Origin of the sequence: Bradyrhizobium sp. CCBAU 53415, assembly GCF_028128735.1 — a bacterium.
Lineage (GTDB): Bacteria > Pseudomonadota > Alphaproteobacteria > Rhizobiales > Xanthobacteraceae > Bradyrhizobium.
Map to the genome: position 1 here is coordinate 1 of NZ_LBJF01000014.1, position 57,671 is coordinate 57,671.

Here is a 57,671-nt window from a genome sequence, read left to right on the forward strand (position 1 = left end):
TGGCCAAGCTCGCCGGCGGCGTCCACCGCCTCGACGGACAGCTCATGGTCGTCCTCGACGTCGATCGCGTCCTCGAGCTCGAAACCAAAGCGCAGATGGCTGCCTGAGCCAACGAAACCATCGAAGCCGGAGAACCAAAATGAAGACATGTTTGGTGGTCGATGATTCCAGCGTCGTACGCAAGATCGCGCGCCGGATCCTGGAAGGGCTGAAATTCGAAGTCACCGAGGCCGAGGACGGCTCGAAGGCGCTCGAGATCTGCCAGCGGCAGCTGCCCGATGCGGTCCTGCTCGACTGGAACATGCCCGTCATGGACGGTTTCGAGTTCATGGGCCACATGCGCCGCCTGCCCGGCGGCGACCAGCCCAAGGTGGTGTTCTGCACCACCGAGAACAACGTGGCTCATATCGCCCAGGCGCTCAGCGGCGGCGCCAACGAGTACATCATGAAGCCCTTCGACAAGGACATCATCGCCGACAAGTTCGCTGAAGTAGGTTTGATACCGGTCGGACAAACCATGGTCTGAGTGTGTCTGGCCTGCGTGTTCGGGCCAGAATGTTCCAGTGCAGCTTCCGAGAGGCCATCAGTGACCCCGACCGAGTATGAGTATCTGCGCAAGTTTCTGAAGGATAATTCCGGTCTCGACCTGTCCGCAGACAAGCAATATCTGATCGAAAGCCGCTTGTTGCCGCTCGCCCGCAAGGCCGGGCTCCCCGGCATCACCGAGCTCGTGCAGAAGCTGCAGGCCGGCTCGCGCACGCTGATCACCGACGTGGTCGAGGCCATGACCACCAACGAGACCTTCTTCTTCCGCGACAAGGTCCCGTTCGACCACTTCCGCGACACCATCATGCCCGAGATCATCAAGGCCCGGGCCGGCCGCCGCAGCATCCGCATCTGGTGCGCCGCCGGCTCGACCGGACAGGAACCCTATTCGCTGGCGATGTGCCTGAAGGAGATGGGCGCGGCCCTCACCGGCTGGCGCGTCGAGATCATCGCGACCGACCTGTCGCAAGAGGTGCTGGAGAAGGCCAAGGCCGGCGTCTACAGCCAGTTCGAGGTGCAGCGGGGCCTGCCGATCCAGATGCTGGTCAAGTATTTCAAGCAGACCGGCGAGACCTGGCAGATCAATCCCGAATTGCGGGCGATGATTCAGCATCGCCAGCTCAACCTGCTGCACGATTTTGCCCAGCTCGGCACCTTCGACGTCATCTTCTGCCGCAACGTGCTGATCTATTTCGACCAGGATACCAAGATCAACATCTTCAACCGGCTGGCGCGCCAGATCGAGCCGGACGGCTTCCTGGTGCTGGGCGCCGCCGAAACCGTGGTCGGTCTCACCGATACGTTCAGGCCGATTCCGGAGCGGCGCGGCCTCTACAAGCCGAACGACCCGCGTGCGGCAGCGGCCAGGCCGATGCCCGCCGGTGTGGCGCCGCGCTTGGCGGCAATGGCGGGACAATAAGCATGGCCGAGGATGGCAAGGGCGCGGAACGCGTGACGTTCAGCCGCGGTTATGATGTCTGCATCATGGCCATCGACGGCACCTGGCGGCGCGACTGCAAGCTCAACGCGATCTCCGACACCGACGCCATCCTCACGGTGGAGGGCTCGATCCAGGGACTGAATCTGAAGGAGTTCTTCCTGCTGTTGTCGTCAACGGGCCTCGCCTACCGCCGCTGCGAGCTGGTCCGCGTCAACGGCGCCGAAATGGACATCCAGTTCCTGCGCGGCAAGAACAGGAAGAAGCGCGGTGCGGCCGGCGGTCATGACGCCGCGGCGTGATCCGGCCGCAGCTGTCGCCACTCTTTCCGCCACGTTGCCCCACATTTGCTGAACGCATTCGAATCAATTGGCCGCAACAGCTTTACGTGGCCTAAGCGCGATCCGTGTATCCGTTGAAGGTCTCAATCTCAGGATACGGAAATGCCCAGAAGTTCCCTTTCCCCCATCCCGTCGAACCTGCCTGACGTCGCCGAGCGACGTGCGCTTCAGCTCCTGGTGGTCGACGACGACGCCACGCAGCGCCGCCTGATCGCGGTCGCCGCCAAGCAGGCCGGCCACGAAGTCACCGTGGCGCCATCCGTGGCGGACGCGATCGAGAAGCTCCGCGCCGCGCGCTTTGACTGCGTGACGCTCGATCTCGTGCTGGAGGATGGCGACGGCATCGACGTGCTGCGCGAAATGGCGAGCGCAAAATTTTCGGGCTCGGTGATCGTCATCAGCGGCATGGACGGCAAACGCCGCAGTGCCGCCCGCAGCTTCGCCCGCTCCGTCGGGATCGAGCTGCAGAGCCTGCCGAAGCCGCTCGACCTCGCGGCTCTGCGCATCAGCCTCGCCAATCTCGGCAAGATCGCGATGGGCTTGCCGGCGATCCATACCTGGGGGGGTGTCGCGACCGACGCGATCGTGGAACGGCACCGCGCCTGAGGCGCGGAGCTGCCATGCAATCGGCTGGGCGGCTCCGCCGCCGATCGACCTACGCCGGGCTGACGGATTCCGACAATTGTTGCAGGGCGTGGTCGAGCCCCGCCCGGCAGGCATTGAGCGCGGCGCTCGCCGCGGCATAACGGGGCGTGACGTCGTCGAGCACAAAAATCTCGGTGGAACCCGCGATGACGCCGAGGTGCCCAGCCACGTCCTCCTCCGCCATGGCTGCGTCGATCAGGCGCATGCTGATCTCGATGCGCGCGATCAGAGAGCGAAGCTCGGCCGCGATCAACTGACGGCTGTCGGTTGCAGACGTCGTCACAAGCGGGGGTGTGCCAGCGAAATTTAGCATGGGTATTCTCCGTGTCCCGCAATTAGGCACCTCGTCGCTACTTGTGCGTTAAGTCCATGTCCCGTACAAATACGGGTGGGCCGAATCCGCGCCTAACGCCATAAACGATTGGCGCGGACGCGAGTCCGTCATGCCAACGGGATGTGGCACATGGCCGAACAAAGCTCTCGCGGTGAAATCTTCGTGGTCGACGACGACCCTGCCGTTCGCGACACCTTGTCGATGGTGTTGAAGGCAGCGGGCTATGAGGTGATCTGTTTTGCGGACGGCGCGGCGCTGCTCTCCGTCGCGCGAAATCGCACACCGGCTGCGATCCTGCTCGACGTGCACATTCCCGGAAAGTCGGGTCTCGACATCCTGAAGGAGTTGCACGGCGAGGACTATCCGGCGCCGATCTTCATGATCTCCGGGCAGGGCGACATCGCGATGGCGGTGGGCGCGATCAAGAGCGGCGCCCTCGACTTCATCGAGAAGCCGTTCCGCGGCAGCGAGATCGTCGGCCGGCTCGACGAGGCGATTGGCGCCTATGCACGCAGGCAGGCGCAGAATGCGGCGCCGAAGTTCGGCTCGCTGCATTTCCCCGGACGCGAGCCGTTGACGCGCAGGGAGCGCGAGGTGCTGGAGCAGTTCGCCTCCGGTGCATCCAACAAGGAAGCCGGCCGTACGCTGGGCATCAGCCCGCGCACCATCGAGGACCATCGCGCCAACATCATGAAGAAGCTCGGCGCGCGCAATGCCGCTGATCTGATCCGCATCGTGATGACCGCGGCCCAGCGCGCGTCGTAAGTGGCTGATTCTCTCTCGTGCCCCGGACGCAGCGCATCATGCAATGATGTGCTGCTGAGCCGGAGCCCGTCTCTCCAACTTCACGGCTCAACATTCTGGGTCCCGGCTCTGCACAGCAGCGCTTGCGCGCCGCAGTGCGTCCGGGACACGAGAGCAATCACCCGCTCAGCGCCTTGCGGATGATCCGCGCCAGATCCAACTTGCGATAGGGCTTCGCCAGCAGCAGAACACCCGAATCCAGCCGGCCGTGATGGATGATCGCGTTCTCGGTATAGCCTGACGTGTAGACCACCTTGAGATCCGGGCGCGTCTTCGTCAGCTGGTCGGCGAGCTGCCGTCCGTTCATCTTGCCGGGCATGATGACGTCGGTGAACAGGAGGTCGAACGGCTTTCCGGTGGCGACGATCGCGAGCGCCTCCGCGGCGTTCGCGGCCTGCAAGGTGACGTAACCCAGCGAATGCAGTTGCGCCAGCACGTAGTCCCGCACCAGCCGGTCGTCCTCGACCACGAGGATCGTCTCGTGTCCGCCCTCGATCGTCGCCGGCGTCACGCCCTCGCCGACCGCCGTCGGCGTCTTGCCGGGCGGCAGGTACATCTTGATCGTGGTGCCGTGGCCTTCCTCGCTGTAGATCCTGATGTGACCTGCGGACTGCTTGATGAAGCCGTAGACCATCGAAAGCCCGAGTCCGGTGCCCTTGCCTGGTCCTTTCGAGGTGAAGAAGGGGTCGAACACCCTGGTCAGCATGTTCGCAGGGATCCCGGTGCCGGTGTCGCTCACGGCGATCAGCACGTAATGACCGGGGCGAACGTCGTTGACGTTGGCATAGACCTCGTCGAGATAGGCGGCGCCAGTCTCCAGGATCAGCTTGCCGCCGCCGGGCATGGCGTCGCGCGCATTGAGCGCGAGGTTGAGGATCGCGGTGGTGAGCTGGTTGGGGTCGACGATTGCGACGCAATTCTCGTCCTCGAACACCGATTCGATCTGGATATGCTCGCCCAGCGTCGGCCGCAACAGTTTCGCGGTGTCGACGATCAGCGAGTTGATGTCGATCTCACGCGGCTGGAGCGGCTGCTTGCGCGCGAAGGCGAGCAGGTGCTGGGTCAGATCGGCGCCGCGCGCGGCGGCCTCGTCGATCATCTTCGTGATGGCCGCGAGCTGCGGCTCCTTCGCGACCGCCTCTGCGAGGATCTCGATCGTTCCGGTGATGACGGTGAGAATGTTGTTGAAGTCGTGCGCCACGCCGCCGGTCAGCTGGCCGACAGCCTCCATTTTCTCGGCATGGCGGATGCGCTCCTCGGCGGCGATCTTGTCGGTGAGATCGCGGTAGAAGACGTTGAACAGCAGGCCCTCGCGGCGCTTCAGGGCGGTGACGCTCAGCTCGGCCCTGAATTCCTTGCCGTCTCGGCGGCGGCACATGAGCTCGTGGCGGCGGTTCAGCGTCCTGCCGTCCTCGTTCTCGAGGAAATGCTTCAGCCCCGCCCTCACCCTCTCGCGTTCGCTCTCGGCGACGATCAGATCGATCGTGTTCTTGCCGAGCACCTCGTCCCGGCGCCAGCCGAAGAGCCGTTCCGCCTGCGAATTCCAGTTCAGGATGCTAGAGGTCTCGTCGGTCTGGACGAAGGCGTCGAGCGAGGTTTCGACGATGTTGCGGGCGAGCCGCTCGCTCTCGCGCAGGGATTCCTGCGCGAGCCGTGCCTCGGTCATGTCGCGACCGACGAAGAAAAATCGATGCGCCGGCTCGGACCAGTTGCCGAGCCAGGACAGCCAGACCTCGTGGCCGCTCTTGTGGATGCAGCGGGTGTCGGCGAGCTTTGGACGCTCGCCGCGCCGCAAGGCGCGCATCTCGGCGCGCGACTGCTCCAGATGACCGGGATGAATGAAATCGGCGCCGCTGCGGCCGATCATCTCGGCGGGCCGGTAGCCGAGAATGGCTTCGCTGCTCGGGCTGATCTGCGCGATATGGCCCCGCGCATCCATGATCATGATGAGGTCCTGCGATGTCTCGAAGATCTGTCGCCGCTCCTCGATCTGGTGCTGCAGCGCCCGCTCGGCGCGCCGGGCCTCGGTCAGGCTGCGCGCGCTCCCGGAGACGCCGACGATCTCGCCGGATGGTCCCCTGATCGGCGAGAGGCTGAGCGAGATTTCGACCGGCGTGCCGTTCTTGCGCAGGCGCACCGTCTCGAACCGTTCGATCGGCTCGCCCCGCGCGATCCGCCGCAAATAGTCCTTGCCATGCTCGCGGCGGTCGGGCGGGACAATGATCGACGTGGGCTGGCCGATCGCCTCATCCGCCGAATAGCCGTAAAGGCGTTCGGCGGCCGGATTCCAGCCCGTGACGACCGCATCGAGCGTCTGCATCACGATCGCATCGTCGGACGATTCCACCGCGGCGCTGAACAGCCTCTCGCGCGCCGCGTGATGGCTTCGCGCGGCCTCGGTGCGGCGATGCTCCCGGATTTCGCGCTCGAGGGCGGCCGTCTTCACCCGCGTCTCCTCGACCATCCGCGCGAAAGCCCGCGCCAGCACGCCCGTCTCGCCGCTGGCATCGACGGGGATGTTCGCCGGCTTTCCGCGGCCGATCGCCTCCACGGCCGCGGTCAGGCGGCCGATCGGGCGGGTCAATGAACGCGCCAGCAACACCGCGAGCGCCGCCGCGGCGAGGATGGCAAGCACGCCGACCAGCACGGACGTCTTTTGGATGGCGGCCGGCACCCGGCCGAAGACGGCCGGGGGAATGGTCACGATGATCGCGACCCATTCCTTGCCCGCCAGCAGCGCCGGCGCGATCGCCGCGCCGTTCGGCCGGCCCGACTCGTCGGTCATGAGCCGTGTGGATAGGTCCGTGGTGCCGGCCAAGGCCGAGAAGAACGGGAAATCATCGCGCCAGTTGGTGCGGTGGCCGCGCAGCGAGCCGAACTCCCGCGCGCGATCGGGATGGATGAGATAATCGCCGCGCGAATTCACGAGGTAGATCTCTCCTCCTGAGGTCGCGCTCGAGCGGACGCGGTCGAGTGCCGGGCGCATGTCGATATTGGCGACGATGATGCCGAACGGCTTGCCGTCGGCTGTAAACAGAGGCATCGCGACCCGCAAAGTCGGAGCGTGAGCGGCCGTGGTTCCCCCGTGGCGGGTCGCGAGATCGACGGGAGACACGTAAATCTCGCCGGGCCCGAGCCGCATCGTTTCCTTGAAGTAGGTTCGGTCGCCCTTGCGCTCCAGTTCGCCGTCCGGGGCGATCCGTGCTCCTCCGTTCGGCCCGGAGCGATCGACACGGACCAGTTCGTGCTGGTCGTTGTCGACACCGATGATCCGAAACTGCCCATAGATGGGCTTGGCCTCGATCTCGGCCGCGAGCCGCGCCGCGATACGCTCGCGCCAGGTTCGTTCCGAGACGCCATCGGCGGGGTCGATTCCACCACCGGTGCGAGCGCGGATGAGGCCATTGATTGCCGCTGCGGCGCGATAGCCGATCAGATCGCCGCGCGCGCCGGCAACGTAGGATTCGAGATTGCTCGCGAGCAGGTGCGACTGGGCTTCAACCCGCTCTAGGACCCGCGGAATGACGGCCTGTGTGGTGTTGCGATAGCCCAGCCATCCGACTGCGGCCACGGTCACCGCCACCAGCAGGATCATCGCGATGGCCAGCCGCGTTGCCAGCGTCGTTGCTGGTCTCATGGGGATTTTCGCCGGGCTTGCCGTATCGTGCCTGGTCTGGCTCGGAGCGGAGGGGATGTCCTGGTCATCTGCAGCCATCGCCGGCGACCGTCACGTGATGACCAGCCCGTTCCCGTGGCTGGATGGTGATCTCCAAGGCCGGATCGTCATCCACGATCAGGATGTTGGCCACGTCTGAAATCCTCCAGGTCGGTGGGGAAAGTCCCCAGCGACCATAATCACAGCCATCAAAAACGTGAAATGGTTGCGCGGTTTCTCGTCTGCCGGCAAGCACTTCGGAGGCCCTCCGGCCTGAGGCCGTCGATTTATTGCGCTGCACCGTCCGTATGTACGCCTGAGTGCATAGCAGAGGTTCGCCTTCGGCTCGCCCAGCGCCTTGCCGGGTATGGATGGCCTGTGAGAAGAGCAGGGCGAATTCTTCGGACGGACAAGGAATAAAATGACCAGCAAGAAGAAGACGCCCGACCAGCTCCGCAGCGCGCGCTGGTTCGCGCCCGACGATCTGCGCTCATTCGGCCACCGCTCCCGCGCCATGCAGATGGGCTATGCTCCGGAGGAGTGGAAGGATCGCCCGATCATCGCGATCCTCAACACCTGGTCGGACGCGCAGCCCTGTCACATGCACTTCAAATCGCGTGTCGACGACGTCAAGCGCGGTATCCTGATGGCCGGCGGCCTGCCGCTGGAGCTGCCGGCGCTGTCGCTGTCGGAATCGCTGCTCAAGCCCACCACGATGCTCTATCGCAATCTGCTGGCGATGGATGCCGAGGAATTGCTGCGCAGCCATCCCGTCGATGGCGTGGTGCTGATGGGCGGTTGCGACAAGACCACGCCGGCGCTGCTGCTGGGGGCGACCTCGATGAATATTCCGGCAATCTATTTGCCGGCAGGTCCCATGCTGCGCGGGAACTGGAAGGGCAAGACGCTCGGCTCCGGCTCCGACGGCTGGAAATATTGGGACGAGCGTCGCGCCGGGAAGATCTCGGACAAGGACTGGCTCGACATCGAGGCCGGGATCGCCCGCAGCTACGGCACCTGTATGACCATGGGCACGGCCTCGACCATGACCGCGATTGCGGAGGCGATCGGCATGACCCTGCCGGGCGCCTCCTCGATTCCCGCCGCGGATGCCAACCACATCCGCATGGCCAGTGAATGCGGCCGCCGCATCGTCGAAATGGTATGGGAGGACCTGACGCCGAAGGTGATCCAGACCCGCAAGGCCTTCGAGAACGCGATTGCGGTTGCGATGGCGATGGGCTGCTCGACCAATGCGATCATCCATCTGATCGCGCAGGCCCGCCGCGCCGGCCAGGACATCGGCCTCGACGATTTCGAGACCGCGAGCCGCAGGGTGCCCGTCATCGCCAATGTGCGGCCGAGCGGCGACGCCTACCTGATGGAAGACTTCTTCTATGCTGGCGGCCTGCCGGCGCTGATGGGCCAGATCAAGCCGCATCTGCATCTCGACTGCATCACCGTCACCGGCAAGACGGTGGCCGAGAACATCGAGGGCGCCGAGGTCCACAACGCCGACGTGATCCGCGGGACCGACAATCCCATCTACAAGGAGGGCGCGCTTGCCGTGCTCAAGGGCAATCTCGCGCCCGACGGCTGCGTCATCAAGCCTTCCGCCTGCGCGCCGCGCTTCCTCAAGCATACGGGACCGGCGCTGGTGTTCGACGACTATCCCGCGATGAAGAAGGCGGTCGACGATCCCGATCTGGACGTCACCGAGGACCATATTCTCATCTTGCGCAATGCGGGGCCGCAGGGCGGGCCGGGCATGCCGGAATGGGGCATGCTGCCGATCCCGACCAAGCTCGTGAAGCAGGGCGTGCGCGACATGGTGCGCATCTCGGATGCGCGCATGAGCGGCACCAGCTACGGCGCCTGCATCCTGCATGTTTCGCCGGAATCCTACATCGGCGGTCCGCTGGCGCTGGTGCGGAACGGCGACCGCATCACGCTCGACGTCGCCGCGCGCACGATCAATCTCGACGTGAGCGAATCCGAGCTCGACAGGCGCCGCGCCGCCTGGAAGCAGCCCGAGCCTCGCTTCGAGCGCGGTTATGGCTGGATGTTCACCAGGCACATCAAGCAGGCGAATGACGGTTGCGACTTCGATTTCCTCGAGACCGATTTCGGCGCGCCGATCGGCGAGCCGTCGATTTACTAGCCCCGTCGATCCGGGGCGCGCCGCCTGGCGCGAGCCCGGAATCTATACTCCCGATCGTGGTTATGGATTCCGGGCTCATCGCTTCGCGATGCCCCGGAATGACGCGAAGAGAGAGCACGATGACCAAACTCAGCGAAGCCACCCGCAACAAGCTCAGATCCGTCGCCACCGCCACGGTCGCCACCGCCTTGTTCAAGCGCGGCCTGCGCATCCAGATGATCCAGGATGTCCGCCCCTTGAGCCCAGACCAGCCGACCATGGTCGGCGAGGCCTTCACGCTGCGCTACATGCCGGCGCGCGAGGATCTCAACACCATCGAGGTGTTCAAGGACCGTTCGCATCCGCAGCGCAAGGCGGTCGAGGACTGCCCGCCGGGCGCCGTGCTGGTCATGGATAGTCGCAAGGATGCGCGCGCGGCCTCGGCCGGTGCAATCCTGGTCACGCGGCTCATGAAACGCGGCGTCGCCGGCGTCGTCACCGACGGCGGCTTTCGCGATTCCGCCGAGATCGCCCGGCTCGGCTTTCCCGCCTACCATCACCGTCCCTCGGCGCCGACTAACCTCACGCTGCATCAGGCGATCGAGATCAACGTGCCGATCGGCTGCGGCGATGCGCCGGTGTTTCCCGGCGACGTCATTCTCGGCGATGCCGACGGCGTCATCGTCATCCCCGCGCATCTTGCGGATGAGATCGCCAACGAGACCTTCGAGATGACCGCGTTCGAGGACTTCGTCACCGAGGAAGTCGGCAAGGGCCGCGGCATCTTCGGCCTCTATCCCGCCACCGACCCGCAGACGCTGATCGATTTCGCGGAATGGCGGAAGAAGAACGGAAGGTAATGCGGCCCGAAGTTAGCGCGATATTCTCCGCTGTCGTCCCGGATCTGCGCTCCGCTTCGCTGCGCTTGTCCGGGACGATAGGGGTGGGTGTACTTACACCCCGGCCTCCGCCATCCCTGCCGCCCAGAGCGCGAACGCATAGACGATCGCGACCTCATCGAGCCGGTCGAAGCGTCCCGACGCGCCGCCGTGGCCGGCGCCCATGTTGGTGCGGAGCAGGACCGGGCCGCCGCCACGCATGGTGGCGCGCAGGCGCGCGATCCATTTGGCGGGCTCCCAATAAGTGACCCGGGGATCAGTAAGTCCGCCCATCGCCAGGATCGCCGGATACTCCTTTGCCGCGACGTTGTCGTAAGGCGAGTAGGACAGGATGGTGCGAAAATCCTTCTCGCTCTCGATCGGGTTGCCCCATTCCGGCCATTCCGGCGGCGTCAGCGGCAGCGTGTCGTCGAGCATGGTGTTGAGCACGTCGACGAACGGCACTTCGGCGACGATACCGGCGAACAGGTCGCCGGCGCGATTGGCAACCGCGCCCATCAGCATGCCGCCGGCCGAGCCGCCATGGCCGACAATGCGCTTGGCGCTGGTGTATTTCGTCTCGATCAGAGCTCGCGCGCTTGCGGCAAAATCGTCGAAGCTGTTCGTCTTCTTCTCGCGCTTGCCGTCGAGATACCAGCCCCAGCCCTTGTCGGCGCCGCCGCGGATATGGGCGATGGCATAGACGAAGCCGCGGTCGACCAGCGACAGGCGATTGGCGCTGAACGAGGCCGGCATCGCCATGCCGTAGGAGCCGTAGCCATAGAGCAGCAGCGGCGCGGTGCCGTCGAGCGCGAGCCCGCGGCGATAAAGGATCGAGACCGGCACCTCGGCGCCGTCATGCGATGTCGCCATGATGCGCGTCGTGACGTAGTCGGCGGCATCGTGGCCGGACGGAATCTCCTGCCGCTTGCGAAGGACGCGCGTGCGCTTGACCATGTCATAGTCGTAGACCTCCGACGGCGTGGTCATCGACGAATAGGAGAATCGCAAATTCGCCGTGTCGAATTCGTAGGAGCCCATCGTGTCCAGCGAATAGGCGGCTTCTTCGAACGATATCTCGTGCTCCTCGCTCGTTGCGAGATCGCGGATCACGATCGCCGGCAGCGCATGCGAGCGCTCCAGCCGCACCAGATGGCCGGCATAGAGGTCGATGTCGATGATGTAGAGCCCGGTGCGGTGCGGGATCAGGTCGCGCCAGTTGCTGCGCTCGGGTGCGGCCAGCGGCGCCGTGACGATCTTGAAGTCGATGGCGTCGTCGGCATTGGTGAGGATGAAGAGCTCGTCGCCGCGATCGGCGAGCGAATATTGCACGCCCTCCTCGCGCGCCGCGACCAGCCGCGGCGGCGCCTCGGGATTGGCGAGATCGATCAGCCGCTGCTCGCTTGTCTCGTGGTCGCCGCCTGCGATCACGCAGAAGCGGCCGCTGGTGCTCTCGTGCAGATGGGTGAACCAGCCGGCATCCTGCTCTTCATAGACCAGCGTGTCGTCGGCCTGCCTCGTTCCCAGCCTGTGCCGCCACACCTGCATCGGCCGGTGATTGTCGTCGAGCTTGACGTAGAAGAAGCTCTTGCAGTCCGCGGCCCAGACCACGCCGCCGTCGGTCTCCTCGACGACATCGTCGAGATCTTTGCCGGATCCCCAGTCGCGTACGCGGATCGAGAAATATTCGGAGCCCTTGGTGTCCGCGCTCCAGGCCTGCAGCTTGTGGTCGTGCGAATGCCGGCTGCCGCCGAACTTGAAATATTTGTGGTCCTTGGCGAGCGCGTCGCCGTCGAGCACGATGTGGGCTTCGCCGCCGTCGCGCGGCATGCGGCCGAACAGCTCGTGCTGCCCGCCCTCGCGAAACCTGCGGAAATAGGCGAAAGGACCGTCCGGCGACGGCACGCTGGAATCGTCCTCCTTGATCCGCCCGCGCATCTCGCGCACCAGCGTCTTCTGCAGGGGCGCGGTGTGGCCGAGCAGGCTCTCGGTGTAGCCGTTCTCTTCGTCCAGATATTTGCGGATATCGGGGTCGAGCACCTTGGGATCGCGCAGCACCTCCTGCCATTTCCCGTCCTTCAGCCAGGCATAGTCGTCGGTCACGGTGATGCCGTGCCGCGTGAAGGAATGCGGCCGGCGCGGGGCGACGGGCGGCTTCGAAGGCGTCTTGGCTTGTGTCACTCGATCCTCGTTCGTCTCACCGATACTCATCTCGTCATGCGCGGGCTTGACCGGCGCATCCATCAAAGACGAAATCTTCAGCGATGGATTGCCGGGCCAGGCCCGGCAATGACGGCCGTAGAAGGCGGCGGGTCGGCCATAATATGGCGACAGGCACCGGAATTGCCAGCGCTGGCACGGCCAGGCCTCGGGTTGTTGACCGGCCCCGTGTATGCTTTAGGGACGATATCCCCGCCGCCGGTCCAGCCTGATGCTGTTCAATTCCTACCCCTTCATCCTGCTGTTCCTGCCGGTCGTGCTGGCCTGCTACTTCTGGCTCGGCCGGCGCAGCAATCTGGCTCCGGTGATCTGGCTGGCGCTGGCCTCGCTGGCCTTCTATGCCATCGGCAATTGGCGGTTCGTGGCCCTGTTGCTGGTCTCGATCGCGTTCAACTACGGCATCGGTCATCTCCTGATCATGGCGGAGCTCAATCCGTCACGGCGCCGGGCAGCGCTCGCTTCTGGCGTCGTCGGCGATCTCCTCGTGCTCGGCATCTTCAAATATGCCGGCTTTGCCGCCGAGAACATCAACGCGCTGCTCGGCACGCATGTTGCGGTCCACATCCTGCTGCCGGTCGGCATCTCCTTCTATACGTTCACCCAGATCGCGTTCCTGGTCGATGCCTATCGCGGCCAGGTCGCGGCCTATGCGCTGCCGCATTACGCGCTGTTCGTGACCTATTTCCCGCATCTGATCGCGGGTCCGATCCTCCACCACAAGGACATGATCCCGCAATTCGAGCGGGAGGAATCGAAACATGCGGACGCGCATCTGACCCTGTGCGGAATCATCATCTTCGCGATCGGCCTGTTCAAGAAAACCTGCCTTGCCGACGGCATCCAGCCGCTGGTCGCGCTCGCCTTCGATGCGCGCTCGCCGAGCTTCGACCAGGCCTGGCTTGGCGCGCTCGCCTACACATTCCAGCTCTATTTCGACTTCTCCGGCTATTCCGACATGGCGATCGGCATTTCGCTGATGTTCGGTATCTTCCTGCCGGTCAATTTCAATTCGCCCTACAAGGCCACCAGCATCGTCGAGTTCTGGCGGCGCTGGCACATGACGCTGTCGCAGTTCCTGCGCGACTATCTCTACATCCCGCTCGGCGGCAACCGCAGGGGTCGCGTGCTGCGCTATGCCAACCTGATGATCACGATGCTGCTCGGCGGGCTCTGGCACGGCGCGGCCTGGACGTTCGTGGTGTGGGGCGCGCTGCACGGCGCCTATCTCTGTCTCAATCACGCCTTCAACGCGCTGGTGCCGCATATCCCCTCGCCACTGGCGCGCCCGGCCCGAATCGTCGGAGCCGTTCTGACGTTTCTTGCCGTGGTCGTCGCCTGGGTGTTCTTCCGCGCCGAGAGCGCCGCATGGGCGCTACGGATCCTCCGCGCCATGGCCGATCCCGCCGACATCGTCTTTGGCCGCGAGGAGATTGCGGCGCTGGTGCTGGTGTCGGTCTACGCGGCGCTGGTGTGGCTGGCGCCGAACACCCAGGCGATCATGGGCTACGATCACGGCAACCGCAGGGTCGGCGCGACCCTGCTGGCGGGGCGCATGCGGCCGCTGTTCCTTTACGGCGCATCGCTGGTGCTCGCGCTCGGCATTTTGGGCATCCAGAGCCACAGCGAATTCATCTATTTCCGGTTCTGATGCGCGCACCGTTCACCCATGTGAGACGTCTTCTCCTCGCGAGCGTCGTGTGCGCGCTGGCCGCGGCTGCGCTGATCTTCGTCGTCGATCCGCTGCAACTGTTCCGTCCCTCGCGTCTCGCCGCGGCCTTCTATTCCGACGACACGCGCGTGCAGAATGCCGGGCTGATCCGCAGCCAGTCGTTCGACACCGCCTTCATGGGCACCTCGCTCGCGATCCATTTCCGCCAGAGCGAGATCAACCGCGCGCTCGGCGTCCATTCGCTCAAGCTGGCGATGACCGGCTCTAATTCGCGCCAGCAGGCCTTCGTGCTGGAGCAGGCGATCGACCGCGGCGCCCGGCGCGTCATCTGGGAGATGGATGATTTCATCTTCGTCGATGCTGCCGAGATCGAGACGGATCCCTATCTCTCCGTCGACCTCTATCGCGGAACGGCCAAGGGTATCGCGTCCTATCTGTTCGACGCGGCGATGGCGAAGGAATCCCTGTTCGCATTGCTGCGTTCGATCCCGCCGCTGCGGGAGCCGCTGACCCGGGCGGCGCCGTTTCTGCCGGTCAAGTTCGCGCTGTCCGACGTCGACGACATCTATGCGCTGCCGCGGGATTTCGACGTCGCGCGCGGCTACAACGCGGAGAAGACGCGTGCCGCCTTCGCCTACATCACCGATCCCGTTCGCAGCCGCTTCCTCGGCGAGGGCTACGGTTTCGACGTCATGGTCAGGCATTTCGAGCAGGATACCGTCGGCCTGATCTCCCGTCACCCCGACGTGACTTTCGACATCTACTTCCCGCCATATTCCATCCTGCAATTCGTGGCCATGCGTGATGCCTCGCCCGAGACATTGAAGATCGTCACCGATCTCACGGCCGTCATCGCCCGGCGCCTGACGCAGCTTCCCAATGTGCGCCTGCACGATTTCCGCGCGATCAAGGCGGTCACGCACGATCTGAACAATTACGGCGACGTCATCCACCATTCGCCGGTGGTGGACGCCATGGTGCTCAGATGGCTGGCGAGTGGGGAGTATCGCGTCGATCCGAAGCAGCCGACCGCGTCGCTGGATGAGCTGAAGGCGCAGGTCGAGGTGTATCGGGTGCCACAGCCCTAACCCAACACTCCGCCGTCGTCGCTGCCTAGCGCGCAATTGCGCACGGGGCAGGGACGACAGCGGAGTTTGTGGCGGCGCCTTACGCCGCCACCTCTTCGCCCAGATACGCCACTGCCGCTTCCAGCCCGCCCTTGCCGTGCGGGATCTTCAGCGCGTTCAGGCCGATCTCGATCACGCCCAGCGTGCCGAGCAGCATCGGCGCATTCACATGGCCCATATGGGCGATGCGGAAGGCCTGCCCCGAGAGGTCGCCGATGCCGGTGCCGAGCACGACGCCGCACTTGTCCTTGCAGTAGCGTTGCAGCACCGCGGGGTCGTGGCCGTTGCTCATGGTCACGGTGGTCACGGTGTTGGAGCGCTCGCTGGCTTCGACCACGTTGAAGCCGAGCACCTGGCCTTCCGACCATGCGGAGACCGCGCGGCGCGCGGCTTCGCCGAGCAGGCTGTGGCGGCGGAAGGCGTTTTCCAGCCCTTCCTCGTGCAGCATGTCGATCGCCTTGCGCAGCGCGAACAACAGATGCACCGGCGCGGTGCCGGCGTATTTGCGGTAGTTCTCGGTGCCCTCGCGCTCGCTCCAGCTCCAATAGGGCGTCGACATGTTCGCCTTCTTGTGCACTTCGAGCGCGCGCGCATTGGCGGAGACGAAGCCGAGGCCGGGCGGCGTCATCAGGCCCTTCTGCGAGCCGGACATCGCGACGTCCACGCCCCATTCGTCCATCTCGAACGGCATGCATCCGAGCGAGGCGACGGTGTCGACCATGTACAGCGCGGGATGGCCGCTCGCCTTGATCGCCTTGCCGATCGCCTCGATATCGTTCTGCACGCCGCTAGCGGTGTCGACCTGGACCACGACGACGGCCTTGATGCTGTGCTCCTTGTCGCGGCGCAGGCGCTCCTCGACCTCGTGCGGCCGTACCGCGCGGCGCCAGTCGCCCTTGAGCACCTCGACCTCGGCGCCCATCAGCGCCGCTGCGTTGCCCCAGCCGATCGCGAATCGTCCGCTCTCCAGCACCAGCACCTTGTCGCCGCGCGACAGCACGTTGCTCAGCGCCGCTTCCCAGGCGCCGTGACCGTTGGCGATGTAGATGTAGGACTTGCCCTTGGTCGCAAACAGCCTCGAGATGTCGCCGAGCAGGCTCTCGGTCAGATCGAGCATCTCCTTGGAGTAGATGTCGATCGCCGGACGATGCATCGCCCGCAGCACCTCGTCGGGCATCGTGGTGGGCCCGGGGATGGCCAGAAATTCCCGGCCCGCGCGAACGGTCATTGCTGTTGGTCCTTGTTGCTTGAGGGCAGTCTTGTGGGTTGCTGAACCACACTTCTACGCGCCGCCGGGTCCTGAGAAAAGCACGTAAAACGCAGGGCTGGCCTATCGCTTCGTCTCGCGGCAGCCGGCCGCTTCCGCCTCCTCGACCGAGCAGAACCAGCGCGTGCCCTTGCTGATCTTCATCTTGATCTGGGTGTACCAGCGGCTGGTCGGCTGGTGATAGATGCACTCGCCGGCGCTGTTGACGTTGCCCTTGATGGTGCAGTCCGGCGACGGTGCGACCGGCCCCGAGGCCGAGGCGAGCAGCACCGCATGCGCCCCGTCCGGCGGCTTGGTCGCGCCCAGGATGGCGGTCTTCTTGTTGCGCACGCGCCAATCCCAGGGCGCGATGAAGGCGCCCTGCCACATCCCCGCCTTGGCCTCGCGCGCGGCCTTTTCGTCCGCGTCATAATCGTGGGACATGCGGGTGTAGGCCAGCGCCCAGCCGCTGCGCACCAGCCATTTCTGGATGTCCTCGCCGCCGACCTCGCAGCGCGCCACGGTGCGACCGCGCCGGTCGACCGACCTCCTGTGGCAAACCCAATTCTTGCCGTCGGCGTGCTTGGCGAGCTCGTCGCGCGCCGCGACGCCGCAGGTCCACCGCTCGGCCTTGGTATTGAGGCAGAGCTGATCGACCGCGGGCGCGTCGATGCCGCCGAGCCGGATCCGCGTGTTGCCGATCACGACGGCATCGCCGGCGCGAACTCTTGCCGTGCCGGTGATGTCGGCGGCGTGCGCGAGCGAGGGAGCGAGGAAAGCAAGCGCAATCAGGAATCTTCGCAACATGCCGGTCCGGGTGTGATGAAATGATCGATAAGCCGCGCAATTGTGGTCGGCTTTTGTCCGCTCGGCCAGCTTTTGCCCAACGATTGAGCTTTCAACTTCCTGTCATTGATCGATGGCGTTTTCTTACCCTCCCCTGGAGGGGGAGGGTCGATCGCGCGCAGCGCGAGCGGGGTGGGGTGATCTCTCCTCTCGGGCAGTGTTCGATGCGGAGAGATCACCCCACCCCGTCACACAATCTCGCTGCGCTCGATCGCGTGCCGACCCTCCCCTCCAGGGGAGGGTAAGAGACCGTTTACCCCCGCGCCATCGCCCGCTTCGCTATTGCGAGGCCCATCAGCACGAAGGCTGACGTCACCTCCGGTCCGCCCACCAATATTCGCGTCGGCGTCTTCATCTTGTTCCATTCATAGGCGCGGAACGGGCCGCGGCGGCCGCCTTCGCCGATGGCGCCGACGATCACGTTCAGCGCCGGCGCAAAGGCGCGCGGGTCGGCGCCGAGATGGCCGAGCGCGATCAGGGCCAGCGCGGCGTCGAACACGTTCATCTCCGCAGCCATCAGCTCGCCCTTGACGTAGGACAGCACGCGGTGACGGATGAAGTCGAAATCGCCGGCGGGATCGATCGCGGCCTGCGCTGCCAGCGGCAGCGCCAGGAAGGCGGCATAGCAGCGGCCGAAATAGGCGCTGTAGAGTTCCGGCAGGTAATAGATGTGCGAGCGCGGATTGGCGAAGGCGCCGCTGGCGGCCAGCCGTTTCTGGAAGCCGATGATGCGATGCACGGTGGCGAGCCGCGACGGTGTCTCCAGAATCTTCCAGCGCGCCAGGTTGCGAAAGCTCACCTCGAGAATGTCGAGATTGAGCGTCGGATCGAGATCGTTGCCGTATGGGCGCTCGCCGTCGAGATTGTCGATCCAGGTCGCAACCCCGCCCTCATAGTCGATATTGTCGTTGAGCGGCACGGTCACGCGCGGCGCGTTGACGCCGGCGCGGACCTGGTAGCCGGCGTAGAAGTCCAGCAGCGGTTGATCGATGATGGGATCCGTGCAGCCGGCCTGCGTCGCCGCCGAGATCGAGCAGGCCGTGGTGTCGCAATCCGGCACGTAGATTCCGAAGCCGAGATCCTGCTTGATCTGCGCGAAGTAGCGGGAAAAGCGCGGATGCGGCGCCGGCGCGAGCGCGGTGACGACGTTGAAGCGCGCGCCGTCGATGCCCTCGACCTCCTCGCGGCTGATGTTGACGCAGAAATCGACCATGTCGGCGATCGCGCGCTCCGCCGCGATCTTGTCGGCAGGCGAGGCGAGCCCGGTCTCGACATAACCCAGCAGCGCCTCGATGAAGAACGCATCGTAATAGGCCGAGCGGTGCCGGATCTGCACCGGCTCCCACATCGGCTCGGCGATGCCCTTCCAAGGCGGATTGACCACGGCGCGCGCCGGCGAGCGCGCGATGAAGACGCGGGCGAGGTTGAACAGCAGCGAGGAGTTCTTGTAGCCGCGCGCGTTGAGGCCCGTCAGCGCCATGATCAGCTCGCGTCCACGGAAATCGGGATCGCCGATCAGGTTGAAGGCGGCATAGGTCGGCAGGAAACCGTTGCGGCGGTACGAGCCGAGCAGATGCTGCGCGCAGTCACGGATCGCGCCGTCGATCTGCGCGCTCTGCGGCAGGGCGGCGGTGAACGGCACCGGCGGCGGCTTGGGATGATCGAGCGCGATGCTGTCGACGAGATCGGCGATCGGCCGCCCGACCGCCGCCCAGTCCGGCTCGACATCGTCGCGGGCGTGTTTGAGTGCCTCGCGCAGCCGGGTCAGCCTGGTCTCGTCGCGCAGCTCGGGCAGGCCGGCGCGGCGGAGCAGCATCCGCAGCGCGGGATTGCCGAGGGCGGTCTTGTAGAATTTGGCCAGATGCAGATCGCCGCTGACCGTGTCAGGCAATATGGGATCGCAGACGTCGTAAAGCGAAGGGCCGTCCTTCCGCACCGTCAGCGCCCGGCAGGCGGCGCCGGCAAAATAATGAAAGCTCATGAAATACCTGGTCGCGGGGGGCTCGGCCGGGGCCGGCGAGCGCGCAGCCGTCCGCACACCACCCCCTGCAAGTCTTTGAAAAGGCTACCCGGATTCGCAGAAAATACAAATGTGATGATCGTCACAAAAAAAACTGGCGCGGAGGCTGCATGATCGGGCTCCGGGATGCTACGGGGAAGCCGGGAATGCGCAAACCTGTCTCCGAGAATTAACCAACATATCCAGCTACTTAGCTCAAATCTTGAGCAATCTATTGCCCGAGGGCCTATATGCGGTTAAGGGTTTGTTTGGTGCGGCGCCGCAAATTGCGCGCAATTCGGGGGCACTTCCCCGGCCAATCCCTCAAACCTAAAGACGCTATCGCGCTACTCAAACAGTACGCGCGCGCGTGGCTGGTCTTTGGCACAGGAAACGAACCGAGATGAACTTGAAGCAGCTCGACCTTTCCAGACGCACGATCGCGCTCGCCGCAGCCCTCATCGGCACGGTGTCGCTGGCGATCGGCGCCCATGCTGCTCTCAACATGCGCACGATCGACGCCGCCAAGGCTGTTACGACCGACCAGATCACCGGTTCGATCGGCCAGACCTCGCGCCTGGCGCTGGTCATCGGCAATGGACACTATCCCGACGCCAGCGCGCCGCTGACGCAGTCGATCAACGACGCCCGCGCGCTGTCCTCGTCGCTGCGCAAGAACGGCTTTGACGTCGACATGGTGGAAGACGCGACCAAGGACGACATGGTTCGCGCCGTCAACCGCCTGAAGTCGCGGATCAAGCACGATACCGTCGTCATGCTGTTCTTCGGCGGCTACGGCGTGCAGGCCGGCCGTGAGAGCTACATGCTGCCGGTCGATGCCGTGATCTGGAAGGAGAGGGACGTCCGCCGCCAAGGCGTGTCGATCGAGGGCGTGCTCGAGATGATGAAGGAGCAGGGCGCCAAGGCCAAGCTCGTCGTCGTCGACGCCTCCCGCCGCAACCCCTATGAGCGCCGCTTCCGCTCCTACAGCCACGGCCTCGCGCCGATCAGCGCGTCCGACAACGCGCTGGTCCTCACCTCGGCCTCGCCCGGCAAGGTCGTCGACGACGGCAAGGGCGAGCACAGCGTGCTGGTCGGCGAGCTGCTCAACAATCTCAACGCGCAGACCAGCGCCGAAAGCGTCTTCAACAAGACCCGCCTCGCCATCGCCCGCGCCAGCGAAGGCGACCAGGTCCCGGCGGTCTCGTCCTCGCTGCTCGAAGACGTCCAGCTCGGCGAAGCCGGCGGCTAGTTTTTCTTAGGTCTTGGTAGTGTGGATTAGCCGAAGGCGTAATCCACCACTTCTCTTTCCGCGGATAGCAACATTGGTGGTTTACGCCGAGCAGATGCGCTTCGCGCATCTGCAGGGCTAACCCACCCTACGCATATGCGCGCGTAGCGCACATCTGTCTCCACACCGTCATTGCGAGCCAACGGGTCCGCGCGAAGCGCGGCCCGATGACAGGTTCTCCTCGCAATGACGGCGTTGAGGGAGCTGCGCTCGCAATGACGGTTTTGCGGCGACTACTTCGCAGCTTCCGCACTCGCCATCACCGGGCGCACCGGATCGCCTTCGCGCAGCAGCGCGCCGGCGCGGGCGACGACGACATCGCCTTCGTTGAGGCCGTCGCGGACCTCGATATTGCCGCCCGACATCAAGCCGATCTCGACACGCTTGGTCTCGACGCGGTTGCGGCGGATCACCTGCACCACGGTACCCGCGGATGAATACTGCACGGCGGTCAGCGGCACCGCGACGTTGCAGCTCTGTCCGGTCTTGATCAGCGCGCGCCCACTCGCGTTCAGGAGCAGCCGCTTCTGCGAGGAGATACCGATATAGACCATGCCCTGCTGGATGTTCGGCTCGACGGTCGGGCCGATGCGGCGCACTTTGCCGCTGATGTCGCCGGCGCCTGCGATCCACACGGTGGCCGGCTGATTGACAGCGAGCTTGCGCACATCGGTGGTGGCGACGAGGCCGACGAGATCGTATTCGCTGCGCGCCACGATCGTGAACAGCGCCTCGCCCTTGGCCGAGGCGAAGTTGCCGATCTGCGCAGTCGAGGCCGCGATCACGCCCGCCACGGGCGCGGTGACCTGAAGCGTGCCGCCTTCGGGCAGGGCCAGCCGCGCCAGCACCTGGCCCGCGGTGGCGGTATCGCCCGCTTCCGCCAGCACGTCCGTGACCTTCAGGCCGGGACGTTCGGGCCGCACCGAGGTTTGCTCCCGCGCGATGATCGTGCCGGTCGCCTCGACGATATCGGAGAAGCAGGATTTCGCGACCTTCAGCACCGTGACCGCCGGCCCCTTGGGCGCGTCGTCATCGGCGGCTCCGGCAGGATAGGGGCCGAAGACGAGCAGGCCGGCAACGGCTGCGGGACACAGGCTTCGAGCAACGGCACGGGGCAAATGACGCATCGGAAATTCCACAGGGGCTATGTCTCCAATCGATAGCAGATGGCCGCCGCCCGCACTATGGCCGCGTCGCCCCAAAACAGGATGCCGCACCGCCGCAGGCAGCGGCAAGCCTTTGATTAGTCGCGGGATTGGAGAACAGGTTCGCGCCTCTGGGGCGCGCTTGTCGTGGCGGTCCGGGGCCCCGGGTGCGGCCGATCACGATCTTCTCATCTGCCAGATCCACCTGTATGGAACTAGGATCGGGAGCGATGCGGCGTTGCCGCCTTACAACTCGTAGTCGAGACGGGATGCACCAGTTCGTATGCGAGCAGAATATCGTCCATTTCGAGCGGTTGCTCAATGAGACGACCGATCCGACGGTCCAGAGCACCGTGCGCGCGCTGCTGGCCTCGGCGAAGCGCCAGTTGGCGTTGCTGAGCTCGGCTGCGTCGGGTGCCGATTCGACGCCGCTCGAACATCGCCGGCGGCAGCACATCGACGCCGCAATGATCCGGCGGCAATTCCAGCCGGAGTTCGACGGCTCGCCACATCCCTATATGTTGCTGGACCCCGGGCCGGGCCTGTCGATCGTCGACATCAACGACGCCTACGCGGCGGCGACCTTCATCAGCCGGACCGACGTGGTCGGCCGGTCCCTGTTCGACATGTTTCCCGACAATCCCGACGATCCGCTCGCCGATGGCGTCAGCAATCTCTACAGCAGCTTGCGGATCGTCGGCGAGACGGGGCGGGCCCATGCCATGGCGATCCAGCGCTACGACATCCGCGATCCCGGCGGCACCTTCGTCGAACGTCATTGGCAGCCGATCAACTCGCCGATCCACGACGCGAACGGCCACCTGGTCTTCCTGCTGCACCACGTCGAAGACGTGACGGCGCAGGCTACGGCGCCGCGTTAACCGTCAGCCGCGTCGGTCGCCCAGCAGCTTGCCGGTCGAACGCTCGATCAGATGCAGCCGCGTGCAGGCCGGACAGGACACGGACACATAGGTGCGATCGGCCGGCTCGTCGGTAAACCGATGCTGCACGTTGAGGCCGGTCTGGGGGCATTTGAAGACAATCTGGCGGTCCATGACCGAGATATGACGCCAAGCCGCGCCCTGCGAAATTGCGGATGTTTACGTAGGTCGGTGGCCTCCCGCGGCAGGCTCAATACTGTTGCGAACCAATGCCGTGCGAACGCATTGAACCGGCATGCCCCGTGAAAACGATCTCGAAGGCGAGCCCGACATGGGCGGCAAGCACGGCGATCAGGCCGGCCAGCCCGAGCTTCCGCCACGGCCGCGCGAGGGCGAGCGCGACGAGGACGTCGTGGCAAAGCGCCACACCGGCCAAACCGACCGCGCGCCGCCACCGACCAAGCCAAAATAGCGCCTCGTCCGCCCGCATGCGGCTGGACGGTCGTCGCGCCAGGGAACGGCGGCCTCGCTACGCCGTTGGCCCGGTACGGCGGGCGAGAGATGGAAACGGAGGCTGGCTCGTGTTTTGGATCTATTGGGACACGGCCTGGTCGCTGATCATCAGCGGCATCATGGTCGCCACCATCGTCAGCCACCCCGACGCCGAATTCGCCGAAGTGCGGGCGGCCAGACGGTCGATGTGAGCATCCCGATCCCGGTCTCGATTCAGGTCATGCTGCCGGGCATGAAACAGCGGATCATGGGGCGGCCGTTGACGTAATACGGCCAGACCATGGTGCGCCCGGCGCGGTTGGGCTCGGTGATCACCGTGTCGTCGGGTACCTCGATCCAGTTGCCGAGGAGCCGCACCCGGTAGTGCCCGTCCCGCGTGTCCCAGTCGACATCGTCGAGCGCGGTGCCGTCGGCGTTGGCACAACAGGGGCCACCGCCCTTGCTGTGCAGGCCCTCGAACCAGCCCTTGAGGGGAGAGTTTGCGTAGCGCCCGTCATCGCGGGCCTCCGCGGACAGGCCGATCAGGGCTGCTGCCGCCATGAGAGGGATCATCCTGAAAGTCACGATCGCCATGTCGCCTCGCTCGGTCTCGCGCACGCGCAACGGCGCGGACGCGAGCCGCCTGCGCCACGCGTGAAGCGATATTGCCTGATGCCCGCCGGCCGGAGGTCCGGTCGTCTCAGCAGGGCGATAACCGCGAGGTCCAGGGTTTGATCCTATTTTTCGGGCGGCGGCTTCGATGGGGCTGCCGGCCCGGCCGGCTGAAGGCAATTGAACGGTCCGGCGAACGACTCTCTTAATCTTCGTCCGATAAAGGTGGCCCCAACTGCAAGTCGCAGCGTCATACGTCATCCCGCCGGCCGTTCCGGCCGCCGCCGTGGTCGATCGCCGCCCATGACCGAACCCCTCGACCCTGACCCGTCGAAGCACGCCGATCGCATCGTCTGGATCGCCGTCGGGGCCACGGCCGCTGTCGTGTTCATCGCGGCGATGCTGGGGCCCTTCCGGATCGAATGGATCTCATTCTGGAAACCTGCCCTCGTCGCCGTCCTGCTCATGTTGATGAGCTGGTTCTATGCGACCGTCAGAAAGGACGCGGCTCTCGCCGGCGCGTTGATCGGGGCTGCCCAGCTCATTGCATTTGCGGCGGTGGCGGCTCCTCTGTCCTATGTCGCAGCGAGCGCGGCATTCCCGCTCTGGGACGGTGAGCTCGCCGCGCTGGACCGGCGTCTCGGCTTCGACTGGATGTCATGGCTCGATGCAATGAACGCCGTGCCGCTTCTGCATCGGACATTGGCGCTTGCCTATGCGAGTTTTGCCGTGCAAACGACGGCCATCGTCGTCGTATTGGCCGCGGCGGGGCATACCCTGCGATTGCGCGTCTTCATGCTGAGCTTCGTGCTGACGACCCTTCTGACGATCGGCGTGTCGACCCTGATGCCGGCGCAGGGCGTCTGGGGCCATCTGCATCTGTCTTCGATCAACTCTCCGGCGATCGTGCCGGTGACGCGGGATCTGCCCCTTCCCGTGTTCTTTGGATTGCGCGACGGAACCTTTCGTCATCTGGTCGCGGAGGGCGCCGACGGAATTATCAGCTTTCCCAGCCTGCATGCCGCGCTCGGACTGCTCTTCCTGTTGGCGCTGTGGCCGGTCAGATATGTCGGAAGGATCGCCGCCCTGCTCAATGTTGCGATGATCGCGGCAACGCCGGTGGATGGAAGCCACTATTTTTGCGATGTCGTCGCCGGTTTGGCGATTGCGCTTCTGAGCTGGATCGCCGTGCAACGCGCTCTCGCCCGCGCGACGGGTGAACGAATGCGGCCCTCCGGGCCTGTCGAAAGCGCCGCAGCGCTGGTCCACGTTCCGAAATAGGCGCGTTCCGCTTCGCTAAAGCGCGATGAGATTTGGATGAATCATCATCGCGCTCTGGGTTGTTGTTTACGCATGATCTTTCCGGAAAACCGCTTCGCACTTTTCCGGATCATGCTTTAGGCCGCCACCGCCTGCGCCGCCAGCAGCTCCTTCAGCTTCGCGGCCGGTACGGCCGGGCTGAACAGCCAGCCCTGCATCTGGCTGCATCCGAGCTGGCGCAGCACCTCGCGCTGGGCCTCGGTTTCGACGCCTTCGGCCGTCGTCGCCATGCGGCGGGCGGTGGCCATGTGCACCACGGCCTGCACGATCGGCGAGGAATCCTCGGGCTCGCCGATGTCGCTGATGAAGCTGCGGTCGATCTTGATCTTGTCGAACGGGAAACGGTGCAGATAGCTCAGCGATGAATAGCCGGTGCCGAAATCGTCGAGCGCGATGCGCACGCCGAGCTCGCGCAGCTGCTGCAGGATCGTCAGCGCTTCCTCGTCGTCGCGGATGAGCACGGTCTCGGTGATCTCGAGCTCGAGCCGTCCGGGCGCGAGCCCCGATTCCGCGAGCGCGGCCGCGACCTTGAGCGCCAGCGTCCGCGAGCGGAACTGGACCGGAGATACGTTGACCGCGATGTGAATCCGGTCGGGCCAGGAGGCGGCTTCGCGGCAGGCCTGCTTCAGCACCCATTCGCCGATCTCGCCGATCAGGCCGGTGTCTTCCGCGACAGGAATGAAGTCGGCGGGCGAGACCATGCCGCGCTCGGGGTGGCGCCAGCGCAGCAGCGCCTCGCAGCCGGTGACCACATTGGCCGCGAGGTCGACCAGCGGCTGATAGTGCACCTCGAACTCGCCGCGCACGAGCGCGTGACGCAAATCGAGCTCGAGCTGCCGCCGCTGCCGGGCCTTGGCGTCGTATTCGGGTGCGAAGAGGCGGAAGGTGCGGCGCCCTTCCGATTTCGCCGCATACATCGCCAGATCGGCGCGCTTGAGCAGATCGTCGAGGTTGTCGCCATGATCGGGCGCGACGGCGATGCCGATGCTGGCATCGGTCGGGATCTCCTGGCCCTTGCAATTCACCGGCGCGCGCAACGCCTCGAGGATCGCTTCCGCCAGCGCCGCCAATTCGGCCGCGTCGTTCGTTCCGGCCTTGACGATGGCGAATTCGTCGCCCCCTAGCCGCGCGACCATGTCGTTGCCGTTCACGCAGGCGCGCAGGCGGTTCGCCACCTGGCGCAGCAATTCGTCGCCCACCTCGTGGCCGAGCGAATCGTTGACGCCCTTGAACTCGTCGATGTCGATGTAGAGGATCGCGAACGGCTTGCCCTGGCCGAGCTCGGCGACGCGGCGTTCCAGATGCCCGCGCAGCAGCGCGCGGTTGGGAAGGTCGGTCAGCGCGTCGTAATGCGCCATGTGGGCGATGCGCTCGTCGGCGCGGATGCGCTCGGTGACGTCGTCATGGGTGGCGAGCCAGCCGCCGCCGGCGGCGGGCTGGCTCTTGATCTCGATCAGCCTGCCGTCGGCGGTCTCGACGATGGTGCTCTGGGTCCGGCCGATATTGCTCAGGATGCGGTCGCAATAGGCCTCGATGTCGCCCTCGAACGAGCCGGTGTCCCGGCGGTGCCGGATCACGTCGCGGAAATGGGCGCCGGGCTTCACCACCTCGGCCGACAGCCCGTACATCTCGACGTAGCGCCGGTTGCAGACGATCAGCCGCTCGTCCTGGTCGAACATCAGCAGACCCTGCGTCATCGTGTTCATCGCGGTGTCGAGGCGCTGCTTCTCGAGCGAGAGCCGGTTCGTCACCTGACGGAAGATCAGATAGAGCGTGAGCACCAGCAGGCCGATCGACAGCACGGCGATCGCGACGAAGAATTTCGTCTGCGCGCGCCAGGTCGCCAGCGTCGCATCCAGCGACCTGGTCGCCACCACGACCAGCGGTTCGCCGGCGAGCAGGCGCGAAGCGACGATGCGGTCCTTGCCGTCGATCGGGCTTGTGAGCTGCGTGGAGGTGAAGGTGCGCTCGAACACCGCGATCTGCTCCGGCGTGCCGTTGCGAAAGTTCTGCCCGATCATCGCCTCGACATGCGGAATGCGCGCGAGCAGCTGGCCGTTCTGGTGGTGCATCGCGATCGAGGATTCCTCGCCGAGCCCGGTCGAGGCGAAGAAGGATTCGAGCTGCTCGGGCGCAATCGCACGCGAGACCAGCCCGAGGAATTCGCCGTGCGGGCCCGACACGCGCCGCGCGAACACGATCGCCGGTCCGCTGCCGAGCCGCCCGGGCACGACTTCGACCTCCTCCTGCGAGGCGGGATCGTTCTTGAGCCGGTTGAAATAGCCGCGGTCGGCCACCGAGACGTCGGCGACCGGCCATTGCCGCGACGAGTTGATCAGCACGCCGCTGGAATCGAACAGATTGGCGCCGGCAACGTCGGACCAGCCGCTGGCCTTTGCACGCAGCACCTCGTGCACGGCGAGCGTGCCCATCTCGCCCCGGAACATGTCAGCGGATTCGATGCCGCGGCTCTCGAGCTCGGCGATGATGCTCTTCTGCAGCACCGCAAAGTCCTCGAACTCGCGGTCGAAATGCCGGGCGAGCATGCGGACGGAGCTTTCCAGGCTGTCGCGGCCGCTCTCGATCGCATTCTGCCGGAAGCGGTCGACGGTGAGCGCGGTGCCGATGGCGGTCGCAAGCATCAGCACGAAGCCGCCGATGATCAGCCATGTCAGCGGCGCCCCGCGCCAACGGCGGAGCAACGCGCGTAGTCGCGCGGTCGATCGGATCGATGCGCCCATCCAGCCCTCCCGTGGGATGCAAGATGCAGCAGAACCGACAAGACCCCGTTACCATTGATGGTTAAGGAAATATAAATCCGGAGCGGAATCAGAGGGTTGGTTCCCCGATTGGAGTCGCGCCGGCCATCGCGGGTCGCTCGTGCGGATGAAGCGGCCACCGTGAGGACAAGCGCCAGCCATCGGGCGCGGCGGCAAGATATGCTCACGAGAGAATGCCGCGAAGAGATGCCGCGAAACGGCCTCGCTGACTGGACGCCGGCGGGGTGGCGCCGGTTCATCACTGGGGCTGGGACGGAGGCTCATCATTCCATCGACCGTCTTGCTGCCGCAGCCAAATCGGCGCACCTTGCCGGCTTCGGCTGATTTGCCACTCAAGGTCCTTTCAGATGATTACCGCGTCCAAGGCCTTCATTGCCTTCTGTCTGCTCGCGCTGGTCGGCACCGCACTGGTGATCGGCCCGACCGAGTTGCGCCGCCTGCTGCCGGACGGGACGAAAACCGTCGTCGCCGCCAGGCCGGAGGCCAAGGTCGAAACCAGGGTCGAAACCAAGGCCGAGCCCAAAGCCGAGGCCAAGGTCGAGCTCAAGGCGGAGCCGAGGCTGGAAGAGCCCAAATCGGAGCTCAAGCCGGAGCCCAAGCCAGAGCAGCCGAAGCTTGCCGCCAGCGCGCCGCCTGCGCCGGCAGCGGCCTCCGAGCCGAAGGCGGGCGCGCCGGCCGAGACTCAGAACCAGGTCACGGCCGCGCTCGCCGATCTCGCGCCGGTCAAGCCGCTGCCACCGGCTGCGGACAGCGGCCCCCGTTTCGACGTCGCCCGCATCGACGATCACGGCGAGGCGGCGGTGATTGCGGGCCGCGCCACGCCGGGTGCAAGGGTCGAGCTGATGCGTGACGGCAAGCCGCTCGATAGCGTGGTCGCGGATGCCTCGGGCCAGTTCGTCATGACCCCGCCGCAGCTTCCTGCCGGTTCTTACGAACTGACGCTTCGGGCCAAGGCCGCGGACGGCACGGTTACGGAGTCCGGCCGGACCATGCCGGTGACCATCGCCGAAGCGGCGCCGCCGCCGGCGCGGCCCGTACCGGCCGCGAAGCAGGAGGCGAAGCAGGCCGAGAAGCCGGATGACAAGCCGGATGTCGTCGCCGCCCTGCCATCGGCCTCGCCGCGCCTGGCTTCAGTGCCTGACAGGCAGGCGGCCCGGCCGAGATTGACCGGCGCGCCGAAACCCAAGGTCCTGGCGCGTGCGCCGGCGGCCACGGCGGTCGCATCGGCCTCGCCGGCGGACGTGCTCGCCACCGCGCCGGCCGGCGGCAGCCGGGTCATTGCCCGTGGCGACAGCCTGTGGGCTCTCAGCCGGCTCGCCTACGGCGACGGCGCCCGCTACGCGGTGATCTTCAACGCCAACCGCGACAAGATCCACAACCCCAATCTGATCTATCCCGGCCAGACGTTCGTGATGCCGCAAAAGGCGGAGTGAGGTCTATCCGCAGGGAATTCGCTTTCAGCGGGGTGCTCGGTCGCCCGCGACGCTTTGACCTGTGTGTCCCTTCGGAACATTTGGTTCCCCAGCGAGTCATCTCCCTGAGGCGCAGTGCGCGCCTGGCGCTGGGAGGAGGCCGAGGTGGTCAGGTCGGCGATCATGTCGGGACGCATGGGACTGGCGCTGGCCGGCGCGACCCTGGTGATTGCGGCAGTGCTGCTGCCCGGGAAAGCCGAGGCGCAGTTCGGATTGCGCGGCGGTCCGCTCGGCGTTGCACGTTTCGCGGTCGGCCACATGCTCGGCCTGTCGCGCCTGCGCCACTCCCGCATGGCCGTGCGCGGCAGCCGCTACCGCTCCGCCGCGCTGAGGTCGCAAGACCCGCGCGGGGCCGAGCGCGGCCAGCCATCCAATCCGTACGTGCTGCGTGCGGCGCTCACGGCGCAGGCTGCGCTGGCAGGCTGGCAAGGCGGCCGCCGCCCGCAGGGCTGGTGGCGCCATCCCGACGGCAGCTACGGCTGGGCCGGCCCGGTGTTCTGGCCGTTCGCGCATGACGATCTCACCACCGCAATCATCTTCGGCGACGCCACCAGCCTCTCGCTCTACGGCTATGGCGACATCTATGCCGCACTCTTCACGCCCTACGCCGCCACCGAGCTCGCCGCCTACACCGTGCCGCAAGGCCGGCGCGCGCGAAAGATCCCGTCCGCTGAAACGCTCTGCGAGGCCAGCGACACCGGCGGCCTGCCGGTCGAGCGCATCGCGAGCGCCGTTCAGCCGAACGAGCCGCAGCGCGCCGCGCTCGACGAGCTTGCAGCAGCCTGGCTTGCAGCGCGCGACACCATCTCCACTGCCTGCCCGGCGCAGGCCCCCACGAGTGCGTCCGAGCGCCTCGGCCTGATGCGCGAGCGTCTCGAGGCCATGATCAAGGCGACGGACGCAATCGAAGCGTCGCTTGCGAAATTCGTCGGCCTGCTCAATGACGACCAGAAATCCAGGCTCAACGCCCTCGCCAACGAGCGTCGCGCCGCGCTGGCGTCCCGCCAGCCCAGGGATTCGAAGGATTCGCAGAAGGATGCGGCCAAGGAGGCGAGCAGGGACGCGCAGGCGGCCAAGGCCTGCCGGCCCGACTACGATCCCCGCTATGACGAAAAGGCGCAGCGGCAATACGAGCAGCTCGTGCAGCAGCAATGGCCCGCCGCCGACATCGCCTCCACGCTCCACCTCGACGAGATCGCCCGCGCCCGCTTCGAGGTGCTCCAGGACACCACCCTGCGCACGATGCAGACGCTCAGCGCCTGCCCGACGGAGCCCGCCGCGACACCGCAGGCCCGCCTCGCGGCCGTAAAGGCGCGGCTGGCCACGATGCTGGAAGCGGTAGGCGGCGTCAGCGATGCACTCGACGATTTCGAGTTTGATCTGAGCGACGAGCAGAAGGCGGGGTTCGAGGCGATCGGGCCGAAGCGGGGGGCGTGAGGGGGGGACTCGCGCGCGCTTCGGCGCGTCAAAGAACCCTGTTGCCCTCGGCTTTGCCCCTCTTGTAACCCATTGATCCGGCAGCCCCCGTCTACTGCGCATGGGGTTGTTTCGATGTCTTGAGAAGGCTTGCGATCCGCGCCTGTATTCGGAGAAACGAAAAATTCTCTTTACCCGAACAGCGAAACACCCTATGCTCCCTCCCAACTCATCCCATGGTAAGGGACGGATCGCGATCGTCAGGGTTCGTGGGGTGAGGGGCGGTGGACGCAGGGAGCGTCGGCGCCAGGTGCGGTCGCAGGGCGGGTCGTCCCCGTGAGCGATCAGCGGGCGCGTGTACGACGGCGCTGTTTGCGTACGGCAAAATCGTGTGGTCGTGACGCCCGACATTCCGGCGTCAAGTCTTGCGGCGGTGCGATCGTCCGACCGGACGGCGCATCCGATGACAGCTGCAAGGCGACGGTGGCAACGGGAAATCGTCTCACCGGCGAGAGCGCGACATAAGCCGTTTCAACCATCGCGCAGGGAAGGCCGGGCATTCGGCCGCACCTGTTTCTCCCCTGTGAGCGACTACCACGCACTCACGCACAGGGGTTTTGCGGGTGCCAGCCGGTGCCCGGCCTTCCCTGCGCCCTTCCATTTCGAAGGGTTGCCGAAATCAAGCAAACCCCGGGCGTCATGCGCCGCGGGCTCGCGACATGCTGTTTGTAAGCGATAGCAGGCAATGCCTCGCCATGCGAGGAAGCTACCCCCGTCGCCGCACCGCTGACGCGTCCACCACGTTCTCCACCTCCTCGCGCCAGCTCAGGATCTCCATCGCCAGCACGGGGTGATTGAAGCCCTTGAGCTGGAGATCGTCGAGCGCGCGGGCCTCGACCCAGGGCTCGACCATGCCGTAGACGCGGCGGCTCACCACGATCTGGTTCGGCTTGGCCTCGCCGCAGAGGCGCGAGGCGAGGTTGGTGACGCTGCCGATCGCGGCATATTCCAGCCGCTGCTCGAAGCCGACCTGGCCGAGCGTGGCATAGCCGAGCGCGATGCCGATGCCGAACCCCAGGCTGTGCCCGCGGTTGCGCCAGCGCTCGGTCAGGGGGCCGATGGTGTCGCGCATCTCCACCGCCATCTTCACCGCGCGCCTGGTGTGGTCCTCGAACTGGATCGGCGCGTTGAACAGGATCATCACGCCGTCGCCGGCATATTTGTCGAGCGTGCCCTCGTATTTGAAGATCAGCTGGCCGAGCGCTGCGTGATATTCGCGCAGCACGTTCATCGCTTCCTCCGGCTCGGTCGCTTCCGTGAACGCGGTGAAGCCGCGCAGGTCGCAGAACACCACCGTGACCTCGCGGCGCTGGCTGGTGAGCAGCCCTTCCGGGCTGTCGGAGGAGGCGATCAGCTGCGCCACCTGCGGCGCCAGGAAACGCTCGAGCTTGCGGATGCGCTCGATCTCGCCGAGCTGGGTCCTGACGCGCGCCTCCAGCGACTTGTTCCAGTCCTTGAGTTGCTCGGTCTGCTCGCGCAGCTTGTCGGCCTGGGCGCGCACGGTCTTGTTCGCCGCCTCCAGCGCGTGGCTGTTGTGATCGACCTCGGTGAACAGGCGCGCATTGCGCATCGCCAGCACCGCCTGGTTGGCGAAGGTGCGCATCAGGCCGATGATGCTGGCGGCGAATTCGCCGTTCGCGCGGCGCAGCACCACCAGCGAGCCGAGCGTGCCCTGCTGGTCGATCAGCGGCACCACCAGCACCGAGTTGAAGCCGGCGGCGAGCGCGACCTCGCGCAGCGGCTGCTCGGCGGCATCGCCGAGCTCGGCAAGCGCGATCGGCTCGCCGCTCGCGGCGGCATCGCTCAGGATGTTCCCGCCTTCGTCGATGGTGACATGCGCGCCCTCGGCGGATTTGTCGATGCCATCAGCCTCGACCAGGTTGAAGCGGCGCGTCTCGGCGTCGAAGCCGTAGATCAGCACCGCGTCGGCACGGGTGATCTCGATCGCGCGGGCGGCGATGGTGGGGAGCACGGCGTCGAGATCGAGCGAGGAGGCCACCGCGCGGCCGACCTCCTCCAGCACCTTGAGCTCGTGGATCGACTGCGCGAGATCGCGGGTGCGCTCCTCGACCTTGGTCTCCAGGTTCGAATAGGTCTCCTGGATCTGGTCGGCCATGCGGTTGAACTGCCCGGCGAGGTCTTCCAGCTCGTCGGAGGTGTGCACGTCGATGCGGTGGCTGAAATCGCCTTCGCCGAGCCTGTAGGCGCCGTCGCGCAGCGCCGTGATCGGGATGATCATGCGGCGTGCCAGCAGCGTGCCGGCGAGAATCGCGACCAGCAGGCCCATGCCGATCAGCAGCGCGATGCGCACCAGCTGGTCGCGGATCGGCATCAGGGCCTGCGTGGTCGGCTGCTCGAACAGCACGCTCCAGCCGAGCTTCGGCACGGTGCTCCCGGCGCTCATCACCGCATTGCCGTTGAAGTCGGTGCCCGAACTGTCGGGCTCGTGGCCGGGCGCAATCGCGGCCGCAACCTGCGGCAGTTTGGAGAGGTCCGTGCCGACCTCCGGCCCTTTCGACGACGTCGCCAGCACCCGGCCGCGCGGATCGACGACATAGGCGAAGGCGGCCTTGCCGACCTGGGCGTCGGACAGGAAGTCGGAGAGGAAGCCGAGATCGATCTCGGCCACGGTGACGCCGGCATTGAAGCCGGAATGCGCCACCGAGATCGACATCAACGGCGTCCGGTCGGCGAACCAGGCCGGCGCGTAGGTGACGCCGCGGGCGACGGCGTCGGTGAAGCGCATGTCGCGGGAGAGGTCGGCATTGCCGCCGGTCGTGGTCGACTGGCGCGAGACGCGCAGCACCTCGCGGCCGTCGCCGTTGAGCTGGAACAGCTGGTTGACCACCGAGACCTGGTGCAGCAGCGAGACGTAGTCGGCGCGGCGCTTCTCCAGCGTGTCCTGGCTCGCCCGCGTCACCCAGCTGATCTGGCGCTCGAGCTCGGAGATCGACTGCTCGATCCGCCGGGCGGTGGCTTGCGCCTTGTCCTCCAGCCCGTCGGTCAGCTGTGTCCTTGTGGCGCGGTAGGAGATCCAGGTCTCCATCGCGCCGTTGACGGCGAGGACGAACACGACGAGGCCGACGAGGGAGACGACGTATTTGGCGAACAGGCCCTCGCGCAGAAACCGTGTCTTGTCGTTCGCTCCTGCCATCCCGATCCTCTCGCGCCGCCATTGACGCTGCGCGCAACGGGCCGTGCGGGCCCTTCCGGGCCGTTCTAACACAATTTGGGCCGAAGGGCCGTCGCGCGGCCGGCGGACCGGCCGGTGTGGTTACTCGTTGCGGCCTCCCGGGCAGGTGGAAGGGTGGTGAATTGTCGCAGCCTCCATTCACCGATTGAAGAGCTGTCGCAGCACGTCGTTCATTGGCTGACTGTCCTGCTGCGCGAGCGGCGGGTCCTCCAGATCGGGGGCAGGCGAGGCCTGCGGCGCCGGTGTGGAGGGGTTTGCCGGCAAGCTGCGATTGCGGCCGGCGCCCGTGCCGGTAGCTGCGCCATTGGAAAGCCCCTGCTGGATCAGATTGCCGATCGCCTCCCCCAGCGGGCCGCCGAGCAGATTGTTCTGTCCGGGCTGCTGGGCTTGCGGATTGGCATTGCCGGCCGCAGTGTCGCCGCCCGGCGCGGTGGTGCCACCGAGACCGAGGCTGCCCAGAATGTTGCCGAGCCCGGCGCCGTCGGGGCCGAACAGGCCCTTGCCCATCTCGCGCAGCTTGGCATAGGCGGCGTCCGGATTGTCCAGCATGCCGGCCATATCGGGATAGATGCGCGGCTGCGACCAGCTGCCCTGGATCATCACGGGGATGCCGAAGCCGACCGGCTCGGAGGTGCGGCCCTGGCCCTCGGTCGTCATCACGAGCTTCGGCTCGACGCGAAAGCCCATCATCTTGGTGTCGAGTGCGATGGTGCCGGCGCCGGTCACGCGCACCAGCGGCCCGATCAGATTGAGATCGGTCGTCACCGCCTGACCCTTGTCGATGCGGAAGGAGGCCGAGAGCTGCGACAGATCCGTGCTCTGTTCCTGGGCGGGGTCCTGGTTTTCCTGCCAGCCGGACAGGGTGGCCGTGGTCAGCGAGCGGATCATCTGCGCGACGTTGATGCCGCGGATGGCGCCGTCCTGGAAATTGACGAAGGCCGTGCCCTGCATGTTCGCCATCAGCGCGCGCTGGCTGTTGCCGACGCTGCGCAGGGCGAGCTTGGCCTGCAGCTTGCCGTCGATGCGGTCGAATTCGGCAAGGCCCTGGAGCAGCGGCAGCGCGCGCACGCCGATGAGATCGGAATGCATGGCAAAACTCGGCGCGCCGCTGGTCGCATCCAGGATCACCTCGCCCGAGACCTGGCCGCCATAGGCGCCGAGATTGGCGGTGCCGGCCTTCAGCACGCCGCCGGCGAGCTTGGCGTCGAGCGCCAGCGGCGCGAGGCGCGTATCGCCGATCAAAGCTTCGTTCGCGGAGATCCTCACCTGCGCATCGACATAATTGAGCCCGGACACGTCGATCGGTGCATTGCTCCAGGGCTGCCCGGACACGCCCTGCGGCGACTTCGCCAGCGGCATCGCGAGCCGCTGGAAATCGAGATCGACCTTGACCAGAGGTTTGCTCGCGATGTCGACCGAAGCCCAGCCGTTGAACGCGCCGTCGCCGAGCCTGCCATTCACGCCGTTGATCATCACGACATCGCCATTGAGCCGCATCTCGGCGTGACCGGTGAGCTGGGACTTCAGCACGTCAGGCATGTCGATGGCGAAATCCACCGGAACCGTCGGCCGCTCGGCCGGCGACGCCGGCGCGATTGCCTTGATGTCGAACTTGGTCGGATGATCGCCGACGCGCGCGGTGCCGGTGATATTGACCTTGCGGTCGCGGTCGACGATCGCGTCGGCGTTGATGGTGCTGATGCGGCCCTCGACACGATCACGCAGGCGCGAGAAAGCGACTTCGCCGTCGATGACCTTGATGCGGTCGATGGTGGCGCCATTGGTATCGAGCGCGCGCGGCTTCGACGGGCCTGCGGCGTTCGGCAGGCGCTCACGCAGCAGCGGCTGGTAGAGCACGGGATGGGTGACGACGAGCTCGCTGATCTCGGGGCGGCCGGACCATATGCTCGCGAGCGACATGTCGGCCTGCACGCTGTCGACCGTCAGGCGCGTGATGCCGCTGCGGTCCTTGGGGTCGGCAAGCGTGAGGTCGTTCAGGGTGACGTTCAGCGTCGGCCACAGGCTGATCTTCGTGGTGCCGTCGATCGACAGGCGATAGCCGGTCGCGCTCTCGACGCGCGAAGCGATCGTCGAGGTCAGGAAGCCCGAGGGGATCCCGACCACCAGCAGCAGCGCGATCACGATGACGACGGCGGCCAAGGCCCCGCCGACGAATTTCAATGCTCTCATGTCGACTTTCCAACGACGGACGATCGGCTTCGAAGCCGGCAGATGACCCGTCCTTTGCGCCTTTAGTTTATCCCCGGACGGGAAGCGGCTCCAAGCGCGTAAAAATAGTCAGGGGTGCTGCAAAGTTATGTGACTTATGACACACTTCTCCGGCGCGGTTTTACGCGACCCTGACATTGATGGTTTCAAGCGATTTGCCGGGATTAATGACCACGTTCACAAGGACATTGACATGAGCAAGCAGGCCGAATTTGCGGTCATCCTGAAGATGAACCCGATGTTCGCCGATCTCGGCGCGGACGAGCTCCAGCGGCTGTCCAATCTCTGTCACACCCAGCATCTGGGGAACGGCGAGGTCTTGTTCCAGAAGGGCGATCCCGGGGACGCGCTGTTCGGCGTGCGTCGCGGCCAGGTCCGCATCGAGACCGGCGCCTCCGACGGCAGCCGGCTGACGCTGAATTTCATGGGGCCGGGCGACCTGTTTGGCGAGGTCGCGGTGCTTGACGGCCAGAACCGCACGGCGGACGCCACCGCGGGCGAGGCCAGCGAGTTGTTCGTGCTGCGGCGCGAAGATTTTCTCGGCTTCCTCGAACGCGAGCCAAGGGTCGCGATCAAGATCATCGCGCTGCTGTGCCAGCGCATCCGCTGGCAGAGCGAGCGCATGGAAGAATCCATGCTGCAGCCGCTGCCGGTGCGGCTGGCGCGGCGGCTCTGCGCGCTCGCCGCCGATTTCGGTTCCGAGGTCCACATCTCGCAGGAGCAGCTCGGCGTCTTCGTCGGCGCCGCCCGCGAGAGCGTCAACCGCCAGCTTCAGGCCTGGCGCAAGGATGCGATCCTCGATCTGCAGCGCGGCCGGATCCTGCTGCGGAACATGACCAAGCTGACCGCGATCGCGCGAAATGAATGAAACCAGGCGATCGGGAGCCTGAGTCGGCGAACCTCACTCCGCCGCGGGCCGCGCGACGCTCGTCGGCGCCGGTCTGGCTTCCGCCGGCGCAGCCCCATGATGATCCGTCTCCGCATCCTCGCTGTGCACGATCAGCCGCTTGGCGAAGCGCCAGATCAGGGCGCCGAAATCGTCCATCACCATGAACATCGCCGGCACGAACACCAGCGACAGGATGGTCGAGAAGATCAGGCCGCCGATCACCGCGAGCGCCATTGGCGAGCGGAACTCGCCGCCGGCGCCGACGGCGAGCGCGCTCGGCATCATGCCCGCGGCCATCGCGATCGTGGTCATCACGATCGGCCGGGCGCGCTTCATGCCGGCGTCGATCATGGCCTCCTCGCGCGGCTTGCCCGCGTGAATCGATTCGATGGCGAATTCCACCAGCATGATCGCGTTCTTGGTGACGATGCCCATCAGCATCAGGATGCCGATCCACACCGGCGTGGTGAGCTGCTTGCCGGTGACGAGCAGGGCCGCGATGGCGCCGCCGATCGAGAGCGGCAGCGAGAACAGGATGGTGATCGGCTGCAGGAAGGTGCCGAACAGCAGCACCAGCACGGCGTAGACCATCATCAGGCCCGCCGTGATGGCGGTGGCGAAGCCGTCGGACAATTCGTTCAGGCTTTCGGCGTCGCCCGAGGGCGAGACCTTCACGCCCTTCGGCAGGGTCTTCATGACCGGCAGGTCGTAGATCTTCTTGGTGGCATCGCCGAGCGCGGCCGAGCCGACGAGGTCCGCCGCGACGGTCGCCTGCCGTTCACGATCATAGCGGTTGATGCTGGTCGGACCCTGGTCGAGCTTGACGTCGGCAATGACCGCGAGCGGCACGCCGCCCTTCTCGCCGTGCTCGCCGAGCGGCACGCGCAACTGCTCCAGCGTCTTCAGATTGCCGCGGGCGGCATCCTCGAGCTGTACGCGGATCGGCACCAGGCGATCGCCGACGTCGAACTTGGCGAGCGCGGGGCCGACGTCGCCGATGGTGGCAACGCGGATGGTCTGCGACAGGCTTTCGGTGGAGACGCCGAGCCGCGCGGCGAGATCGGCGCGCGGTTCGATGCGCAGCTCGGGGCGCTCCAGCGAGGTCTCCGAGATCACGTTGGAGATGGTGGGAATGCGCTTCATTTGCGTCGCAAGCTCGCTCGCGACGTTGTTGACGATGTTGGGATCGACGCCGGTCACCACCAGCGAGATCGCGCGCAGGCCGTTCTCGTCCAGGAACCAGAAGCGGATATCGGGAACGTTCTCCAGCTCCTGGCTGATCGAGAATTCAAGCTCGCGCTGGGTGATGTCGCGACTGTTCTTGGGCGTGTAGTTGATGATCAGGGCGGCGCGCCGGACTTCCTGGGTCCCCGGCGGGACGCGCCCGCCGTCGACGAAGATGCTCTTCACCTCGGGCCGCTTGCGCAGCCGCGCGACGATGTCCTCGGTGACCTTCTCGGTGTAGGCGAGCTGGGTGCCCGGCGGCAGCTCGAGGGCGAGCAACGAGCGGGCGCTGTCCTGCGCCGGCAGGAAGCCCTGCGGCAGCAGCGTGATGCTCCAGATCGAGGCGGCGAAGACGCCGAGGCCGATCAGCACCGTGATGAAATAGTGCTTCACCGACCAGGCCACGATCCCATGATAGGACCGCAATATGCGGCCGGGCGGCGGTTCCGCATGCGTGTGGTGCTTGAGGAAATAGGCAGCCAGCACCGGGGTGACGAAGCGGGCCGCAAGCAGCGAGAAGAACACCTGCACCGAGACGGTGATGCCGAACTGCTTGAAGAATTGTCCGGCAATGCCCGACATGAAGCTCGCGGGTGCGAAGATCGCGATGATGGTCAGAGAGATCGCGATGACTGCGAGGCCGATCTCGTCGGCGGCCTCCAACGCGGCGCGGTAGGGCGACTTGCCCATGTTCATGTGCCGGACGATGTTCTCGATCTCGACGATGGCGTCGTCGACCAGAATGCCGGTCGACAGCGTGATGGCGAGAAAGCTGACGAGGTTCAGCGAGAAGCCGAGCAGGTCCATCGCCCAGAACGCCGGGAAAATCGATAGCGGCAGCGAGATCGCGGCGATGATGGTCGCGCGCAGGTCGCGCAGGAACAGGAGCACGATGATGACGGCGAGGATCGCGCCTTCGAACAGGGTCGAGATCGCCGCGTGGTAATTGCCTTTGGTATATTCCACCGAGGTGTCGATCAGCTTCAGGTCGACCTCGGGATAGGCGGCTTTCAGCGCGTCGATGCGCTTCTGCACGGCCTCGGCCACCTTCACGTCGCTGGCGCCCTTGGAACGCTTGATGCCGAGCGCGACCACCGGCTCGCCATTGAAGCGGGCGAAGGTGCGGCGGTCGGCGATGGTGTCGGTGACGGTGCCGAGATCGTCGAGCCGGACCTCGCCGCCGCCGAACAGCGGGATCATGGTGCCGGCGAGATCGCCCAGCGTCTTGGCGCCGGCGAGCGTGCGGATGGCCTGGTCGTTCTTGCCGATCTCGGCGCGGCCGCCGGCGACGTCGACATTGGTGCCGCGCAGGCTCTGGCTGACATTGACGGCAGTCAGGCCCATGGCCTGCAAGCGATCGGGATCGAGCGAGACCAGGATCTCGCGCTCGACACCGCCGATGCGCTCGACCTGCGCGACGCCGCGCACGCCCTGCAGCGCGCGCTTGACCACGTCGTCGACGAAATAGGAGAGCTGCTCCGGCGTCTTGCCGGGCGAGATCGCGGCATAGGTGACGATCGGCAGGCCGATGACGTCGACGCGCTGGATCAGCGGTTCGGTGACGTTCTGCGGCAGGTTGGAACGCACGCGCGTCACCGCGTCCTTGACGTCATTGAGCGCGCGGTCGGTGTTGGTCTCGAGCGCGAACTGGATCGTGGTGACCGACAGACCGTCGGTGATCGAGGAGGTGATGTGCCTGACGCCCTCGACGCCGGATACGGCGTCTTCAACCGTCTTGGTGACCTGGGATTCGAGTTCGGCCGGCGCTGCGCCGAACTGCGAGACCGCAACCGAGATCACGGGGATGTCGGCCGACGGCAGCCGCGTTACTGCAAGCTTGGTGAAGGAGGTCCAGCCGAGAATCAGCAGGATGATCGAAAAGACCACGGACGGCAGCGGATGACGAATCGACCATGCCGAGATATTGAGAGCCATCAGCGTACCCGCGTGCGATCGAGTTCATCGGCGAACATGGTCTTGATCTGGTCGCCGTCGTGGAGCGAAGAGCCGGCGTCGGCCACGACGATTTCGCCGACCTCGAGACCTTCCAGGATTTCCGTCGCGCTGTCGGACGACAGTCCGACCCGCACCTTGCGCGTCTCGACGATGTTGCCCTTGACCACCTGCACGGTGAGATGGTCGATCGCGGTCTTGGGGATCGAGACGCCGCAGCTTCGCTTGGCGTCGATCGAGGCGCGGGCGAATACGCCGACCTTCAGCGAGGGGTTGTTGGTGACGCTGACGCGGACGCGCCCGAGCTGGGTCGTGCGGTCGATCTCGGGTGCGACCAGCCGGACGCGTCCGATCAAATCGGGCGCGTCGTCGCGGCTGATGCGCACGGTCGCGCCGGAATTGAGCTTGGACATGTGCACCGCCGGCACCTGGGCGTCGAGCTCGATCTCGTTGTTGACGGCAATGCGGAACATCGGGCCGGCCTGCGGCGAGGCGGGCGCGCCGACGATGGTGCGGACCTCGGTGATGAGCCCCGGCGCGGGAGCCTTCAGCGAGATCGGGCCTTGTGGGCCGGGTCGCTGCGGCTGGCCCGGGATCTGCGGCGGTGCAGTCAGGCGCGCCAGTTCCTGGTTGTCGGCGACGACGGTGCCCTCGGCGACCAGGAGGTCGGTGACCCTGGAGCCTTCCTGGTCGGCAACGACCACCGCCTCGCGACGCGGCACGAAGAAGCCGGTCACCCGCACCAGGTCGGAGAAGCAGGCGTTGGTCGACTTCGTCACGATGACGAGCGCCTCGCTCGGCGTCTCCTTCGCCTCGGGGCGCTGCCGATGCTCGAACAGATAGTAGCCGACGCCGAGCGCGACGACGAACAGCACGGTTCCGGCCGGCTTGAGATATTCGGTCAAATTCATCGCCGGATCATCCTGGCCTGGCTCACGGCCATCCGCGCGAGGCCCAAACAGAGCGGTTCCCTGAAATGAAGCGGCGTCCCGCAAGGCTGCGGGACGCGCTCTGGAAGCGAGACCTTACACCACATCACGACTTGTCACTGCAAAGGATTACGTCGTGCTCACTTCGATGCGGTGGTCTTGTTTTCCATGTTGACGACCTGCACGCGGCGGTTGATCTCTGCCAGCGGCTGGCTCGGATTCTTGAGCTTGCTCTTGCCATAGCCGACGGTGACGAGATCGGTCGCGGAGATGTTGTACTTCTCGACGAGGTAACGCTTGATCGAGTCGGCGCGACGCTCCGACAGGTCCTGGTTGTAGGCTTCGCCGCCGGCGGCGTCGGTGTGGCCGGCGATCACGAAGGTCGAGCCCTTCAGGTCGGGACTGGTCAACGCCCGGCCGAGCGCCTGCACCGACGGCATCGATTTGGCGCTGATGTTGGCGGAGTTGTAGTCGAACGTGATTTCGAGATCGATGTTCGGCTTGTCCTTGACGACCGAAGCGATTTCCTCGCGCTCGGTCGAGGACAGCGAGCGCGTCGAGCGGCCGCGCACGGACTGAATCAGCCTGGTCTCCGCCGCGTTCGGCGCGGATTCGGTCTGCGGGCCAATCGAGAGGCCGCGGGTCAGGGGCTTCTTGGCCGGCGGCGCGAGCGCGCGGACGATCTCGTCCTCGGTGACATTCTTGCTGTTGCTGTCATCGCCCGCGTATGCGGCTGAGGTCGGCCATGACAGAGCGGCGCCGACGGCGATGATGGACAGGATCGCGGTAAGTCCCTTTGCAGCCGATCTCATAGCCAGTCCCTCCTGCGCAGCCAGCTCGCATGCTTCAAAATTCCAGCAACAAGCCTCGGAAAAGGCCAGTTGCGGCATCCGCCAATTGGTCTTCCTCGGGCCGTTCAAGGTTCGAGCCTTGGACGGCCTCAATTCAAAAAAATATCAACGCACTCCGTAGCTTGCGAATTCCTGAACGATGTTCGGATCCATCGCCTTGGCATTGGCGATGTCCAGCGCCCCTTCCTGGGCCGAGCCGTTGCGTTGCTTGGCAAGGCCGCGTCCGTAGAGCGAGGAGGTCAGGCGCGGGTTGATTTTCAGGGCCGCGTCGAAATCGGCGATGGCATTCTTCACCGCTCCCGACTTGAGGTTGACGAGTCCGCGGCTGTCCAGCGCATCGACGAAGTTCGGCCGCAGCCGCAGCGCCTCGTTGCAATCCTTCAGCGCGCCCTGGAGGTCTCCGACCACGGTGCGGGTCCAGCAGCGGTTGTTCAGCGCCTCGACGTCCTTCGAATTGATCCGGAGGGTGTCGTCGAAATCCTTGATGGCGAGGTTGTAGGCGCCCTTGCTGGCATAGACCTGGCCGCGCCGGTACAGCGCGTTCACGTCGTCCGGATTGGCGGCAATCTTGGCGGTCAGGCTCTTGATCGTGGGATCGTCAGCCAGGACGGCGGCGCTCGGCCCGCTGTCCGTGCTCGGCGCAGCGCCGGGATCAACCGGTTTCGGCGGCGGTGGCGGCGGGGGCAGGGCGGCCTCGATCTGCGGCTTGGGCGCGGGGGCCGGCGCAGGGGCTGGAGCTGCAGCAGCGGGCGCCGCGGCAGCAGCGTCGGCCGGCTTCGGCGCCGGAGGTGGTGTCGGCGGGACGGGTGGAGCCGGCGGCGGGTTGTTGGCGACGACGGCCGGTGCAGCGGGAGGCGCAGGCGGCGTCGTTGCGGGACGCGATCCGCCGGCCCCCGGAATGAACGAGAAATCCTCGGCCAATGACGAGGAAATCCACGGCACCTGCTCGCCGCGCGAGGCGCGGGTGACGCCCATCTTGGTGCGGTTCAGCGTCTCTTCCGCCATCAGGTCGGGAACGCGGATTTCCTTCAGCAGCTCCTGCACGAACAGGCTGTGCTCGCCACCGGCGTCCGAGACCACGGAGGCCAGCGCCGCCGAATACATCACCAGCGTGCCGTTCGGCGCGATGACCGGGGTCAGGCCGGCCGAGAAGCTGCGGAACCGGCGCTCGAACGGGTTGCGCCTGGAAGCATCGATCAGCGCGATCTTGACGCCGGCGCCGCGGGTGTTGAGCTCACCGAGGACTGTCTCGAGACTGAAACCATCGCGGCGCACATCGGATTCCGTCCAGATCTGCGCATCGACCGGCAGCATGTAGCTCTGGCGCGCCGACTGGATGCCGAAACCGCTGAAGAACACCAGCGCCACCGATCCCGGCTTGATCTTGCCGTAGAGCTTGTCGAAGGCGCGGCGCATGCCATCGCCGGTCAGGTTCTCGCCGATCTCGACCGAAAAGCCGTCCCGCTTGAGCTCATCGGCGACATCGCGCGCATCGTTGAGCGGTTCCTTCAGCGGAGCATCCGCATCCGGATATTTGGCATTGCCGATGATCAGCGCGAAGCGGTCGCCGGCCGCAAGCGATGGAGCAGTCGGGATGAGCGAGATGAGCAAGGGCAGAAGAAAAAAGAAGCGAATTTTCATAATCAGCGCGGTCCAGCCAAAAAGGCGCCGTTCCAGCTTGCGCCGCGGCGACCTTAACTTACGCTTCTTGCATTATCAAACCAGGGAAGGGGGGCGTCAACCGCTTGGAGATTCGGCATTATCGTGACGATTGACCGCAACGTCCGGGTGGGCCGCGAGGGGGATGGAAGGGCTGTCATGACAGTGCTCGGCGCGACCTGGTTCGATCCTATCGGCAGCATGCTAAGGCCACTGCGGCGATGAAGATGTGATTGGTCTCACATTGCAGGCCTGCCTCCGCTGCAGCGCCGCGCGTTTGACCTTTCCTGCGGGCGATGGCTTGGTGTTCTCGATCGTTCCGCAAGATCCAACTCAGAAAAGCAAGACCATGGGAAACGCTTACGAAATCTACGCCCTGCGCTACGCGACGATGTCGCCGCGCACCCCCAGCATGAACTTCCTGGCACCCGATCCACATGACAGTGCGGCGCAGGATCTCGACTATTTCGTCTGGCTGATCCGCGGCGGCGGCCGGGATATCCTGGTCGACACCGGCTTCAATGCCGAGGAGGCGAGCGCGCGGGCGCGCAAGCTCACGCTCAATCCGGTCGACGCCCTGGAGCGTTTCGGAGTCGCGGCAACAGCCATTCGCGACGTCATCGTGACGCATCTGCATTACGACCATGCCGGCAATCTCGACCGCTTTCCGAATGCGCGCTTCCATCTCCAGGAGCGCGAGATGGCCTACGCGACCGGGCGCTGCATGTGCAATGGCCTGTTGCGTCATCCGTTCTCGGTCGAGCACGTCACCCAGATGGTGCGTCACGTCTATGGCGAGCGAGTCAATTTCCATTCGGGTGACGGCGAAGTCGCTCCGGGCGTGACCGTGCATCGCGTCGGCGGCCATTCCGACGGCTTGCAGGTGGTCAAGATCGAAACCGCGCGCGGGCCGGTGGTGCTGGCATCCGATGCCGCGCATTACTATGCCAATCTGCAGCGCCGCAGCCCGTTCCCGATCGTCTACAATGTCGGCGACATGGCGCAGGGCTGGGAGACGATCGAGCGCCTCGCTGGCCATCCTGACAGGTTCATCCCCGGCCACGATCCGATCGTGACCGAGATCTATCCGCGCGCCAGCGACAGGGTCGACGCCTGGGCACTGCATCTGCCGCCGACCCGGTCGTTCGCGAAGTGACCAGCGAAGCCGGCAGATCGTTCGCCGCGTCCGGTTCGAGGGGAAGATATGCCCGGCTAACTCCAGTTCCGATCCAGGATTTCGCGGACCTTCAGCGCCAATCTTGCCTGAGTGACCGGTTTTTCCAGAAGGTCAACGCCCTCGTCGAGCCGCCCATGGTGAACGACTGCGTTGCGCGAATAACCAGTCATGTACAGAATCCTGAGATGTGGTCTGATCTCCTGCGCGCGCCGTCCCAACTCGCGTCCGTTGATACCGGGCATGACCACATCGGTCAGAAGCAGATCAACATGCTGGTTTTCCTGCAATAGAATTGTCAAAGCCGCCTGCGCGCTGCCGGCAGACAGAACTCGATAATTGAGATCGCGCAGCACGTCGGAAACGTAGCCCCGAAGATCGGCATCATCTTCGACGACGAGAATGGTTTCGACGGAGGCGCCTTCGGATATGAACTCCCTCGCATCGTCCGAATCAGGCTGCGCGCTGCCGGTGTAGCGGGGAAAATACATCTTGATGGTCGTACCTTCCCCCACCTCGCTGTAGATCTTCACATGTCCGCCTGACTGTTTCACGAAGCCATAGACCTGGCTCAGCCCAAGGCCGGTTCCCTGACCCGGGTCCTTGGTCGTGAAGAATGGCTCGAACGCATGATTTAGAACTTCCGGAGCCATGCCGGATCCCGTGTCACTCACGCAGATCACGACATACTGGCCGACGGTGAGCTCCGGGTTGGCACGTGAATAGTCTTCGTCGGCAGAGACGTTTGTTGCCTCTATGGTCAGCTTTCCACCATTTGGCATGGCGTCACGGGCATTGATCGCCAGATTGACGATCGTCGATTCCAGATGGTTCAGGTCCGCTTCGATCTGCCAGAGGCCGGCGCCGCCTACGGTCTGCACTTCGATGCGTTCGCCCAGCGTGCGCTGCAAGAATTCCTGCAGGCCACTAACGAAGCTGTTGAGGTTGATAGGTTTCGGGTCGAGCGCCTGGCGGCGCGAGAAAGCGAGCAACCGACTGGTCAGCGCCGCGGCCCTTTGAGCGCCACGCTTCGCGTTGGCCAGCGCGCGATGGAGGTTCGGCCCTCCGATATTGCGGCTGTTTCGCTCCGCGTTCTCAAGATTGCCAAGGACGATCATGAGCAGATTGTTGAAGTCGTGAGCAATGCCGCCGCTCAGCTGTCCGATCGCTTCGAGCTTTTGCGAGGCGGCCAGCTGTTCCTGGACGCGGTGAAGCTCGTCCTGAGCCTGCTTGCGCTCGGTGAGATCGCGCGTCACCTTTGCAAAGCCGATGATCGCATCGCTCTCGTCGGTAATCCGGTCGATAACCACCGAGGCCCAGAAGCGCGTGCCGTCCTTTCGCATGCGCCAGCCCTCGGCTTCGAACCGGCCTTTTTCGGCGGCCTCCGCCAATGCCGTTTTCGGCACTCCCTTTTCAAGATCCTCGGGCGTGTAGAACGTGCTGAAATGGCGGCCGATGATCTCTTCCGGCCGATAGCCTTTGATGCGCTCGGCGCCTGGATTCCAGGTCGCGACATGACCTGAGGAATCCAGCTGGAAAATAGCGTAATCGACGACGGCTTCGACGAGCCGGCGATAGCGCCGTTCGCTTTCCACGAGGTCGTTGTGGGCCTGCTGCCGTTCCGTGATGTCGCGCGTGACCTTGGCAAATCCGATCAGGCCGCCGTCTTCGGCGCGTATCGCGTCGAGGACGACGAGAGCCCAGAAGCGGCTGCCATCTTTTCTGACCCGCCAACCCTCGGACGCAAAGCGCCCGGTCGCTGCGGCCGTTGCCAGTGCCTTTCTTGGCAGGTCCCTGTCTCGATCCTCCAGCGTGTAAAAGGTCGAGAAAGATTTCCCTATGATCTCATCGGCAGCATAGCCTTTGAGGCGCTCAGCCCCCTTGTTCCAGCTTCTGACCACGCCGTCGGCGTCGAGCATGAAGATGGCATAGTCGACGATGGCATTGATCAGCACTTCGAGGCTTGGCGAGCCCGGGGCAGCAGTTGTTTTCATACCGAATGGAACTCGTAAGGCGGACCAAGTCAACATCGGAGTTTTTGGATAAGTTCCTGCACGTGCCGGTCTGCATGGTTACATGCTCAGAATAGGTGACTCGGCCGTTCAGCATGGCCCCGTAATCCAAAGTCGCTCCGCCATCGTATCTCTGGCGGAGGTTCCGATCGAACGCGACAAGATCCTGCAATTTCCGTGTCCCGATCACGGCCTGTCATCGGAGGAGTTCGCTTTCCGGCTAACAAAGCTCACCGAGGAGCTGGAATCGGCACTTTCAGGTGGGGAGGACGGAGATGCCGGGCTGCTGGCGCGCATTGAGAAAGCGAGCATTCTGCTGAACAACATCAGCCTTCTCGTGATGCGGGGAAGCGACAGGAGGCGCGCACATGAGACGTTCGAACAGACTATGCGTTCAATAGCCGAATTGCGGTCGAGGTTGCGGAAGGACGCCTAACTCGCGCGGACGAGCGGGCCAAGGCAGCCTTTGATCCACAGCGAGCCAACGGCCCTCGCATGGTTCGTTCGAGCTCCTACTCTATCGTTGCATTCACCGTCACGACCGATCGGCCCGAGCCGTATGGACCCTTCCCTTCGCCATAGATGGCGAACGTATCGTTGCCCTTGTAGCCGGATGCCGCGGTGTACCTGAATGTCGTGACGTTGACCTGTTTGAGCGCCCCATGCGCGGGCTTTCGGGACACGCCCGAGCGATGCATCGCTCCCGGAATTCGCATCGGGAAATTGCACGTTTCGCCTGACCTGACCGCGAAGTAGGCCGTCATGTCCACGCCAAAGGCGGATGGATTACCGGTAACTCTGCACTCGGAGATGGCGAAGGCCGTGGCCGGCGTCAGGCTCAGGGCAGCAGCGAGAGCTAATATCCGCATGCCCGTCTCCCCTCGGGATCGGCAGCATCCGCGGCTATTGATCTCGAAGCGTCGGCGATGACCCTTGATTTGAATCAACATCCAGGCCGCTAATACGCCTGCTTGGCGTCCGCCTCTTCGCTGGTCTGGATCAGGTCGAGGCTCTGCTCGATCTTGCCGAGCAGAGCCGACAGTTGCTTGCGCTCCTGCGTGGAAAGGCAGGCGAGGATCTCGTCCTCACGCCGCAGCAATTGCGGGAACAGCTCTTCGTAGAGCGCGCGGCCCTTCTTCGTCAGTTGCAGGCGGAATTCGCGGCGGTCGGCCTCGTTCTCGACCCGTTCGATCAGCTCTTCATGCAGCAGCATGGTCACCGCGCGGCTGATGGTGGATTTGTGCGTGCGGGTGCATTGCGCGATGTACTGCGCGCTGCAGGCATCGTTACGGAAGCCGAGCGTGGCGATCACGCGCCAGGCCGGAATGTCGAGGCCATGCCGCTCCTGATATTCGACCGAAAGCGCGGAACTGACTTCCGCTGCAAGCCGGTTGAGGCGGAACGGCACGAATTTGAACAGGTCGAGCCGTGCCTTTGGCCGCGGTGCGGCCTCGCCGGTGTTCCGTGTCTTCAGCGCGATGTCGCTGGATGTCCTCGCCAAGACTGCGCTCCGAATTCCAGTTGACGGCCGGCCGGCTCCGGTCCAAAATAGTTGCACGTGAGACTATCTAGCAGATCAGCGGTCTTCTGACCAGAGCCGAGGTTAGTGTATGGCGCCGGCCAATACGCATCAGGCCAAGATCCAATTCGGCTATCGCCGCCACCCCGATCAGGATCGTTCCGGCCAAAGTCCCGCCGAACATCCAATCGTGGTCGTCGGCGCCGGACCGGTCGGTCTGTCGCTGGCAATCGATCTCGCCCAGCGCGGCCAGCGTGTCGTCCTTCTGGACGATGCCGACCGCATCGGCGAGGGCTCGCGCGCGATCTGTTTCTCGAAGCGGTCGCTGGAATATTGGGACCGGCTCGGCGTCGGCGACCGCATGGTCGAGAAGGGCGTGGTGTGGAGCGTCGGCCGCATCTTCCACGGCGAGTCGCAGCTCTATCAATTCAACCTGCTTCCTGAGGACGGCCACAAGCGGCCCGCCTTCATCAATCTCCAGCAATATTACGCCGAAGCCTATCTGGTCGATCGCATCCAGGATCTGCCTGACATCGACCTTCGCTGGCGCAACAAGGTGACGGCGCTCGAGCAGCGCAACGATTCCGCCCTGCTGACGATCGAAACGCCGGAGGGCGCCTATCGTCTGAATGCGCAATATGTCATCGCCTGCGACGGCGCGCGGTCCTCGCTGCGACAGATGGTCGGCGCGGAGTTCACCGGCCAGGTGTTCGAGGATCAGTTCCTGATCGCCGACGTCAAGATGACGGCGGAATTCCCGACCGAGCGCTGGTTCTGGTTCGATCCGCCGTTCCATCCCGGGCGTTCGGCGCTGCTGCACCGGCAGCCCGACGATGTCTGGCGCATCGATCTCCAGCTCAACCGCTATGCCGATCCCGTCGTCGAGAAGAAGCCGGAAAACGTGCGGCCGCGGATCGCCCGCATGCTCGGCCACGACAAGTTCGCGTTCGAATGGATCTCGCTGTACAAATTCCAGTGCCGCCGCATGGACCGCTTCATCCACGGCCGCGTGATCTTTGCCGGCGATTCCGCGCATCAGGTCTCGCCCTTCGGGGCGCGCGGTGCCAATTCCGGGCTCGAAGACGCCGAAAACCTGTCCTGGAAGCTCGATCGCGTGCTGCGGGGCAAGTCGCCCGCGAGCCTGCTCGAGAGCTATCACATCGAACGCAGCGCGGCCGCCGACGAGAACATCCGCGAATCCACCCGCTCGACCGACTTCATGGCGCCGAACTCGCACCAGGAGGCGCGGCTGCGCAAGGCGGTGCTGTCGCTGGCCAAGGAAACCGAGTTCGGCAAGCGCATGGTCAATGGCGGCCGGCTGTCCGTGCCGTGCAGCTATGACTCGCCTCTGTCCTCGCTCGACGCGAATATGTGGTACGGTGGACCGTCGCCCGGCTGTTCCATGCTCGATGCGCCCGCTGCGACGCCGGCCGGCGAGCAGATCTATCTGACGGATGCCTTCCGCAAGGATGGAACGGACTTCACCTTGCTGTCGTTCAGCAACGGTGCGCCGGTCGATGTGCCCGATGGCGTCAAGGGCATCCGCATCGGCGGCGAGGGCGGGTTTGCCGATCCCTCGGGCCTGGTCGCAAGGCGCTACGGTGCCGAGCCGGGTGCCGCCTATCTGCTGAGGCCCGATGGTTATGTCGCGGCGCGCTTCCGCCATCCGACGCGTGCGACGATCGCGGCGGCGCTGGCGCGGGCCGAAGGCTTGTATTGAGGTTTCGCATGCCGCTTTCAACCAGCTCGAATTTCGCGCGCCCGGACGATGCCTTCCGCGCCATCGTCGAGGCGCATCGCGGTCTCACCGAGGAGCAGAGCGCCGATTTCGATGCGGCGCTGGTCCTGATCCTCGCCAACCATATCGGCGATATCGACGTGCTGCGCGAGGCGATCGGGCTTGCGAAGCGGCGCATGATCGACGGCCAGCAGCAACAACAGCAACAGCAATAGACTCGTAAGGACGAATTGATGGCGAAGAACTTCGCATCCACCGGCGATCTCTCCGAGAAGAAGATCACCTTCTCCGAGATCGGCACCGATCTCTATGCCTTCACCGCGGAGGGCGATCCGAACACGGCCGTCATCGTCGGCGACGACAGCTGCCTCGTGTTCGACGCGCAGGCGACGCCCGCGATGGCGAACAAGGTGATCGACCGCGTCCGCGCCGTCACCGACAAGCCGATCAAATATGTCGTGCTGTCGCACTATCACGCCGTGCGCGTGTTAGGAGCCTCCGCCTACAAGGCGCAAGGCATCGTCGCCTCGCAGGAGACCTATCGGCTGATCGAGGAGCGCGGCAAGCAGGATTGGGACTCCGAATATGGCCGCTTTCCGCGGCTGTTCCAGGATGCGCAGAGCATCCCCGGCCTGACCTGGCCGACGCTGACCTTCGAAGGCGAGATGACGATCTACCTCGGCAAGCGCGAGGTGCGTTTGATGCAGCTGGGCGCCGGCCACACCTCCGGCGACATCGTCGCCTGGGTGCCGGACGCCGAAGTGATGTTCTCCGGCGACCTCATCGAGTATCACTCGGCCTGCTATTGCGGCGATGCGCATTTGCGCGAATGGCCGATGACGCTGAACGAGATCCGCAACTTCAATCCCAAGGCGATCGCGCCGGGCCGCGGCGATGCGCTCAAGGGCACTGCGACGGTACGCGAGGCCATCGCGATGACGCGCGACTTCGTCACCTCGCTCTATGGCGCGGCCGAAATCTCCGTTGCTCGTGGCCGCACGCTGAAGCAATCGATGGCGGCGACCCGCGAGGTGATGGATCCGAAATTTTCGGACTTCGCCATCTACGAGCACTGCCTGCCGTTCAACGTGTCGCGCGCTTACGACGAAGCATCCGGAATCGACGACCCCGTGATCTGGACCGACAAGCGCGATCAGGAGATGTGGGCCGCCTTGCAAGGAGGAGGATAGTCATGAACATCAATACCTCGCCTGACCAGATCGTCCGCAGCTCGGCCCAGGTCACGCCGGGCTACATGTCCGGCTTCGGCAACAGCTTCGAGACCGAAGCGCTGCCGGGCGCGCTGCCGATCGGGCGCAACTCGCCGCAACGCTGCGCCTACGGGCTCTATGCCGAGCAGCTCTCCGGCTCGCCCTTCACCGCGCCGCGCGGCACCAATGAACGCTCCTGGCTGTACCGCATCCGCCCCTCGGTGAAGCACTCCGGCCGCTTCGAGAAGGTCGATGCCGGCCTGTGGCGCTCGGCGCCGTGCCATGAATACGACCTGCCGATCGCGCAGCTGCGCTGGGATCCGACACCGCTCCCGAAGGCGGAGGTCACCTTCATCCAGGGCGTGCAGACCATGACGACGGCGGGTGACGTCAACACGCAAGCAGGCATGGCCGCGCACGTCTACCTCATCACCAAGTCGATGGTGGACCAGCATTTCTACAATGCCGACGGCGAGCTGATGTTCGTGCTCCAGCAGGGCAATCTTCGCCTCGTCACCGAGTTCGGCCGCATCGACGCCGAGCCCGGCGAGATCGTGGTGATTCCGCGCGGCGTCAAGTTCCGCGTCGAAATTCCGAATGGTCCCGCGCGCGGCTATCTCTGCGAGAATTACGGCGGCGCCTTCACGCTGCCGGAGCGCGGACCGATCGGCGCCAACTGTCTCGCCAATGCGCGCGACTTCCTGACGCCGGTGGCATATTACGAGGACAAGGACACGCCGACCGAACTCTACGTGAAATGGGGCGGCTCGCTGTTCAAGACCACGCTGCCGCATTCGCCGATCGACGTCGTCGCCTGGCACGGCAATTACGCGCCGTACAAATACGATCTGCGCACCTTCTCGCCGGTCGGTGCGATCGGCTTCGATCATCCCGATCCTTCGATCTTCACGGTGCTGACGTCGCCGTCGGAGACCGCTGGCACCGCGAATATCGACTTCGTGATCTTCCCCGAGCGCTGGATGGTCGCCGACAACACCTTCCGTCCGCCCTGGTACCACATGAACATCATGAGCGAGTTCATGGGCCTGATCTACGGCGTCTACGACGCCAAGCCGCAGGGCTTCGTCCCCGGCGGCATGAGCCTGCACAATTGCATGCTGCCGCACGGCCCGGACCGCGACGCCTTCGAGCACGCCAGCAATGGCGAGCTGAAGCCGGTGAAGCTGACCGGCACCATGGCCTTCATGTTCGAGACGCGATATCCGCAGCGCGTCACCGCGCATGCGGCGAATGCGTCCACGCTGCAGGACGATTACGCCGACTGCTGGAAGGGCCTGGAGAAGAAGTTCGATCCGAACAAGCCGTGAGGTTTCTTACCCTCCCCTGGAGGGGGAGGGTCGCTACGCATGCAGCGAAGCGGAATGCGTAGCGGGGTGGGGTGACGGTCTCTCCGCGACGAACACTTCCCGTGTTGAGAGATCACCCCACCCCGTCTCATATTTCGCTGCGCTCAATACGAGCCGACCCTCCCCCTCCAGGGGAGGGTGACACCATCACCGTTGCGCCACGGGAAACCAATGCCCCACCCGAACGACCCCAGTCTCCGCTCCTTCATCGACGTCGATCCTTCCTCCGACTTCCCGATCCAGAATCTGCCCTATGGCGTGTTCTCGACCGCGGCCAATCCGACGCCGCGGGTCGGCGTCGCGATCGGAAACTACGTGCTCGATCTCTGGGAGCTCGAGCAGGATTCACGGCTCGATGTCGGTCCGCTCGGCGTGTTCTCCGGGTCGTCGCTCAACGCCTTCATGGCACTCGGACCGAAGCTCTGGAGCAGGACGCGGGCGCGGATCAGCGAGCTGCTGCGTCACGATCATCCCGAGCTGCGCGACAATGAGGAGCTGCGCAAACGGGCGCTGGTGCCGATGCGCGAGGCAAGACTGCATCTGCCGTTCGCTGTCTCCGGCTATACCGATTTCTATTCCTCCAAGGAGCACGCCACCAATGTCGGCGTGATGTTCCGCGGCAAGGACAATGCGCTGCAACCCAACTGGCTGCACATGCCGATCGCGTATAACGGCCGCGCCTCCACCGTCGTGGTGTCGGGCACCCCAGTGAAACGACCGCGCGGGCAGCTCAAGCCGCCGAATGTGGACGTGCCGAGCTTCGCGCCGTGCAGGCGACTCGATTTCGAGCTGGAGATGGGCGTCGTCATCGGCCAGGGCTCGCCGATGGGCGGCATGCTGAGCGAGAGCCAGGCCGAGGAGATGATCTTCGGCTTCGTGCTGCTCAACGACTGGAGCGCGCGCGACATCCAGCAATGGGAATATGTGCCGCTCGGCCCGTTCCTCGCGAAAGCGTTCGCGACCTCGATCAGCCCGTGGGTGGTGACGCGCGAGGCGCTGGAGCCGTTCCGCCTGAAGGGACCGGAGCAGGAGCCGGTGCCGCTCGACTATCTCAAGCAGACGAAGCCTCAGAACTACGATGTCGAGCTCGACGTCTCCTTGCGCGCGGCGGGTGCCAATGCGCCTGCCAGCATCAGCCGCACCAATTTCAAGTACATGTACTGGTCCTCGGTGCAGCAGCTGATGCACCACGCGTCATCCGGCTGCGCCATGAATGTCGGCGATCTCTTGGGGTCCGGCACGATCTCAGGGCCGGAGAAGAACCAGCGCGGCAGTCTTCTGGAGATCAGCTGGAACGGCACCGAGCCCGTGGAATTGCCCGGCGGCGCCAAGCGCTCGTTCCTGGAAGACGGCGACAGCCTCGTGATGCGCGGCTGGTGCCAGGGCAATGGCTACCGTGTCGGGTTCGGTGAGGTCGAGGGGACGATTTTGGCGGCGGAGTAGCCTCCGCCGTTGCCACGAACTCCGTCATTGCGAGCGTAGCCAAGCAATCCAGAATCTCTCAGCGGAAAGATTCTGGATTGCTTCGTCGCAAGGGCTCCTCGCAATGACGAGGTGGAGAGAGCCTACCGTCTCTCCGGCGGCACATCCTTGATCCGCGCGCAATGCGCCGCGACGTCCTCGACGCTGTACTTCAAATGCACCCGCTTGTCGGACGGCGCCTGCTTCGTCGTGCACACGCCGGGCCGCCATTCCTGCGTCGGCCTGATCGGGCGCGGCGCGAATCCGCCGCCGCAATTCGGGCAGACATTGAAGAGCTTGGTCTCGACGCAGTCCGCGCAGAATGTGCATTCGTAGGAGCATATCCGCGCATCCATTGCATCAGGCGGCAGGTCACGGTCGCAATATTCGCAGTTCGGTCGCAGCTGGAGGGCCATGGTCGAATCTCCGGACTGATGCGAATCATCGCAGATCGCGCGGCCTGCGCGAATGACGTAGTTCCCTCGATTTCAGCCGGGCTTGATCTCCTTCAGCGGCAATCGCGAGCTCTCCTTCAGCCTGTCGAGCACGATCGACGAGCGCACATGCGCGACGCTTTGATGCGGCATCAAGACGTCGTTGACGAGGTTGGACAGGCCCTTGAGATCGCGTAGCACGGCTTTCAGCACGTAATCGGCATCGCCGGTCAGCGAATAGGCCTCCTGGATCTCGTCGATCCGGTTCACCAGCGCGCGAAACCGCTTGGAATTGTCCGGTGAATGGGTCGCAAGCCCGACCTGGATGAAGGCGATCACGCCGAAGCCGAGTGCCTCGCTGGAGAGATCGGCATGATAGCCCGCGATCACCTTCTCCTCCTCCAGCCGCATCCGCCGCCGCGAGCATTGCGAGGCGGAGAGGCCAGCGAGCTCGGCGAGCTCCTGGTTGGTGAGGCGGCCGTCATCCTGGAGTGCGCCCAGGATCTTGAGGTCAAAGGCGTCTACAGGAATCATGCGTCAATCGTCCATTGCTTGCACAAACCGTGCATAGAATAGCGAAATCGCGTCCCGTTTGCACGCCCCTTGCGCGCCCCATGAAGGATAGTTCCTCCCAGCAGCCATTTGGGAGAGCAGCATGGGTCCGTTTCCGCACGATGCACCGCCCGCCACGATCAGCGCCGACAATCCGATGGGGACCGACGGGTTCGAGTTCGTCGAATATGCGCATCCCAATCCGGAAGAGCTGCACGCGCTGTTCAAGCTGATGGGCTATGCGCCCGTCGCGCGCCACAGAACCAAGAAGATCACGGTCTATCGCCAGGGCGACATCAACTATCTCGTCAACGAGCAGCCCGGCACCCACGGCTACGAGTTCGTCGCCGCGCACGGCCCCTGTGCGCCCTCGATGGCCTTTCGCGTCGTCGACGCGAAGGCGGCCTATGACCGCGCCATTTCGCTCGACGCCGAGCCGGCCGACGTGTCATCGGCGCAGAAGACGCTCGACGTCCCCGCCATCAAGGGGATCGGCGGCAGCCTGCTTTATCTCGTTGACCGCTACGGCGCCAATGGCTCGGCCTATGATGCCGAGTTCGAATGGCTCGGCGCACGCGACCCGCGGCCGGTCGGCGCCGGCCTGTTCTATCTCGACCATCTCACCCACAACGTCCATCGCGGCCGCATGGACGTCTGGGCCGGCTTCTACGAGAAGCTGTTCAACTTCCGCCAGATCCGCTTCTTCGACATCGAGGGCCGCGCCTCCGGCCTGTTCTCGCGCGCGCTGACCAGTCCCGACGGCAAGATCCGGATTCCGATCAACGAGGACGCCGGCGATTCCGGCCAGATCGAGGAATATCTGAAGACCTATCGCGGCGAGGGCATCCAGCACATCGCCTGCGGCTGCCGCGACATCTACCGCACCATCGAAGATCTGCGCGGCGCCGGCCTGCCGTTCATGCCGTCGCCGCCCGACACCTATTTCGAGCGGATCGATGCGCGCCTGCCCAGGCATGGCGAGGACGTCGCACGGCTCCGGAAGAACGGCATCCTGATCGACGGCGAGGGCGTGGTCGACGGCGGCCAGACCAAGGTGCTGCTCCAGATCTTCTCGGCCAACGCGATCGGCCCGATCTTCTTCGAGTTCATCCAGCGCAAGGGCGACGACGGCTTTGGCGAGGGCAATTTCAAGGCCCTGTTCGAGTCGATCGAGGAGGATCAGATCCGGCGCGGGGTGTTGAAGGTGGACAACGCGGCTTAGGCGCATGCGTTAGACGCGAGTTACATCCACATCACTGGTGTCGTCCCGGCGAACGCCGGGACCCATGCCGCGTGATCTGCCGATCGCGATAGGCGGGAGTACCGAACTCCGAGTCTTCGCCAAACCACTCCCCGTGGTTATGGATTCCGGCGTTCGCCGGGACGACAGCGGAAGTTGTGGCAAGAGCAAGGGCCTAACGCCCCGCCCACGCCTTCGTTACCGCGCCGATCTCCGCACCTTCCGGCTCGCGCGCCGCCGACGGCGTGCGCGAGAACCGCGGCGCCGGGGCCGGCTGCTTCACGCCGTGGCGTTCGATGAAGACGTTGCGGGCGACCATGTGCGGATGCTTTGTCGCTTCCGACATCGTCAGCACCGGCGCGAAGCAGATGTCGGTGCCTTCCATGATCTTGCACCAATCCTCGCGCGTCTTGGTCTTGAACACGGCCTTCAGCTTCTCCTTCAGCGCCGGCCAGGCCTTGGAATCCATCTGCGCGTCGAAATCCGCATCCGTCAGTCCCGCATGCTCGCGCAGCAGCGCGTAGAATTGCGGCTCGATCGAGCCGATCGAGACGAAGTGCCCGCAGGCGCATTCGTAGACGCCGTAGAAATGCGCGCCGCCGTCGAGGAAGTTCTGGTTGCGCTGCTCGGTCCAGCGCCCCATCGTCGCCATGTCGAAGAAGAACGACATCAGCGAGGCCGCGCCGTCGCACATCGCCGCGTCCACCACCTGGCCCTTGCCCGACTTCTGCGCTTCCAGCAGTGCTGCGAGTACGCCGACGACGAGATAGAGCGCACCGCCGCCGAAGTCGCCGACCAGGTTGAGCGGTGGCACCGGCGCCTCCTTCGTGCCGATCGCCGCGAGAGCGCCGGTGATCGATATGTAATTGATGTCGTGGCCGGCCGCGTTTGCGAGCGGTCCCTCCTGGCCCCAGCCGGTCATGCGGCCATAGACCAGCTTCGGATTGCGCGCGAGCACGACGTCCGGCCCGAGCCCGAGCCGCTCCATCACGCCGGGGCGAAAACCCTCGACCAGCGCGTCCGCGCTCGCGAGCAGATCCAGCACTTGTGCGATCGCCGCCTTGTCCTTGAGGTCGAGCTCGATCACCTTGCGGCCGCGCCCGGCCACCGACTTCATGCTCTTCTTCGCGCCGACGCGGTCGAGCGTGACGACGTCGGCGCCCATGTCGGCCAGCATCAT

General features: G+C 65.2%; 46 protein-coding genes and 2 pseudogenes (1 of these 48 running past the window's edge). 25 read left to right on the plus strand and 23 right to left on the minus strand.

Annotated elements, in window-relative coordinates:
• From XH87_RS08450 to XH87_RS08470, 5 genes and pseudogenes are all read left to right on the plus strand, one after another.
• A pseudogene (locus XH87_RS08450) lies at positions 1-107 on the plus strand (chemotaxis protein CheW); the annotation flags it as partial.
• 32 nt (positions 108-139) lie between these two features.
• A complete protein-coding gene (locus XH87_RS08455; protein WP_035716260.1) occupies positions 140-526 on the plus strand; it encodes a response regulator in 387 nt (128 codons plus the stop codon).
• 60 nt (positions 527-586) lie between these two features.
• Positions 587-1,465 (plus strand): CheR family methyltransferase, encoded by an 879-nt coding sequence (locus tag XH87_RS08460; protein WP_271586902.1) that lies wholly within the window; start codon positions 587-589, stop codon positions 1,463-1,465.
• Positions 1,466-1,467: 2 nt separating this feature from the next.
• The gene (locus tag XH87_RS08465) at positions 1,468-1,785 is read left to right on the plus strand and encodes a hypothetical protein (RefSeq protein WP_011083221.1); all 318 of its coding nucleotides are present in this window, start codon (positions 1,468-1,470) and stop codon (positions 1,783-1,785) included.
• A gap of 141 nt (positions 1,786-1,926) precedes the next feature.
• On the plus strand, positions 1,927-2,430 hold the full coding sequence (locus XH87_RS08470) for a response regulator (RefSeq protein WP_035716253.1): 504 nt from the start codon (positions 1,927-1,929) through the stop codon (positions 2,428-2,430).
• Between the two features lie 49 nt (positions 2,431-2,479).
• On the opposite strand, the gene XH87_RS08475 is transcribed toward XH87_RS08470, so the two are convergent.
• Complete coding sequence (locus tag XH87_RS08475; RefSeq protein ID WP_271586903.1) at positions 2,480-2,782, minus strand: hypothetical protein; 303 nt, start codon at positions 2,780-2,782, stop codon at positions 2,480-2,482.
• 150 nt (positions 2,783-2,932) lie between these two features.
• Between XH87_RS08475 and XH87_RS08480 the strand changes: the two genes are divergently transcribed.
• Entirely contained in the window at positions 2,933-3,568 is a 636-nt protein-coding gene (locus tag XH87_RS08480) for a response regulator transcription factor (RefSeq protein ID WP_035716263.1), read from the plus strand.
• Positions 3,569-3,725: 157 nt separating this feature from the next.
• Here XH87_RS08480 and XH87_RS08485 read toward each other — a convergent pair whose 3' ends face one another.
• Positions 3,726-7,244 (minus strand): PAS domain S-box protein, encoded by a 3,519-nt coding sequence (locus tag XH87_RS08485; protein WP_271586904.1) that lies wholly within the window; start codon positions 7,242-7,244, stop codon positions 3,726-3,728.
• 73 nt (positions 7,245-7,317) lie between these two features.
• Positions 7,318-7,416: pseudogene (locus XH87_RS08490) on the minus strand (response regulator); the annotation flags it as partial.
• A gap of 267 nt (positions 7,417-7,683) precedes the next feature.
• Between XH87_RS08490 and araD the strand changes: the two are divergent.
• Positions 7,684-9,423, plus strand: a complete 1,740-nt coding sequence (gene araD, locus XH87_RS08495) for an L-arabinonate dehydratase (protein WP_271586905.1) — start codon at positions 7,684-7,686, stop codon at positions 9,421-9,423.
• 119 nt (positions 9,424-9,542) lie between these two features.
• Complete coding sequence (locus XH87_RS08500; RefSeq protein WP_271586906.1) at positions 9,543-10,262, plus strand: ribonuclease activity regulator RraA; 720 nt, start codon at positions 9,543-9,545, stop codon at positions 10,260-10,262.
• A gap of 93 nt (positions 10,263-10,355) precedes the next feature.
• Here the strand turns inward: XH87_RS08500 and XH87_RS08505 are convergent, their stop codons facing one another.
• Positions 10,356-12,461, minus strand: coding sequence for a S9 family peptidase (locus XH87_RS08505; protein ID WP_271586907.1), 2,106 nt, complete (start codon positions 12,459-12,461; stop codon positions 10,356-10,358).
• Between the two features lie 250 nt (positions 12,462-12,711).
• On the opposite strand from XH87_RS08505, the gene XH87_RS08510 reads away from it, so the two are divergent.
• Positions 12,712-14,148 (plus strand): MBOAT family O-acyltransferase, encoded by a 1,437-nt coding sequence (locus tag XH87_RS08510; protein ID WP_271586908.1) that lies wholly within the window; start codon positions 12,712-12,714, stop codon positions 14,146-14,148.
• Positions 14,148-15,257, plus strand: coding sequence for a hypothetical protein (locus tag XH87_RS08515; RefSeq protein ID WP_271586909.1), 1,110 nt, complete (start codon positions 14,148-14,150; stop codon positions 15,255-15,257). The genes XH87_RS08510 and XH87_RS08515 overlap by 1 nt, the downstream gene beginning before the upstream one ends.
• A gap of 79 nt (positions 15,258-15,336) precedes the next feature.
• On the opposite strand, the gene XH87_RS08520 is transcribed toward XH87_RS08515, so the two are convergent.
• The 3 genes from XH87_RS08520 to XH87_RS08530 form a co-directional block, all read right to left on the minus strand.
• On the minus strand, positions 15,337-16,524 hold the full coding sequence (locus XH87_RS08520) for a pyridoxal-phosphate-dependent aminotransferase family protein (protein WP_271586910.1): 1,188 nt from the start codon (positions 16,522-16,524) through the stop codon (positions 15,337-15,339).
• Between the two features lie 102 nt (positions 16,525-16,626).
• Positions 16,627-17,349 (minus strand): thermonuclease family protein, encoded by a 723-nt coding sequence (locus XH87_RS08525; protein WP_035716233.1) that lies wholly within the window; start codon positions 17,347-17,349, stop codon positions 16,627-16,629.
• Between the two features lie 292 nt (positions 17,350-17,641).
• Positions 17,642-19,369 (minus strand): hypothetical protein, encoded by a 1,728-nt coding sequence (locus XH87_RS08530; RefSeq protein ID WP_271586911.1) that lies wholly within the window; start codon positions 19,367-19,369, stop codon positions 17,642-17,644.
• Positions 19,370-19,790: 421 nt separating this feature from the next.
• Here XH87_RS08530 and XH87_RS08535 point away from each other — a divergent pair, with 421 nt between their 5' ends.
• Positions 19,791-20,639 carry a caspase family protein gene (locus XH87_RS08535; protein WP_271586912.1) on the plus strand — a complete coding sequence of 283 codons (849 nt, stop codon included), beginning with the start codon at positions 19,791-19,793 and terminating at the stop codon, positions 20,637-20,639.
• A gap of 272 nt (positions 20,640-20,911) precedes the next feature.
• Here the strand turns inward: XH87_RS08535 and XH87_RS08540 are convergent, their stop codons facing one another.
• Positions 20,912-21,805, minus strand: coding sequence for an efflux RND transporter periplasmic adaptor subunit (locus XH87_RS08540; RefSeq protein ID WP_271586913.1), 894 nt, complete (start codon positions 21,803-21,805; stop codon positions 20,912-20,914).
• A 287-nt stretch (positions 21,806-22,092) separates the two neighbouring features.
• On the opposite strand from XH87_RS08540, the gene XH87_RS08545 reads away from it, so the two are divergent.
• A complete protein-coding gene (locus XH87_RS08545) occupies positions 22,093-22,704 on the plus strand; it encodes a PAS domain-containing protein (RefSeq protein WP_271586914.1) in 612 nt (203 codons plus the stop codon).
• 3 nt (positions 22,705-22,707) lie between these two features.
• Here the strand turns inward: XH87_RS08545 and XH87_RS08550 are convergent, their stop codons facing one another.
• Entirely contained in the window at positions 22,708-22,878 is a 171-nt protein-coding gene (locus XH87_RS08550) for a hypothetical protein (protein WP_157461132.1), read from the minus strand.
• 121 nt (positions 22,879-22,999) lie between these two features.
• Here XH87_RS08550 and XH87_RS08555 point away from each other — a divergent pair, with 121 nt between their 5' ends.
• Both XH87_RS08555 and XH87_RS08560 read left to right on the plus strand, forming a co-directional pair.
• The gene (locus XH87_RS08555) at positions 23,000-23,176 is read left to right on the plus strand and encodes a hypothetical protein (protein ID WP_158668955.1); all 177 of its coding nucleotides are present in this window, start codon (positions 23,000-23,002) and stop codon (positions 23,174-23,176) included.
• A gap of 109 nt (positions 23,177-23,285) precedes the next feature.
• A complete protein-coding gene (locus XH87_RS08560; protein ID WP_256375944.1) occupies positions 23,286-23,408 on the plus strand; it encodes a hypothetical protein in 123 nt (40 codons plus the stop codon).
• A 22-nt stretch (positions 23,409-23,430) separates the two neighbouring features.
• On the opposite strand, the gene XH87_RS08565 is transcribed toward XH87_RS08560, so the two are convergent.
• Positions 23,431-23,790, minus strand: coding sequence for a hypothetical protein (locus XH87_RS08565; RefSeq protein WP_035714482.1), 360 nt, complete (start codon positions 23,788-23,790; stop codon positions 23,431-23,433).
• Positions 23,791-24,111: 321 nt separating this feature from the next.
• On the opposite strand from XH87_RS08565, the gene XH87_RS08570 reads away from it, so the two are divergent.
• Complete coding sequence (locus XH87_RS08570) at positions 24,112-25,089, plus strand: phosphatase PAP2 family protein (RefSeq protein ID WP_271586915.1); 978 nt, start codon at positions 24,112-24,114, stop codon at positions 25,087-25,089.
• A gap of 116 nt (positions 25,090-25,205) precedes the next feature.
• Here the strand turns inward: XH87_RS08570 and XH87_RS08575 are convergent, their stop codons facing one another.
• A complete protein-coding gene (locus XH87_RS08575; RefSeq protein ID WP_271586916.1) occupies positions 25,206-27,869 on the minus strand; it encodes a bifunctional diguanylate cyclase/phosphodiesterase in 2,664 nt (887 codons plus the stop codon).
• 386 nt (positions 27,870-28,255) lie between these two features.
• Between XH87_RS08575 and XH87_RS08580 the strand changes: the two genes are divergently transcribed.
• Positions 28,256-29,341, plus strand: a complete 1,086-nt coding sequence (locus tag XH87_RS08580; RefSeq protein WP_271586917.1) for a LysM peptidoglycan-binding domain-containing protein — start codon at positions 28,256-28,258, stop codon at positions 29,339-29,341.
• 162 nt (positions 29,342-29,503) lie between these two features.
• Positions 29,504-30,817 (plus strand): Spy/CpxP family protein refolding chaperone, encoded by a 1,314-nt coding sequence (locus tag XH87_RS08585; protein ID WP_271586939.1) that lies wholly within the window; start codon positions 29,504-29,506, stop codon positions 30,815-30,817.
• Between the two features lie 745 nt (positions 30,818-31,562).
• Here XH87_RS08585 and XH87_RS08590 read toward each other — a convergent pair.
• Both XH87_RS08590 and XH87_RS08595 read right to left on the minus strand, forming a co-directional pair.
• On the minus strand, positions 31,563-34,010 hold the full coding sequence (locus XH87_RS08590; RefSeq protein WP_271586918.1) for an adenylate/guanylate cyclase domain-containing protein: 2,448 nt from the start codon (positions 34,008-34,010) through the stop codon (positions 31,563-31,565).
• Positions 34,011-34,187: 177 nt separating this feature from the next.
• Positions 34,188-36,239 (minus strand): AsmA family protein, encoded by a 2,052-nt coding sequence (locus XH87_RS08595; protein WP_271586919.1) that lies wholly within the window; start codon positions 36,237-36,239, stop codon positions 34,188-34,190.
• Positions 36,240-36,471: 232 nt separating this feature from the next.
• On the opposite strand from XH87_RS08595, the gene XH87_RS08600 reads away from it, so the two are divergent.
• A complete protein-coding gene (locus XH87_RS08600) occupies positions 36,472-37,146 on the plus strand; it encodes a Crp/Fnr family transcriptional regulator (protein ID WP_271586920.1) in 675 nt (224 codons plus the stop codon).
• 33 nt (positions 37,147-37,179) lie between these two features.
• Here XH87_RS08600 and XH87_RS08605 read toward each other — a convergent pair whose 3' ends face one another.
• The 4 genes from XH87_RS08605 to XH87_RS08620 all read right to left on the minus strand — a co-directional run bounded on the left by XH87_RS08605 (position 37,180) and on the right by XH87_RS08620 (position 43,765).
• Entirely contained in the window at positions 37,180-40,326 is a 3,147-nt protein-coding gene (locus XH87_RS08605; protein ID WP_271523913.1) for an efflux RND transporter permease subunit, read from the minus strand.
• Positions 40,326-41,255 (minus strand): efflux RND transporter periplasmic adaptor subunit, encoded by a 930-nt coding sequence (locus XH87_RS08610; protein ID WP_271586921.1) that lies wholly within the window; start codon positions 41,253-41,255, stop codon positions 40,326-40,328. The genes XH87_RS08605 and XH87_RS08610 overlap by 1 nt, the downstream gene beginning before the upstream one ends.
• Before the next feature lie 158 nt (positions 41,256-41,413).
• The gene (locus tag XH87_RS08615) at positions 41,414-42,085 is read right to left on the minus strand and encodes an OmpA family protein (protein WP_271586922.1); all 672 of its coding nucleotides are present in this window, start codon (positions 42,083-42,085) and stop codon (positions 41,414-41,416) included.
• Between the two features lie 144 nt (positions 42,086-42,229).
• Positions 42,230-43,765: a caspase family protein gene (locus XH87_RS08620; protein ID WP_271586923.1), complete on the minus strand. Its 1,536-nt coding sequence runs from the start codon at positions 43,763-43,765 to the stop codon at positions 42,230-42,232.
• Positions 43,766-44,132: 367 nt separating this feature from the next.
• Between XH87_RS08620 and XH87_RS08625 the strand changes: the two genes are divergently transcribed.
• Positions 44,133-44,939, plus strand: coding sequence for an N-acyl homoserine lactonase family protein (locus XH87_RS08625; protein WP_271586924.1), 807 nt, complete (start codon positions 44,133-44,135; stop codon positions 44,937-44,939).
• A gap of 56 nt (positions 44,940-44,995) precedes the next feature.
• Here XH87_RS08625 and XH87_RS08630 read toward each other — a convergent pair whose 3' ends face one another.
• From XH87_RS08630 to XH87_RS08640, 3 genes are all read right to left on the minus strand, one after another.
• Entirely contained in the window at positions 44,996-46,951 is a 1,956-nt protein-coding gene (locus XH87_RS08630; RefSeq protein ID WP_271586925.1) for a hybrid sensor histidine kinase/response regulator, read from the minus strand.
• Positions 46,952-47,481: 530 nt separating this feature from the next.
• A complete protein-coding gene (locus XH87_RS08635; protein ID WP_271586926.1) occupies positions 47,482-47,919 on the minus strand; it encodes a hypothetical protein in 438 nt (145 codons plus the stop codon).
• 8 nt (positions 47,920-47,927) lie between these two features.
• A complete protein-coding gene (locus tag XH87_RS08640; RefSeq protein ID WP_271586927.1) occupies positions 47,928-48,470 on the minus strand; it encodes a MarR family winged helix-turn-helix transcriptional regulator in 543 nt (180 codons plus the stop codon).
• Between the two features lie 109 nt (positions 48,471-48,579).
• On the opposite strand from XH87_RS08640, the gene XH87_RS08645 reads away from it, so the two are divergent.
• From XH87_RS08645 to fahA, 5 genes are all read left to right on the plus strand, one after another.
• Positions 48,580-50,208, plus strand: coding sequence for an FAD-dependent oxidoreductase (locus XH87_RS08645; protein WP_271586928.1), 1,629 nt, complete (start codon positions 48,580-48,582; stop codon positions 50,206-50,208).
• Between the two features lie 8 nt (positions 50,209-50,216).
• Entirely contained in the window at positions 50,217-50,441 is a 225-nt protein-coding gene (locus tag XH87_RS08650; RefSeq protein WP_025032749.1) for a DUF2783 domain-containing protein, read from the plus strand.
• Positions 50,442-50,459: 18 nt separating this feature from the next.
• On the plus strand, positions 50,460-51,416 hold the full coding sequence (locus tag XH87_RS08655; RefSeq protein ID WP_158667876.1) for an MBL fold metallo-hydrolase: 957 nt from the start codon (positions 50,460-50,462) through the stop codon (positions 51,414-51,416).
• Positions 51,417-51,418: 2 nt separating this feature from the next.
• Positions 51,419-52,765 carry a homogentisate 1,2-dioxygenase gene (gene hmgA, locus XH87_RS08660; protein WP_271586929.1) on the plus strand — a complete coding sequence of 449 codons (1,347 nt, stop codon included), beginning with the start codon at positions 51,419-51,421 and terminating at the stop codon, positions 52,763-52,765.
• Positions 52,766-52,975: 210 nt separating this feature from the next.
• On the plus strand, positions 52,976-54,247 hold the full coding sequence (gene fahA / locus XH87_RS08665; RefSeq protein ID WP_271586930.1) for a fumarylacetoacetase: 1,272 nt from the start codon (positions 52,976-52,978) through the stop codon (positions 54,245-54,247).
• A 122-nt stretch (positions 54,248-54,369) separates the two neighbouring features.
• Here fahA and XH87_RS08670 read toward each other — a convergent pair whose 3' ends face one another.
• Together XH87_RS08670 and XH87_RS08675 are read right to left on the minus strand one after the other, a co-directional pair.
• Entirely contained in the window at positions 54,370-54,681 is a 312-nt protein-coding gene (locus tag XH87_RS08670; RefSeq protein WP_271586931.1) for a DUF1272 domain-containing protein, read from the minus strand.
• Between the two features lie 72 nt (positions 54,682-54,753).
• Positions 54,754-55,233: an Lrp/AsnC family transcriptional regulator gene (locus XH87_RS08675; protein ID WP_035714355.1), complete on the minus strand. Its 480-nt coding sequence runs from the start codon at positions 55,231-55,233 to the stop codon at positions 54,754-54,756.
• 121 nt (positions 55,234-55,354) lie between these two features.
• Here XH87_RS08675 and hppD point away from each other — a divergent pair, with 121 nt between their 5' ends.
• Complete coding sequence (hppD, locus tag XH87_RS08680) at positions 55,355-56,473, plus strand: 4-hydroxyphenylpyruvate dioxygenase (RefSeq protein ID WP_271586932.1); 1,119 nt, start codon at positions 55,355-55,357, stop codon at positions 56,471-56,473.
• A gap of 193 nt (positions 56,474-56,666) precedes the next feature.
• Here the strand turns inward: hppD and XH87_RS08685 are convergent, their stop codons facing one another.
• Positions 56,667-57,671 carry the 3' portion of a CaiB/BaiF CoA transferase family protein gene (locus tag XH87_RS08685; RefSeq protein WP_271586933.1) on the minus strand. It continues 105 nt past the right edge of the window, so the window shows 1,005 of its 1,110 coding nt (coding positions 106-1,110); its start codon lies beyond the right edge, outside the window; it ends in the stop codon at positions 56,667-56,669.

Bases quoted from the DNA above. Each gene is read 5' to 3' on its own strand.
- XH87_RS08455 (WP_035716260.1), top strand. From the start codon at position 140: ATGAAGACATGTTTGGTGGTCGATGATTCCAGCGTCGTACGCAAGATC.
- XH87_RS08465 (WP_011083221.1), top strand. From the start codon at position 1,468: ATGGCCGAGGATGGCAAGGGCGCGGAACGCGTGACGTTCAGCCGCGGT.
- XH87_RS08470 (WP_035716253.1), top strand. From the start codon at position 1,927: ATGCCCAGAAGTTCCCTTTCCCCCATCCCGTCGAACCTGCCTGACGTC.
- XH87_RS08475 (WP_271586903.1), bottom strand. From the start codon at position 2,782: ATGCTAAATTTCGCTGGCACACCCCCGCTTGTGACGACGTCTGCAACC.
- XH87_RS08480 (WP_035716263.1), top strand. From the start codon at position 2,933: ATGGCCGAACAAAGCTCTCGCGGTGAAATCTTCGTGGTCGACGACGAC.
- XH87_RS08485 (WP_271586904.1), bottom strand. From the start codon at position 7,244: ATGAGACCAGCAACGACGCTGGCAACGCGGCTGGCCATCGCGATGATC.
- araD (WP_271586905.1), top strand. From the start codon at position 7,684: ATGACCAGCAAGAAGAAGACGCCCGACCAGCTCCGCAGCGCGCGCTGG.
- XH87_RS08500 (WP_271586906.1), top strand. From the start codon at position 9,543: ATGACCAAACTCAGCGAAGCCACCCGCAACAAGCTCAGATCCGTCGCC.
- XH87_RS08510 (WP_271586908.1), top strand. From the start codon at position 12,712: ATGCTGTTCAATTCCTACCCCTTCATCCTGCTGTTCCTGCCGGTCGTG.
- XH87_RS08515 (WP_271586909.1), top strand. From the start codon at position 14,148: ATGCGCGCACCGTTCACCCATGTGAGACGTCTTCTCCTCGCGAGCGTC.
- XH87_RS08520 (WP_271586910.1), bottom strand. From the start codon at position 16,524: ATGACCGTTCGCGCGGGCCGGGAATTTCTGGCCATCCCCGGGCCCACC.
- XH87_RS08525 (WP_035716233.1), bottom strand. From the start codon at position 17,349: ATGTTGCGAAGATTCCTGATTGCGCTTGCTTTCCTCGCTCCCTCGCTC.
- XH87_RS08530 (WP_271586911.1), bottom strand. From the start codon at position 19,369: ATGAGCTTTCATTATTTTGCCGGCGCCGCCTGCCGGGCGCTGACGGTG.
- XH87_RS08535 (WP_271586912.1), top strand. From the start codon at position 19,791: ATGAACTTGAAGCAGCTCGACCTTTCCAGACGCACGATCGCGCTCGCC.
- XH87_RS08540 (WP_271586913.1), bottom strand. From the start codon at position 21,805: ATGCGTCATTTGCCCCGTGCCGTTGCTCGAAGCCTGTGTCCCGCAGCC.
- XH87_RS08545 (WP_271586914.1), top strand. From the start codon at position 22,093: ATGCACCAGTTCGTATGCGAGCAGAATATCGTCCATTTCGAGCGGTTG.
- XH87_RS08550 (WP_157461132.1), bottom strand. From the start codon at position 22,878: ATGGACCGCCAGATTGTCTTCAAATGCCCCCAGACCGGCCTCAACGTG.
- XH87_RS08555 (WP_158668955.1), top strand. From the start codon at position 23,000: ATGCCCCGTGAAAACGATCTCGAAGGCGAGCCCGACATGGGCGGCAAG.
- XH87_RS08565 (WP_035714482.1), bottom strand. From the start codon at position 23,790: ATGGCGATCGTGACTTTCAGGATGATCCCTCTCATGGCGGCAGCAGCC.
- XH87_RS08570 (WP_271586915.1), top strand. From the start codon at position 24,112: ATGACCGAACCCCTCGACCCTGACCCGTCGAAGCACGCCGATCGCATC.
- XH87_RS08575 (WP_271586916.1), bottom strand. From the start codon at position 27,869: ATGGGCGCATCGATCCGATCGACCGCGCGACTACGCGCGTTGCTCCGC.
- XH87_RS08580 (WP_271586917.1), top strand. From the start codon at position 28,256: ATGATTACCGCGTCCAAGGCCTTCATTGCCTTCTGTCTGCTCGCGCTG.
- XH87_RS08585 (WP_271586939.1), top strand. From the start codon at position 29,504: ATGTCGGGACGCATGGGACTGGCGCTGGCCGGCGCGACCCTGGTGATT.
- XH87_RS08590 (WP_271586918.1), bottom strand. From the start codon at position 34,010: ATGGCAGGAGCGAACGACAAGACACGGTTTCTGCGCGAGGGCCTGTTC.
- XH87_RS08595 (WP_271586919.1), bottom strand. From the start codon at position 36,239: ATGAGAGCATTGAAATTCGTCGGCGGGGCCTTGGCCGCCGTCGTCATC.
- XH87_RS08600 (WP_271586920.1), top strand. From the start codon at position 36,472: ATGAGCAAGCAGGCCGAATTTGCGGTCATCCTGAAGATGAACCCGATG.
- XH87_RS08605 (WP_271523913.1), bottom strand. From the start codon at position 40,326: ATGGCTCTCAATATCTCGGCATGGTCGATTCGTCATCCGCTGCCGTCC.
- XH87_RS08610 (WP_271586921.1), bottom strand. From the start codon at position 41,255: ATGAATTTGACCGAATATCTCAAGCCGGCCGGAACCGTGCTGTTCGTC.
- XH87_RS08615 (WP_271586922.1), bottom strand. From the start codon at position 42,085: ATGAGATCGGCTGCAAAGGGACTTACCGCGATCCTGTCCATCATCGCC.
- XH87_RS08620 (WP_271586923.1), bottom strand. From the start codon at position 43,765: ATGAAAATTCGCTTCTTTTTTCTTCTGCCCTTGCTCATCTCGCTCATC.
- XH87_RS08625 (WP_271586924.1), top strand. From the start codon at position 44,133: ATGGGAAACGCTTACGAAATCTACGCCCTGCGCTACGCGACGATGTCG.
- XH87_RS08630 (WP_271586925.1), bottom strand. From the start codon at position 46,951: ATGAAAACAACTGCTGCCCCGGGCTCGCCAAGCCTCGAAGTGCTGATC.
- XH87_RS08635 (WP_271586926.1), bottom strand. From the start codon at position 47,919: ATGTTGATTCAAATCAAGGGTCATCGCCGACGCTTCGAGATCAATAGC.
- XH87_RS08645 (WP_271586928.1), top strand. From the start codon at position 48,580: ATGGCGCCGGCCAATACGCATCAGGCCAAGATCCAATTCGGCTATCGC.
- XH87_RS08650 (WP_025032749.1), top strand. From the start codon at position 50,217: ATGCCGCTTTCAACCAGCTCGAATTTCGCGCGCCCGGACGATGCCTTC.
- XH87_RS08655 (WP_158667876.1), top strand. From the start codon at position 50,460: ATGGCGAAGAACTTCGCATCCACCGGCGATCTCTCCGAGAAGAAGATC.
- hmgA (WP_271586929.1), top strand. From the start codon at position 51,419: ATGAACATCAATACCTCGCCTGACCAGATCGTCCGCAGCTCGGCCCAG.
- fahA (WP_271586930.1), top strand. From the start codon at position 52,976: ATGCCCCACCCGAACGACCCCAGTCTCCGCTCCTTCATCGACGTCGAT.
- XH87_RS08670 (WP_271586931.1), bottom strand. From the start codon at position 54,681: ATGGCCCTCCAGCTGCGACCGAACTGCGAATATTGCGACCGTGACCTG.
- XH87_RS08675 (WP_035714355.1), bottom strand. From the start codon at position 55,233: ATGATTCCTGTAGACGCCTTTGACCTCAAGATCCTGGGCGCACTCCAG.
- hppD (WP_271586932.1), top strand. From the start codon at position 55,355: ATGGGTCCGTTTCCGCACGATGCACCGCCCGCCACGATCAGCGCCGAC.